This window comes from Polynucleobacter sp. es-MAR-4 (assembly GCF_018882055.1).
Lineage (GTDB): Bacteria > Pseudomonadota > Gammaproteobacteria > Burkholderiales > Burkholderiaceae > Polynucleobacter.
In genome coordinates this window covers 114,965-171,089 of record NZ_JACVPF010000002.1, presented here as the reverse complement: position 1 = coordinate 171,089, position 56,125 = coordinate 114,965, and the positions used below count along the sequence as shown (strand labels likewise).

General features: G+C 46.5%; 66 protein-coding genes and 1 tRNA gene (2 of these 67 cut by a window edge). 58 read left to right on the top strand and 9 right to left on the bottom strand.

The genetic code is table 11. The annotated features are described in order from the left end of the window. The 14 genes from ICN16_RS06970 to ICN16_RS06905 form a co-directional block, all read left to right on the top strand. Positions 1-583: the final stretch of an ABC transporter ATP-binding protein gene (locus ICN16_RS06970; RefSeq protein WP_216136029.1), read on the top strand. It extends 1,760 nt beyond the left edge of the window; 583 of the gene's 2,343 nt are visible here — the last part of the coding sequence; the start codon falls outside the window, past its left edge; the stop codon is at positions 581-583. Then, positions 580-1,056 (top strand): DUF1854 domain-containing protein, encoded by a 477-nt coding sequence (locus ICN16_RS06965; protein WP_216136027.1) that lies wholly within the window; start codon positions 580-582, stop codon positions 1,054-1,056. Before ICN16_RS06970 ends, ICN16_RS06965 begins: the two co-directional genes overlap by 4 nt. A gap of 187 nt (positions 1,057-1,243) precedes the next feature. Then, the gene (locus ICN16_RS06960) at positions 1,244-2,242 is read left to right on the top strand and encodes a tripartite tricarboxylate transporter substrate binding protein (protein ID WP_216136844.1); all 999 of its coding nucleotides are present in this window, start codon (positions 1,244-1,246) and stop codon (positions 2,240-2,242) included. Positions 2,243-2,329: 87 nt separating this feature from the next. Continuing rightward, positions 2,330-2,857 carry a tripartite tricarboxylate transporter TctB family protein gene (locus tag ICN16_RS06955; protein ID WP_216136025.1) on the top strand — a complete coding sequence of 176 codons (528 nt, stop codon included), beginning with the start codon at positions 2,330-2,332 and terminating at the stop codon, positions 2,855-2,857. Positions 2,858-2,898: 41 nt separating this feature from the next. Then, positions 2,899-4,398, top strand: a complete 1,500-nt coding sequence (locus ICN16_RS06950) for a tripartite tricarboxylate transporter permease (RefSeq protein WP_215334646.1) — start codon at positions 2,899-2,901, stop codon at positions 4,396-4,398. A gap of 93 nt (positions 4,399-4,491) precedes the next feature. Beyond that, positions 4,492-4,863, top strand: a complete 372-nt coding sequence (locus ICN16_RS06945) for a DUF2946 domain-containing protein (protein ID WP_216136023.1) — start codon at positions 4,492-4,494, stop codon at positions 4,861-4,863. Positions 4,864-4,931: 68 nt separating this feature from the next. Next, positions 4,932-5,414 carry a copper uptake system-associated protein gene (locus ICN16_RS06940; RefSeq protein ID WP_216136020.1) on the top strand — a complete coding sequence of 161 codons (483 nt, stop codon included), beginning with the start codon at positions 4,932-4,934 and terminating at the stop codon, positions 5,412-5,414. A gap of 13 nt (positions 5,415-5,427) precedes the next feature. Further along, on the top strand, positions 5,428-7,407 hold the full coding sequence (locus tag ICN16_RS06935; RefSeq protein WP_216136017.1) for a TonB-dependent receptor: 1,980 nt from the start codon (positions 5,428-5,430) through the stop codon (positions 7,405-7,407). Positions 7,408-7,505: 98 nt separating this feature from the next. After that, positions 7,506-7,922, top strand: a complete 417-nt coding sequence (locus ICN16_RS06930; protein WP_216136015.1) for a DsrE family protein — start codon at positions 7,506-7,508, stop codon at positions 7,920-7,922. Beyond that, the gene (locus ICN16_RS06925; protein WP_216136013.1) at positions 7,923-8,324 is read left to right on the top strand and encodes a DUF2946 family protein; all 402 of its coding nucleotides are present in this window, start codon (positions 7,923-7,925) and stop codon (positions 8,322-8,324) included. 80 nt (positions 8,325-8,404) lie between these two features. Continuing rightward, positions 8,405-8,992, top strand: coding sequence for a hypothetical protein (locus tag ICN16_RS06920; RefSeq protein WP_216136012.1), 588 nt, complete (start codon positions 8,405-8,407; stop codon positions 8,990-8,992). After that, positions 8,989-9,303: a hypothetical protein gene (locus ICN16_RS06915; RefSeq protein WP_216136011.1), complete on the top strand. Its 315-nt coding sequence runs from the start codon at positions 8,989-8,991 to the stop codon at positions 9,301-9,303. The genes ICN16_RS06920 and ICN16_RS06915 overlap by 4 nt, the downstream gene beginning before the upstream one ends. A 36-nt stretch (positions 9,304-9,339) precedes the next feature. Continuing rightward, the gene (locus ICN16_RS06910; RefSeq protein WP_216136010.1) at positions 9,340-9,771 is read left to right on the top strand and encodes a DUF2244 domain-containing protein; all 432 of its coding nucleotides are present in this window, start codon (positions 9,340-9,342) and stop codon (positions 9,769-9,771) included. Between the two features lie 22 nt (positions 9,772-9,793). Further along, positions 9,794-10,282, top strand: a complete 489-nt coding sequence (locus ICN16_RS06905; protein WP_216136009.1) for a copper chaperone PCu(A)C — start codon at positions 9,794-9,796, stop codon at positions 10,280-10,282. Between the two features lie 72 nt (positions 10,283-10,354). On the opposite strand, the gene ilvD is transcribed toward ICN16_RS06905, so the two are convergent. After that, positions 10,355-12,043, bottom strand: a complete 1,689-nt coding sequence (gene ilvD, locus ICN16_RS06900) for a dihydroxy-acid dehydratase (protein WP_216136007.1) — start codon at positions 12,041-12,043, stop codon at positions 10,355-10,357. A gap of 230 nt (positions 12,044-12,273) precedes the next feature. Here ilvD and ICN16_RS06895 point away from each other — a divergent pair, with 230 nt between their 5' ends. After that, the gene (locus tag ICN16_RS06895; RefSeq protein ID WP_216136005.1) at positions 12,274-12,900 is read left to right on the top strand and encodes a response regulator transcription factor; all 627 of its coding nucleotides are present in this window, start codon (positions 12,274-12,276) and stop codon (positions 12,898-12,900) included. An 86-nt stretch (positions 12,901-12,986) separates the two neighbouring features. Next, on the top strand, positions 12,987-14,036 hold the full coding sequence (locus tag ICN16_RS06890) for a helix-turn-helix transcriptional regulator (RefSeq protein ID WP_216136002.1): 1,050 nt from the start codon (positions 12,987-12,989) through the stop codon (positions 14,034-14,036). A 34-nt stretch (positions 14,037-14,070) separates the two neighbouring features. Here ICN16_RS06890 and glnK read toward each other — a convergent pair whose 3' ends face one another. Genes glnK through ppa form a run of 3 tightly spaced genes read right to left on the bottom strand, consistent with a single transcriptional unit; the run spans position 14,071 to position 16,634 of the window. After that, positions 14,071-14,409, bottom strand: coding sequence for a P-II family nitrogen regulator (gene glnK / locus ICN16_RS06885; protein ID WP_015420723.1), 339 nt, complete (start codon positions 14,407-14,409; stop codon positions 14,071-14,073). A gap of 51 nt (positions 14,410-14,460) precedes the next feature. Next, entirely contained in the window at positions 14,461-16,080 is a 1,620-nt protein-coding gene (locus ICN16_RS06880) for an NAD+ synthase (protein ID WP_216135999.1), read from the bottom strand. Positions 16,081-16,097: 17 nt separating this feature from the next. Continuing rightward, a complete protein-coding gene (ppa, locus tag ICN16_RS06875; RefSeq protein ID WP_216135995.1) occupies positions 16,098-16,634 on the bottom strand; it encodes an inorganic diphosphatase in 537 nt (178 codons plus the stop codon). A 212-nt stretch (positions 16,635-16,846) separates the two neighbouring features. On the opposite strand from ppa, the gene ICN16_RS06870 reads away from it, so the two are divergent. After that, positions 16,847-17,188 (top strand): DNA-binding transcriptional regulator, encoded by a 342-nt coding sequence (locus ICN16_RS06870; RefSeq protein ID WP_216135992.1) that lies wholly within the window; start codon positions 16,847-16,849, stop codon positions 17,186-17,188. A 65-nt stretch (positions 17,189-17,253) separates the two neighbouring features. Here ICN16_RS06870 and trxB read toward each other — a convergent pair whose 3' ends face one another. Beyond that, entirely contained in the window at positions 17,254-18,210 is a 957-nt protein-coding gene (gene trxB, locus ICN16_RS06865; RefSeq protein WP_216135990.1) for a thioredoxin-disulfide reductase, read from the bottom strand. Positions 18,211-18,249: 39 nt separating this feature from the next. Here trxB and ICN16_RS06860 point away from each other — a divergent pair, with 39 nt between their 5' ends. From ICN16_RS06860 to ICN16_RS06750, 23 genes are all read left to right on the top strand, one after another. Continuing rightward, a complete protein-coding gene (locus tag ICN16_RS06860) occupies positions 18,250-20,562 on the top strand; it encodes a DNA translocase FtsK (RefSeq protein WP_216135988.1) in 2,313 nt (770 codons plus the stop codon). Further along, positions 20,522-21,256, top strand: a complete 735-nt coding sequence (locus ICN16_RS06855; RefSeq protein ID WP_216135986.1) for an outer membrane lipoprotein carrier protein LolA — start codon at positions 20,522-20,524, stop codon at positions 21,254-21,256. Before ICN16_RS06860 ends, ICN16_RS06855 begins: the two co-directional genes overlap by 41 nt. Before the next feature lie 54 nt (positions 21,257-21,310). Continuing rightward, a complete protein-coding gene (gene serS, locus ICN16_RS06850; RefSeq protein WP_216135984.1) occupies positions 21,311-22,621 on the top strand; it encodes a serine--tRNA ligase in 1,311 nt (436 codons plus the stop codon). A 32-nt stretch (positions 22,622-22,653) separates the two neighbouring features. Next, positions 22,654-23,061 (top strand): hypothetical protein, encoded by a 408-nt coding sequence (locus tag ICN16_RS06845; protein ID WP_216135982.1) that lies wholly within the window; start codon positions 22,654-22,656, stop codon positions 23,059-23,061. Positions 23,062-23,111: 50 nt separating this feature from the next. Then, a tRNA-Ser gene (locus tag ICN16_RS06840) sits at positions 23,112-23,201 on the top strand. A gap of 162 nt (positions 23,202-23,363) precedes the next feature. Next, the gene (locus tag ICN16_RS06835; protein WP_216135980.1) at positions 23,364-24,506 is read left to right on the top strand and encodes a site-specific integrase; all 1,143 of its coding nucleotides are present in this window, start codon (positions 23,364-23,366) and stop codon (positions 24,504-24,506) included. 140 nt (positions 24,507-24,646) lie between these two features. Continuing rightward, the gene (locus ICN16_RS06830) at positions 24,647-25,084 is read left to right on the top strand and encodes a hypothetical protein (RefSeq protein ID WP_216135978.1); all 438 of its coding nucleotides are present in this window, start codon (positions 24,647-24,649) and stop codon (positions 25,082-25,084) included. Between the two features lie 103 nt (positions 25,085-25,187). Further along, on the top strand, positions 25,188-25,427 hold the full coding sequence (locus ICN16_RS06825; RefSeq protein WP_216135976.1) for an AlpA family transcriptional regulator: 240 nt from the start codon (positions 25,188-25,190) through the stop codon (positions 25,425-25,427). Positions 25,428-25,504: 77 nt separating this feature from the next. Further along, positions 25,505-25,936, top strand: coding sequence for a hypothetical protein (locus ICN16_RS06820; protein ID WP_216135975.1), 432 nt, complete (start codon positions 25,505-25,507; stop codon positions 25,934-25,936). Between the two features lie 436 nt (positions 25,937-26,372). Then, a complete protein-coding gene (locus ICN16_RS06815) occupies positions 26,373-26,735 on the top strand; it encodes a hypothetical protein (RefSeq protein ID WP_216135974.1) in 363 nt (120 codons plus the stop codon). Continuing rightward, entirely contained in the window at positions 26,732-26,938 is a 207-nt protein-coding gene (locus tag ICN16_RS06810) for a hypothetical protein (protein ID WP_216135972.1), read from the top strand. The genes ICN16_RS06815 and ICN16_RS06810 overlap by 4 nt, the downstream gene beginning before the upstream one ends. A gap of 2 nt (positions 26,939-26,940) precedes the next feature. Next, on the top strand, positions 26,941-27,573 hold the full coding sequence (locus tag ICN16_RS06805; protein ID WP_216135970.1) for a hypothetical protein: 633 nt from the start codon (positions 26,941-26,943) through the stop codon (positions 27,571-27,573). Further along, a complete protein-coding gene (locus tag ICN16_RS06800; RefSeq protein WP_216135968.1) occupies positions 27,570-29,612 on the top strand; it encodes an AAA family ATPase in 2,043 nt (680 codons plus the stop codon). Before ICN16_RS06805 ends, ICN16_RS06800 begins: the two co-directional genes overlap by 4 nt. 486 nt (positions 29,613-30,098) lie before the next feature. Next, entirely contained in the window at positions 30,099-30,284 is a 186-nt protein-coding gene (locus ICN16_RS06795; RefSeq protein ID WP_216135966.1) for a hypothetical protein, read from the top strand. After that, on the top strand, positions 30,281-30,649 hold the full coding sequence (locus ICN16_RS06790) for a hypothetical protein (RefSeq protein WP_216135964.1): 369 nt from the start codon (positions 30,281-30,283) through the stop codon (positions 30,647-30,649). The genes ICN16_RS06795 and ICN16_RS06790 overlap by 4 nt, the downstream gene beginning before the upstream one ends. Positions 30,650-30,935: 286 nt before the next feature. Then, positions 30,936-31,394, top strand: a complete 459-nt coding sequence (locus tag ICN16_RS06785) for a hypothetical protein (RefSeq protein WP_216135960.1) — start codon at positions 30,936-30,938, stop codon at positions 31,392-31,394. Between the two features lie 250 nt (positions 31,395-31,644). After that, complete coding sequence (locus ICN16_RS06780) at positions 31,645-32,139, top strand: hypothetical protein (RefSeq protein WP_216135957.1); 495 nt, start codon at positions 31,645-31,647, stop codon at positions 32,137-32,139. Continuing rightward, positions 32,136-32,318: a hypothetical protein gene (locus tag ICN16_RS06775; RefSeq protein ID WP_216135955.1), complete on the top strand. Its 183-nt coding sequence runs from the start codon at positions 32,136-32,138 to the stop codon at positions 32,316-32,318. The genes ICN16_RS06780 and ICN16_RS06775 overlap by 4 nt, the downstream gene beginning before the upstream one ends. 184 nt (positions 32,319-32,502) lie before the next feature. Continuing rightward, a complete protein-coding gene (locus tag ICN16_RS06770; protein WP_216135953.1) occupies positions 32,503-33,333 on the top strand; it encodes a hypothetical protein in 831 nt (276 codons plus the stop codon). 2 nt (positions 33,334-33,335) lie between these two features. Next, positions 33,336-33,806, top strand: a complete 471-nt coding sequence (locus ICN16_RS06765; protein WP_216135951.1) for a hypothetical protein — start codon at positions 33,336-33,338, stop codon at positions 33,804-33,806. Between the two features lie 224 nt (positions 33,807-34,030). Beyond that, positions 34,031-34,402: a hypothetical protein gene (locus tag ICN16_RS06760; RefSeq protein ID WP_216135949.1), complete on the top strand. Its 372-nt coding sequence runs from the start codon at positions 34,031-34,033 to the stop codon at positions 34,400-34,402. Between the two features lie 35 nt (positions 34,403-34,437). After that, on the top strand, positions 34,438-34,581 hold the full coding sequence (locus tag ICN16_RS06755) for a hypothetical protein (RefSeq protein WP_216135947.1): 144 nt from the start codon (positions 34,438-34,440) through the stop codon (positions 34,579-34,581). A gap of 8 nt (positions 34,582-34,589) precedes the next feature. After that, positions 34,590-34,739, top strand: a complete 150-nt coding sequence (locus ICN16_RS06750; RefSeq protein WP_216135944.1) for a hypothetical protein — start codon at positions 34,590-34,592, stop codon at positions 34,737-34,739. Between the two features lie 282 nt (positions 34,740-35,021). Here ICN16_RS06750 and ICN16_RS06745 read toward each other — a convergent pair whose 3' ends face one another. After that, positions 35,022-35,222, bottom strand: a complete 201-nt coding sequence (locus tag ICN16_RS06745) for a hypothetical protein (RefSeq protein WP_216135940.1) — start codon at positions 35,220-35,222, stop codon at positions 35,022-35,024. A 162-nt stretch (positions 35,223-35,384) separates the two neighbouring features. On the opposite strand from ICN16_RS06745, the gene ICN16_RS06740 reads away from it, so the two are divergent. The 14 genes from ICN16_RS06740 (at position 35,385) to ICN16_RS06675 (ending at position 47,795) form a co-directional block, all read left to right on the top strand. Beyond that, on the top strand, positions 35,385-35,648 hold the full coding sequence (locus ICN16_RS06740) for a hypothetical protein (RefSeq protein ID WP_216135937.1): 264 nt from the start codon (positions 35,385-35,387) through the stop codon (positions 35,646-35,648). Positions 35,649-35,691: 43 nt separating this feature from the next. Further along, positions 35,692-36,066 (top strand): hypothetical protein, encoded by a 375-nt coding sequence (locus ICN16_RS06735; protein ID WP_216135934.1) that lies wholly within the window; start codon positions 35,692-35,694, stop codon positions 36,064-36,066. Then, positions 36,066-38,465, top strand: a complete 2,400-nt coding sequence (locus ICN16_RS06730; RefSeq protein WP_216135931.1) for a restriction endonuclease — start codon at positions 36,066-36,068, stop codon at positions 38,463-38,465. The genes ICN16_RS06735 and ICN16_RS06730 overlap by 1 nt, the downstream gene beginning before the upstream one ends. A gap of 94 nt (positions 38,466-38,559) precedes the next feature. Further along, complete coding sequence (locus ICN16_RS06725) at positions 38,560-38,862, top strand: hypothetical protein (RefSeq protein ID WP_216135929.1); 303 nt, start codon at positions 38,560-38,562, stop codon at positions 38,860-38,862. Positions 38,863-38,865: 3 nt separating this feature from the next. Continuing rightward, complete coding sequence (locus ICN16_RS06720) at positions 38,866-39,264, top strand: type II toxin-antitoxin system HigA family antitoxin (protein WP_216135926.1); 399 nt, start codon at positions 38,866-38,868, stop codon at positions 39,262-39,264. A 508-nt stretch (positions 39,265-39,772) separates the two neighbouring features. After that, the gene (locus ICN16_RS06715) at positions 39,773-40,132 is read left to right on the top strand and encodes a hypothetical protein (protein WP_216135923.1); all 360 of its coding nucleotides are present in this window, start codon (positions 39,773-39,775) and stop codon (positions 40,130-40,132) included. Positions 40,133-40,151: 19 nt separating this feature from the next. Then, the gene (locus ICN16_RS06710) at positions 40,152-41,069 is read left to right on the top strand and encodes a hypothetical protein (RefSeq protein ID WP_216135920.1); all 918 of its coding nucleotides are present in this window, start codon (positions 40,152-40,154) and stop codon (positions 41,067-41,069) included. A gap of 414 nt (positions 41,070-41,483) precedes the next feature. Further along, positions 41,484-42,653, top strand: coding sequence for a hypothetical protein (locus ICN16_RS06705; RefSeq protein ID WP_216135918.1), 1,170 nt, complete (start codon positions 41,484-41,486; stop codon positions 42,651-42,653). A 76-nt stretch (positions 42,654-42,729) separates the two neighbouring features. Further along, positions 42,730-43,158, top strand: a complete 429-nt coding sequence (locus ICN16_RS06700; RefSeq protein ID WP_216135916.1) for a hypothetical protein — start codon at positions 42,730-42,732, stop codon at positions 43,156-43,158. A gap of 65 nt (positions 43,159-43,223) precedes the next feature. Continuing rightward, complete coding sequence (locus ICN16_RS06695; protein ID WP_216135914.1) at positions 43,224-44,192, top strand: hypothetical protein; 969 nt, start codon at positions 43,224-43,226, stop codon at positions 44,190-44,192. Then, entirely contained in the window at positions 44,189-45,283 is a 1,095-nt protein-coding gene (locus tag ICN16_RS06690; protein ID WP_216135911.1) for a glycosyltransferase family 4 protein, read from the top strand. The genes ICN16_RS06695 and ICN16_RS06690 overlap by 4 nt, the downstream gene beginning before the upstream one ends. A 4-nt stretch (positions 45,284-45,287) precedes the next feature. After that, entirely contained in the window at positions 45,288-45,989 is a 702-nt protein-coding gene (locus ICN16_RS06685) for a glycosyltransferase family A protein (protein ID WP_216135909.1), read from the top strand. Beyond that, positions 45,967-46,668: a glycosyltransferase family A protein gene (locus ICN16_RS06680; protein ID WP_216135907.1), complete on the top strand. Its 702-nt coding sequence runs from the start codon at positions 45,967-45,969 to the stop codon at positions 46,666-46,668. The genes ICN16_RS06685 and ICN16_RS06680 overlap by 23 nt, the downstream gene beginning before the upstream one ends. A gap of 2 nt (positions 46,669-46,670) precedes the next feature. Beyond that, positions 46,671-47,795 (top strand): nucleotidyltransferase family protein, encoded by a 1,125-nt coding sequence (locus tag ICN16_RS06675; protein WP_216135905.1) that lies wholly within the window; start codon positions 46,671-46,673, stop codon positions 47,793-47,795. A gap of 48 nt (positions 47,796-47,843) precedes the next feature. On the opposite strand, the gene ICN16_RS06670 is transcribed toward ICN16_RS06675, so the two are convergent. Next, on the bottom strand, positions 47,844-49,493 hold the full coding sequence (locus ICN16_RS06670; RefSeq protein ID WP_370625631.1) for an ABC transporter ATP-binding protein: 1,650 nt from the start codon (positions 49,491-49,493) through the stop codon (positions 47,844-47,846). A gap of 116 nt (positions 49,494-49,609) precedes the next feature. Beyond that, positions 49,610-50,164 (bottom strand): YggT family protein, encoded by a 555-nt coding sequence (locus ICN16_RS06665; RefSeq protein WP_216135901.1) that lies wholly within the window; start codon positions 50,162-50,164, stop codon positions 49,610-49,612. Positions 50,165-50,254: 90 nt separating this feature from the next. Here ICN16_RS06665 and ICN16_RS06660 point away from each other — a divergent pair, with 90 nt between their 5' ends. Together ICN16_RS06660 and ICN16_RS06655 are read left to right on the top strand one after the other, a co-directional pair. Beyond that, a complete protein-coding gene (locus tag ICN16_RS06660; protein ID WP_370625617.1) occupies positions 50,255-51,616 on the top strand; it encodes a cytochrome ubiquinol oxidase subunit I in 1,362 nt (453 codons plus the stop codon). 3 nt (positions 51,617-51,619) lie between these two features. After that, positions 51,620-52,636: a cytochrome d ubiquinol oxidase subunit II gene (locus ICN16_RS06655; RefSeq protein ID WP_216135899.1), complete on the top strand. Its 1,017-nt coding sequence runs from the start codon at positions 51,620-51,622 to the stop codon at positions 52,634-52,636. 14 nt (positions 52,637-52,650) lie between these two features. Here ICN16_RS06655 and ICN16_RS06650 read toward each other — a convergent pair whose 3' ends face one another. Beyond that, on the bottom strand, positions 52,651-53,721 hold the full coding sequence (locus ICN16_RS06650; protein ID WP_216135897.1) for an ABC transporter ATP-binding protein: 1,071 nt from the start codon (positions 53,719-53,721) through the stop codon (positions 52,651-52,653). 68 nt (positions 53,722-53,789) lie between these two features. Here ICN16_RS06650 and ICN16_RS06645 point away from each other — a divergent pair, with 68 nt between their 5' ends. Further along, the gene (locus tag ICN16_RS06645; RefSeq protein ID WP_216135895.1) at positions 53,790-55,346 is read left to right on the top strand and encodes an iron ABC transporter permease; all 1,557 of its coding nucleotides are present in this window, start codon (positions 53,790-53,792) and stop codon (positions 55,344-55,346) included. A 110-nt stretch (positions 55,347-55,456) separates the two neighbouring features. Next, positions 55,457-56,125, top strand: the 5' portion of a protein-coding gene (locus ICN16_RS06640) for an extracellular solute-binding protein (protein ID WP_255533721.1). It continues 339 nt past the right edge of the window; 669 of the gene's 1,008 nt are visible here — the first part of the coding sequence; it begins with the start codon at positions 55,457-55,459; its stop codon lies beyond the right edge, outside the window.

Below are 56,125 nucleotides of genomic sequence, written 5' to 3'. Positions count from 1 at the left end.
GCAAGAGCCATTTTTATTCTTTGGCACGATTGCAGAAAATATTGCTTACGGTAAACCGGATGCCACTCGTGAAGAAATTATTGAAGCAGCGCGTGCCGCACATGCTCATGAATTTATTCTGCGCTTACCACTCGGTTACGACTCGTTGGTGGGTGAGCGAGGTCAGTCCCTTTCCGGTGGTGAACGTCAACGCATTTCGATTGCACGTGCGTTATTAATTAATCCAAGTATTTTGATTTTGGATGAAGCCACCTCGTCGGTTGATACCACCACTGAAAAAGAAATTCAGCGTGCTTTGGACAATCTGGTTAAAGGTCGTACAACGATCGCAATTGCCCATCGACTTTCTACTTTAAGAAAAGCAGATCGTTTGGTGGTTCTGGATAAAGGCGAGATTGTTGAAATTGGTTCGCATGACGCACTGATGGATGCGAAGGGCGCTTACTACGCTTTGTATCAAGCCCAACTACGCCATGCCGCAGAGTTGGTTGAGGGTGGTGCCATTGGTGAAAGCATTGATGAAAATGAGCATGAAGAAGAAGTTCTGCAAGTCATTGCCAAAGAAACTGGGGGCGGGGTATGAGTCATTATCAGAAGCCGCACACGCTTGAGCGCGATGCCCTTGGCCGCCTAGTATTGATTGATACAGCTGGAACTCGCCATATTGGCGTTTATCCGGTAAGAGCCTTTCCTATCACCGCACCAGGTGCCGGGATTTCCATCATGGATCAGTCGGGTAAAGAGTTGTGCTGGTTTGATGGGCTCACCATCATCCCTGAGGGTGAGTTAACTCTGATTGAGGAAGAATTAGCTGCCCGAGAGTTCATGCCCGTAATTGAAAAAATCACCAAAGTATCGACTTTTGCCACCCCGAGCATTTGGGATATCGAAACTGACCGTGGCCCCACCAGGATTCGCCTTAAAGGTGAAGAAGATATTCGTCGAATTGCTGGCAATACGCTTCTGATCGCCGACTCTAATGGCCTGCAATTTTTAATCAAAGACTCCACTCAGCTGGATAAAGTTAGTAAGAAACTTTTAGATCGTTTCCGGTAAGCGTTTTTTCACAAAATGCTTACTAGGGTTACTACTGATTTAGTTAGTGTAAGCCCTAGGTGTCCATTTAAAAAATGTTGATGCCAATCAAGAGATCTGCACCCAGATAGATCAAAAATCGTTACACAACAAAGAAAAGCCAAAGTAATATTGGTATTCAAAATTTTTTGGAGGAGCGTTCATGAAGATGAAGTTAAAAGGGGCATTGATTTCCACCGCATTAGCCCTCGGTGCTGCTGCTGTTTCACCTGCTTTTGCTGCTTGGGAGCCAACCAAGCCAGTTGAGTTCATTATTCCTGCCGGTCCTGGCGGTGGTGCTGACCAAATGGCTCGTATGATCCAAGGCATCATCACAAAAAATAACTTGATGAAACAAGCAGTGATTCCTGTGAACAAGGGAGCAGGCGCTGGAGCTGAAGGTTTCTTGGCAATGAAGGAAGCTAAGGGCGATCCTAATAAGATCGTGATTACGCTCTCAAACTTGTTTACAACTCCATTAGCTACAGGTGTTCCATTTAACTGGCAAGACATCACTCCAGTTGCGATGTTGGCTCTTGACCAATTCGTTTTATGGGATAACGCTGACAAGCCTTACAAAACTGCCAAGGAATATATCGACGCAGCTAAAGCGGCTGGCCCTGGTAAGTTCAAAATGGGTGGTACTGGATCTAAGTCTGAAGACCAAATCATCACTGTAGCAATTGAAAAAGCAACTGGCGCTAAGTTCACGTACATCCCATTTAAAGGGGGAGGCGACGTAGCTGTGCAACTCGTTGGTAATCACATTGATTCTTCTGTGAACAATCCAATTGAAGCAGTTGCCCAATGGCGTGCAAATAAATTACGCGCATTGTGCGTATTTGATGACACACGTATGCCTTACAAAGAAAAGATCACTACAACTCAGTCCTGGAATGACGTTCCAACATGTAAAGAGGCTGGCGTGTCAACTGACTACGTGATGTTGCGCGGCATTTTCATGGCTCCTGGCGTAACTCAAGAGCAAGTTGATTACTACATCAACGTGTTCAAAAAAGTACGCGAGACAGCAGAGTGGAAGAAGTTTATGGCTGATGGTGCATTCAATCAGACATTCATGACTGGTAAAGAGTTCAGAAATTGGCTGACATTAAATGAAGCATTGCATAAGCAATTAATGGCTGAAGCTGGTTTCATAGCTAAGTAATCTTTGAGAAATGAAATAGGACCCCTAAGAACTGGGGTCCTATTTTTTGAGCAAGCGTATCTACTAACTTTATTAAAAAATATAAAAATGTCTGAACATACAAACAATACAAATCAAGACTCAGTCATTAGCGTTAGAGCGATGGACATCATTACATCGATCGTGTTCTTGGCTATAGGCCTGACAGTGATGATTGGTAGTCTGAAGTTGGGTGCTAGCTGGGGCGTTGATGGCCCAGAGGCTGGTTATTTCCCTTTCTATATCAGCTTGATCATCATGTTATCTAGCACGGTTACTTTGTATCAATCTGCAATCGTGAATAAGAAAAAGAAAACCGAATCCTTTGTTGATAGCGAGCCCGCTAAGCAGGTGATGGCGGTATTGTTGCCGGCGATTGTTTTTGTGCTTGGCGTGCAATTGATTGGCATTTATGTTTCTGCAGCCCTCTACATCGCGGTCTTCATGGTGTGGTTAGGTAAATATCCAATTTGGAAGGCGGTTGCCGTCTCTGTTGGAGTGAGCGCGGCTCTTTACCTCATGTTCGAATACTGGTTCCAGGTTCCATTGCCACATGGCGCATGGTTCAATCCACTCGAGTTTGTGGGCGTAAATTAAAAAACAATAACTATTAAAAAAGATTAAAAAAGGAGTCCAAGTTGGAAGAAATTAATGCTCTATTCAGCGGCTTTGCCGTTGCAATGACACCCTTTAACTTGCTATTAATGCTTGTCGGTGTAACTCTTGGTGTGATTATTGGTGTGTTGCCAGGTTTAGGTGGCGCAAACGGTATTGCGATTCTGTTGCCATTGACCTTCACAATGCCACCAACATCAGCAATCATCATGCTGTCCTGTATTTATTGGGGTGCATTGTTTGGTGGCGCGATTACATCCGTGCTCTTTAACATCCCTGGTGAACCGTGGTCTGTTGCGACAACCTTTGATGGTTATCCAATGGCTCGTAATGGTAAAGCTGGCGAAGCATTGACAGCAGCGTTCACATCATCATTTGTGGGTGCGTTCTTTGCGATTGTGATGATTACCTTCTTGGCACCATTGGTTGCGAAGTTTGCTCTCCAATTCGGTCCGCCGGAGTTCTTCTCGGTTTACCTCCTGACCTTCTGTAGTTTTGTGGGTATGAACAAAGGCTCGCCATTCAAGACAATTTCAGCAATGATGTTGGGCTTTGCATTGGCTACTGTTGGTATGGATACCGTGACAGGTCAGTTACGTTTAACTTTCGGTAACCCAGAGTTGATGCGTGGTTTTGACTTCTTGATCGCTGTGATCGGCTTGTTTGGTATTGGCGAGATTCTTCTTTCAATGGAAGAGGGCTTGGCTTTCCAAGGTGCTGCAGCAAAAATTCGCGGTAAGGTTGTTTGGGAAACTTGGAAGCAGTTACCAAAATATTGGGCTACTTCATTACGTAGCTGCTTAATTGGTTGCTGGATGGGTATCACCCCAGGCGGCGCTACACCAGCATCCTTCATGGCTTACGGTGTTGCAAAACGCGTATCTAAAGAAGGCGACAAGTTTGGTACCGGCAAAATGGAAGGTATCGTTGCTCCAGAAACTGCAGCTCACGCTGCAGGTACAGCAGCGCTTCTCCCAATGTTGTCCTTAGGTATCCCAGGATCACCAACAGCTGCTGTGTTGCTTGGCGGTTTGTTGATCTGGGGCTTGCAACCAGGCCCATTGCTCTTCGTTGAGAAACCAGACTTTGTTTGGGGCTTGATTGCTAGTATGTACTTGGGTAACTTGGCGGGCTTGTTTGTTGTATTAACTTGCGTTCCATTGTTTGCCTCAATCTTGAGAATTCCGTTCTCCATCATTGCTCCAGTCATTATTGTGATTTGTGCGGTTGGTGCATACACCGTCCACAACGCGATGTTTGACGTTTGGTTGATGTTGGGCTTCGGTGTGCTGGGTTATGTCTTCAAGAAGCTCGATTACCCAATGGCGCCTATGGTCTTGGCCTTGGTGTTGGGTGACCGAGCAGAAGACTCATTCCGTCAATCCATGTTGTTCTCACAAGGTAGCTTAGATATTTTCTTCTCTAACTACTTGGTAGGTGCGATCACTACATTGGCTTTGGTATTGCTGTTCTGGCCATTAATTGGCAAGTTCATCGGCAAGAAAAAGGCAGCTGCAGCGTAATAGAAAAGCTAGAAATAGCGATTTCAAAAGAGAAAAGGGGCGCAAGCCCCTTTTTTCACGCCTAAAGCAAAATTCCGATAAAATTCCACCATCATGAATTTCCGCAAAAACCGCCTCATTCACTGGATTGCTGCTCTAGCAATCGCAATGAGTGCACTTGCGCCAGCAGTTTCTCAAGCGGTATCGCTAGCGAAGCATGGCCAAGGTTTTGCAATGGAGATTTGCTCTGCTGACGGCACTAAGTCGCAGATTAATGTTCAGGGTGAAGATCAAGCAGATCTTGTAGAGGTGCAGCCTTGCCCATATTGCATCGCTCATGCAGCTATCACGCCAGCATTCAATACAAACCTCACATTCCAAGCGCCGCAAACACTGGCTTTGCTGCCGCAGCTTTTCTATCAATCACCCAAGCCTCTCGCTGTTTGGGTAACACCTCCCTCAGCAGCACCCCCTACACAAGCCTAAATCTTTTTAGGGCATAGCCTAGCTATGTAATTGGCAATCATGTTGCCGTGATGTTGTGTGGAGTAGTCATGTTTTCAATTCAAATGCATTGGCCTTCTTTAAAGGGGGTCTCATTATTTATATTTACAGCTATTTGCTTAGCCCCCCATGCTGTTGCACATTCCCAGACTGAGGTGGAGTCTCAGGAGAAGATCAAAGCGTTGATTCCAAAGACGTTTGACCAACCTAGTCTGAAGGTGCAAACCACCCCGATCGTGATTGAGGGAAAAGTAGCAATTGCCGACTGGACTCAAGGTCAAAAGGGTGGTCGTGCTCTTTTGAGAAGAAAGCATTCCGATTGGGAAATCATTGCTTGTGGTGGTGCCGGCTTTAAAGATCCAAGCGCTATTGCAGCAGCAGGTATTTCGAAAGAGATTGCCAGCAATATTGCAGCAAAACTCAAGACCGCAGAATCATCGCTATCCCCACAAAAAATTAAACAACTGGATTCATTTGATGGTGTTGTGACTATGGGTCACGGCATGCAGCATGGATCTGATTCAAAACACTAATTCGATATTCAAAATGAATCTACATAAAACTAAACTAGCAGTTGCCGCTTCACTCATTGTGGCTGGCAATGTGTATGCGCAAAGCCTGCCAAATGTAATCGTTACAGCGAAGCCAGATATTGCCGAAGTTGAAATTGACAAGTTCTCCAGCACCTCTGCCGTGATTACTGATGAAACAATTCGTGATTTGCACGCAGCCGATTTAGCATCCGCCTTACGCAATACGCCGGGAACCCAGATATCTCGATATAACCCAGTGGGCTCATATGGAGGGGCGGAAGGTGGATCAATCTTTATTCGCGGTATGGGTCTAAGTAGGCCTGGTAGCGAGATTAAAACTTACATTGATAACGTACCGATGTACATGCCTATTTGGAATCATGCGCTGTTAGATCTGCTGCCGGTCAATGGAATGAAGGACATCACTATCTACAAGAGCGCGCAACCTCAGGTAAATGGTAATAACTTTGCCTCTATCAATATGAATACGAAATCAGCCGGACCAGGTAACGGCGTATCGGGCAATGCTCGTGTTTCTTATGGCTCATACAACACGGTAATTGAACAAGTTGATATGGCCGGTAGGTATAACGACGTTGATTTTTCATTGGCTCAAGGTTTTTCTAAATCAAATGGTCAAAGAGCAAATGCAAGTGGTCAATTAAGCAACATCATGGGTGGCCTAGGGCTGAAGCTTGATCAGAATTGGTCTGTGGGTGTTAGTGGCATGGCTATTAACAATACAGCTTCAGACCCTGGAAACAACACCTTGCCAGCACCAGCGATTGCCCCAACCTATGACTCAGGAGCTCAAATGGTTACGGCGTTCGTTAAGCATCGTTACGATGCTGTTGAGGGTGAATTCCGTTTTTACAGTAATACTGGTAAGGGGAATATCAATAATGACAATGACCAAGGCGGATGGGGAACTGAAAATAACCCATTCACTATGCAAGGCTTTCGTTGGAAAGAAAATATCACCCCATGGACTGGCGGTAGCTTGCTGCTTGGTTTGGACTACGATACCTCGTATGGAAGCGTGACTCAAACTAGTCCAGCTGCTGGAGTTCCGTTTTTTCCTGGCGATCCTACGCCAGTAAACCCTCCTACCGTAAAAACCAATCTTCCTACATTTAAACTAACTTCCCCATATATTGGTCTGAGTCATAACTTCAGGTTCGGTGACGCTTGGTCATTACAGCCTTCTGCTGGCGTTAGAACTTATCAAAATAATTACTACGCTTCTAAGACGGCACCATATGGCGGTATCTCTTTAATTTCGGATTCCGTAACATTATTTGCCAATGCTTCTAAAGGAATTAATTATCCCGGCTTAGAAGGGCCGGCCATGAATGCCGCTAATGCGGTATGGGCAAAAAGATTTGGGGCTACTGCCAATAATTCCTGGGCTAATTTATCACCAGAGGAAATGAATCATCTTGAGGTCGGTGGAAAGTTTTACCCAGATAAAAAATCTAGAATTGATCTTAGCCTGTTCCAAGATGCCATTTCAAACCGAGCAACATTTACTGAGAACCCTCCGCTTGTAAATTGGGTAACCTTGGGCCAATACACCACAAAAGGTGTCGAGCTTTCTGGCCAGCGTGAAATTATTCCTGAAATCACCGGGTTCTTGGGATGGACTTATTTAAATAACGATAGCACTTCGAACCTTCCTTACATGCCGCAGAATGCTTTTAACGCCGCGCTTACGGGATATGTTTATAAGTTTAGGGTGTCCGTAGACGCGCAATATCAGACATCAATTTATACGCAGAACTTGGCTAGAAATAGCGCTTACACCAATACAACTCAGGTTGATGGCTTTGCTGTTGCCAATGCTCGCGTGTCCTACCCAATCCCAGAATTAGGTAAAAAAGGCGAAGTATTTGTGATGATTGAAAACCTATTTAACCAACAGTACAGCTACCGTCAAGGTTATCCAATGCCTGGTACCTGGGGGTCGATTGGTTTATCCGCAAGCTTTAATTGATCCTCCATTGCTTGTGAATATTAGGGTGGTTGATTTAGATCAAAACGCTTATTGAATTTATTAAGAAAATATCAGTTGCATTTAAAAAGGAGTAAGACATGTTTATGAAGACTTTGAAATCAGTGGTAGTTGCATTATTGGCAACTTTGTCGTTATCAGCTTTTGCTGGTGCAAATGATCCCTTGTTTGTTAGCTTAACTAGCGATGAGCCACATCGTGCAACGATGGCATTTGGCTTTGGCACACATATGAATGAAGCTGGTCATCCATTAAGCGTTTTCTTGAGCGACAAGGGTGTGTTCTTGGGTGTGAAATCTGGTGCAGATAAGTATCCAGATCAGCAAAAGATGTTAGCTAACATCATCGCCAAAGGCGGTACAGTCATCATGTGCCCAATGTGCTTAAAGCACTACGGCTTTACTGAGGCGGATTTATTGCCTGGCATCAAAATGGGCGGCGCTAAAGTGACTGGCGAGGCTTTATTTAAAGACAATACCAAGACAATGACTTGGTAATTGATTCATTTAGCACTATTAGTGATGCGTTTTATTAAGCACCGCAAGCTCGTTCACTGGATAGCCGCTCTGGCTATCTTGCTGGGTGCGCTTGCGCCTGCTGTTTCACAGGCTTTATCTTTGGCTAATAATGGCCAAGGATTTGTAGTTGAGATATGCTCTAGCAATGGCAGCAAGATGACTCAGGTCATCGGAGATGATGAGACTTCTTCATCACCCGCTATGGGTAGTCACTGCCCATACTGCGTAGTCCAGCCAATCTATTTATTGCCGAGCATTAGCGCGTTTGAGTTTGAAGCTCCTGTAAGTTATGTGGCTAAAGCTCAGCCTGTCTATCAGGCCCATCGCACTTCGTCTGCTTGGCTTCAGCTCCCCTCTAGGGCGCCACCCACCCAGTCTTAAATCACTTTGTTGACATGGTTTTGCCATGTCGTTTGGCAAGAAGGATTGCCTTTGATTTGAGAATGAATGTGGAGGTTTTAATGTACGCCATTATTGAGCGCCCTGAAAACGGGGCTACAGCAAAACAGATTATTTCTAAAGTGTCGCAAGAGATCTTGCTGCCGAGCAATTTGCTCGAAGGGCATTATTGTGACAATCACTTTCCATCCCGTAAGCCGATCGATCGCTACTCCTGTGTAGAGCTGATCCGATACATTTGGATTAATCATTCTTCTAGAAGGGCATTTCTGGTTAAGCTGCCTAAGGACTTGTCTTCAGATGATGCATTGATTCAGGGGTTCGATGAGCATTACTTAGGATATGTTCCCAAAAAGATCGGTAGGGGCTACTTAAAAGATTTGGCAATTCTGTATAAAAAGATTAATGACATCGAAAAATACAAGCGTCAGCTAGGCACTGGTATTTTTGCCTTAATGGGTACTGCTGGTATGAGTGTTTTCTCCAAGCGTGAACTCAGCAGCTTGCTTTCTGAGCAGGCTAAATCGCTGCGACCTGTATATGCCATGATTGATGAGAGGCTCGATACGCTGAAGTCAGAGTTGGCCGGTAAAAGAGATATCTTTGTTCGTGGCAGTGCCAATAGTTATTACGATAGGCTGGCAGCATGAGTGAGTGGCTAAGAAAGCTGCCTGGATATCAAGTCTATGAGCCAGGTTTGGAGCGCAAGGTTTTGCATCAGTTACCCCAATTTACGGTAATGGGTAGTCTAGCAATTGCACTGCCTAGCTTGTTGGCGAGATTATTGTTGTCACCTAAGGCGGAACGAATCATTGATATCTTGGTTGTTGGTACGGAGATCTTCTTTTTGGGTATGGTTCTGACTTTAGCCATTGCCGCCTTGATTGTGATGCTTGCAAAGGGGCCTGCTTATGTTGCAGATGCATATCCCCTCACGGAATCGGATAGGCCAGTTAAATGAATGCTGGTTTTTATGAGTAGGAGTTAAAGTAGCAGAATGCAAACTTGGTTGATGAAAAGAAATTGCTCCTTTTCCCCTAAGCAGGTGGGAGGTTTCTACATATCCATTGTGGTATTTTCTTTACTAGTGGCCGGATATTTTTATTTAATCGGTGCTTGGATGATCCTCATTTTTACCTCAATTGAGATCTTGGCTGTCACCATTGCTTTGTATGTCTATACACGACATGCTTTGGATTACGAAAAGATTACGATCTCTGGTAAGCAGTTATTGTTTGAAAGAAGTTGGGGTGGCAAGATTCAGCAGCATGAGTTCAATACTATTTGGACTAAGCTGGTCCATGACGAATCAACAGGCAAAGATTTAGTGTTAAAGACTTCTACTAAAGAAGTTCCAATTGGTTTTTTTGTTGGCGCTAATAAGCGAGAGCAGTTTGGAAAAGAGCTCGAGAGATATCTCGGGATTTAAGGTTAACTAGGAGGATGTACGAATGAAACGCAATATTTTATTAAATGCATTATTAGTTGCTGTAGTGGGCTTTGGTTTGGCTAGCATGGCTCAGGCACAGAACGCTAAAGTTGGTAGCGTACAAATTGAAAATGCTTACACACGCGCTACTGTTCCAGGCCAAATGGCTGCTGGTGGTTTTATGAAGATCGAAAACAAAGGTGGCGTAGATTTATTGGTATCAGCTAGCTCTCCAGTAGCTGGCGAGGTCCAATTGCATGAGATGGCGATGGAAGGCAATGTCATGAAAATGCGTCAAGTGAAAGATATTCCAGTGCCGGCAGGTGGCGCAGTGGAATTGAAGCCAGGCGGCTTACATTTAATGTTCATGAACATTAAAGCTCCATTAACTGCTGGTGAAACTGTTCCAGTCAAACTCAAGTTTGCTAAAGCAGGCGAAGTAGAAGTGAAGATGCCTGTTAATGCGATGGGTAATCCTGGTGCTGGTCATGGTGGAGCAATGAAACACTAAGTTTTTATTGTTCTGAGGTATTAAAAAAGCCCCTAGTTTTACTTAGGGGCTTTTTCTTTTATTGCTTGTTGCTTAGTCTAGGTTCAGATCTGTTACTGCACCTTTACTTGCAGTGCTTGCAAGGTGAGCATACTTGGCAAGCAAGCCACGGGTATAGCGTGGTTTAGGTTGTACCCAAGCGGCGCGACGTTTCGCAATCTCTTCATCGCTCACATTGAGTTGAATAAGGAGCTTATGGGCATCGATCGTCACCGAGTCACCTTCGTGAATAAGGGCAATTACACCGCCTACAAATGCCTCAGGAGCAACGTGACCAACTACCATGCCCCAGGTGCCGCCAGAGAAGCGTCCATCAGTGATCAGGCCTACTGTCTCACCTAAGCCTTGGCCAACCAGTGCGGAGGTAGGGGCAAGCATCTCACGCATGCCTGGACCGCCTTTAGGGCCTTCATAACGAATCACCATGACGTCGCCGTCCTTGATCTTTTGCGCCATGATGGCTGCCATTGCATCATCTTCAGAATCAAATACACGTGCAGGGCCGGTAATAGATGGGTTCTTGAGACCAGTAATCTTGGCAACGCAACCTTCAGGAGAGATATTGCCCTTCAGAATAGCTAAGTGACCTTGCTTATACAGAGGGTTGTCTAAAGTACGAATCACTTTTTGATCGGCGCGCGGCACTGATGGAACATCTTTCAATGTTTCAGCAATAGTCTTGCCAGTGATGGTCATGCAATCACCATGCAAAAGTCCGCCATCTAGCAAGATCTTCATGACTTGCGGAATACCGCCAGCCTCATGAAGGTCGGTTGCCAAATATTGTCCAGAAGGCTTCATATCAACGATGACAGGAACACGCTTACGAATGCGCTCAAAGTCATCAATAGTCCAGTCGATCTCAGCAGCGCTAGTGATTGCTAAGTAATGGAGAACAGCATTGGTAGATCCACCAACAGCCATGATCACGCTCACTGCATTCTCAATCGATTTTTTGGTGATGATGTCGCGTGGACGTAAATTATTCTTAATTGCCTCAACTAGCACTAAAGCTGAGTCATGCGCACTGGCAACCTTCTCCGCATCTACATTGGACATAGTGGAAGAGTAGGGCAGGCTCATACCTAAAGCTTCAAAGGAGGAGCTCATGGTGTTTGCGGTGTACATACCGCCGCAAGATCCACTACCTGGACAAGCATGTTGCTCTACGCCCTTGAGGTCTTCCTCACTCATGCGGCCTGAGGTGAATTCACCAACGGCTTCAAATGCGGAAACAATGTTCAGATCCTTGCCTTTAAAGTGACCCGGTTTGATTGTTCCGCCATAAACATAAATACTTGGTACGTTAGTGCGTGCCATCGCCATCATGCCGCCCGGCATGTTCTTATCGCAACCACCGATGACTAGAACACCGTCTTGCCATAAGCCGTTGACGCAAGTTTCAATACTATCCGCAATCACTTCACGTGAGATGAGGGAGTACTTCATGCCTTCAGTACCCATGCCGATACCATCGGAGACAGTGGGTGTTCCAAACATTTGCGCTTTTGCACCAGCTTCTTCAAGGGCAGCTACCGCTGCGTCTGCCAGTTTTTGTAAACCGCTATTGCAAGGGGTGATAGTGGAATGACCATTTGCTACACCAACCATCGGCTTAACAAAATCCTTCTCTTCATAGCCCATCGCGTAATACATTGAGCGATTGGGTGCGCGAGCAACCCCTTCGGTGACATTACGCGAGCGTTCATTGAGGCGTTTCATGCTGATATGGACTCCAGAAAAGAATTTGTCGAAAAGCTCTATTGTGCCGTGAGACAACAGTGAACGCAGGGGTTTGTGAAGACTTGCCTATGTTCTTGTTATGCACTGCAACAAGTAGATTTCTCCTATTGTATTTGCTGATTGAGGCTCATTATTAGCTCCAAAGCTAATATCCTTCTAAATCTAGCTGCAGTACATTGCCATATCTATCACTTTTTCCTTCAAATTCAATGACTAAAGTCGGCCACATCTACCTAATCGATGACGATGAATCCATGCGTACCTCTTTGAGTAGGATGCTGAAGGACGTGGGCTATATCGTGGAAGATTTTTCCTCTGCGGTGACATTTTTAGAGGATTCACTGCCGGTTGCTCCGGCCGTCATCCTGCTCGACATGCAAATGCCAGACATGACTGGGCTAGATTTACAGGAGAAATTGATCCAGCTGGGGCGTAAAACCCCGATTGTGTTCGTCAGTGGCCAGAGCCACCCCCATCAGATTGTTAAAAGCCTGAAGCGTGGCGCCCTGGATTTTCTCTTCAAACCCTTCAATTTGGAGGATTTGCTGAAGGCAGTTGCGGATGCCCTGGAGTTTGATAGACGCCAGCTTAAACGTGTTTCTAAAGAGGTTGAAACCAAGAAAGACTATGCAACCCTCACCCCTAGAGAAAAGGAAGTCTGCTTTTGGCTAGTTAAGGGATTGCTTAATAAGGATATTGCCGTCAAACTGGGGACAACTGATGCCACGATTAAGGTCCATAAGGCTAGAGTGATGGATAAGATGAATGTGGAATCAGTTCAGACTTTAGTCGCAAAGTACCTTGAATCTGATCTTGAGAATTTCCAGAAAAACTAGCTCTTGAGCTAATTTCCCTGAGGGTGTTTCCTGGCTATGATTATTCATTAATTTATTTTGTTATTTCAAACACTTAAAGTACTTTTGTGAATTCAAACTCCAAGCTACCCGAGATTTCCAAGGAAGCCTTCATAAAGGCCAGGGAAAAGCTGGGCCTCTCTACTAAAGATCTTGGTGGAATGGCTTGTTTGTCTACACGTCAGATTGAGCAAATTGAAAGCGGTGAGATGAGCTCTTTCTACGGCGCTCAAATTAAATTTACCGCCGCAAAAAAAGTAGCCAAGCTACTCAACTTAAGTGATGAGGAAGCATTTGACTTCGGCATTCAAGCCCCAGCAAAAAATATTGAAGCGCCAAAGATTGAAGCGTCTATTGAAGCTCCAGCAAAAAAAGTGCAGCCAAAAAAAGAAGCTGTAGCAGTTAAAGAAGTAGTGGAGGAGACTCAAACTCCAGCATTGGTCATTAAAGAAGAAAAAAAAGAGCCAGTCAAAAAAATGGAGACTAAACAAGTGGAGTCTCCAAAAGGTATCTCAAAAGAAATTCCTTTGTCTGCTAATGCATCAAGCTCAAAGCCCGCTTCCTCAAAGAAGCTGTTTCTTTGGCTTAGCGTGATTGCAGCGGCAGTTTTTGCCGCTATCAACTTACGCCCGATATTGTTTGCGGACAAGCCAGAAGAAATCGTTGTTGTCAAAGAGGAAATTATTGAGCCCGCTCCTGCAGCAACTCCTGCAGAACCTGCACCGGTTGCCCCGACCGCAATTACGCCAGCAGCAGTTCCTGCGGCTAGTGCTGAAGCGTCAACAGCCTGCCCTGCCGAGGAGGGCATTATTAATTACAAGCCAGATGCGCCACGTAAGGCGGCAGATATGGTCTATGTACAAGTTAAATCGAAGCAGGTTATTTGCGTGAGCGATGCTTCTGGAAAGATGCAAAATAAGATGGTTGAGCCGGGTGTGGGCGCATCCTTTTATGGCAAGCCACCATTTAAAGTGCTGACTGGCGGTCTTGCTCAGGCAGACGTATTCTTCCAAGGCGCAAAAGTTCGCCTGACAAATTCAAATTACAAAACCTTGGTATTGGATGCTGCTGAAGTGGTGGCTCCATCCGTAGACCGGACAGATTCTCAGCAGCGCTAACCCTCGTGAGAGTTAGCGCATTGAATGCTGCTGTTTAAACTGCTGAGTCGTTAGTTTCGCCAGTGCGAATACGAATAGCCTGTTCGATAGGGCTAACAAAAATCTTACCGTCACCAATCTTGCCAGTGCGCGCAGCTTTAGTGATAGCTTCGATTGCTGAATCTACGCGGTCATCAGCAACAACTACCTCTACTTTTACTTTGGGTAAAAAGTCGACTACATACTCAGCGCCACGATAGAGCTCAGTGTGACCTTTTTGGCGACCAAAGCCTTTTACTTCGGTAACAGTCAGTCCGGTAACGCCTACTTCAGCTAAGGCTTCACGAACTTCGTCAAGTTTGAACGGCTTAATAATGGATGTGATTAGCTTCATATATTCCCCTTAATACAGTAATCATACCTAGAACTGAAAACCAATGCCTAGTTACGCCCTAAATTGAGACGTAATAGGGTAGCGCCAGTCACGCCCAAAGGCTCGGGTGGTCACGCGTACGCCGGGAGGTGCTTGGCGACGCTTGTACTCATTGAGCTTAATCAGGCGGGTTACTTTTTCTACGCTTTCAGGATCAAAGCCGGCGGCAATCATTTCGGCAATGGATTGGTTTTGCTCCATATAGCGCTCTACGATGCCATCCAATACCTCATACGATGGCAGGCTGTCTTGATCGGTTTGATCAGGGCGTAATTCTGCGGAAGGTGCGCGCGTCAAAATCCGCTCTGGAATGATTGGAGAAATACTATTGCGATAAGCGCATAAGCGATAGACCAAAGTCTTGGCGATATCTTTAATCACAGCAAAGCCACCAGCCATGTCGCCATATAAGGTGCAATAGCCCACAGCCATTTCACTCTTATTGCCGGTGGTTAAAACTAGGCGGCCTGTTTTATTGGATAGGGCCATCAAGAGAGTGCCGCGCACTCGTGCCTGAATATTCTCTTCGGTAGCGTCGAGCTTCAATCCTTTGAATTGCTCAGCCAAGGCAAGCTCTAAAGCATCTACAGGTTCGCTAATAGGAATCTCATCGTATTGAACATTGAGGTTCTTCGCCATCTCCCTGGCATCGATCCAGGAGATGTCCGCCGTATAGCGTGAAGCCATCATGACGGCGCGCACTTTGTCTGCGCCTAAGGCGTCCACTGCAATCGCCAATACCAATGCAGAGTCAACACCTCCAGAGAGGCCAATGATGACCCCCGGAAAACGATTCTTCTGAACATAGTCACGCACACCTAAAACAAGTGCTTGATAGGCCTGAGCTTCTACGGTAGATGGAGTTACTAGCGTTCCTTGCTCCAAATCGGCCGCTGCATTGACATTGACATAGCCAAGTGCAGTTTCAAATTGCGGCATCGTCATGACTACTTGGCCTGCGCTATTTAAGGCAAATGATCCACCATCAAAAACCAATTCATCTTGTCCGCCTACTGCGTTCACATAGACCAATGGCATCTTGTTTAGGGCAATCTGTTTGCGTAGCACCTCAATCCGTAACGATTCTTTTTGGAGGTGATAAGGCGAAGCATTGAGAACTAGTAACACTTGGGCGCCAGCAGCATGAGCTTGTTTGGCAGGGCCTGCGTGCCAGGCATCTTCACAAAGAATCACGCCGTAACGGATACCAGCATTTTCAAAGACGCAGGCTTCTTTACCTGGCGTGAAATAGCGCACCTCATCAAATACTTCATGGTTGGGTAATTCTTGTTTGGCATAGCCCGCAATCACTTTGCCATCACGAATAACGGAGGCGTAGTTTTGTAAACCAATAGCAGTCTTTTTGGGATGACCAACAATGACAGTCAGCCCCGGAAATTTCTGGAGCTCTAGCATCAAGCAACTGAGCTCACGATCTGCAGCCTCGATGAAGGCCGGGCGCAAGAGTAAATCTTCTGGAGGGTAGCCAGTGAGCGAAAGCTCTGGCGTAAGAACTAGTGTGGCGCCTTGTGCGTATGCATCTGAGGCAGCTTGAGAGATGAGCTGCGCATTGCCAGGCAAATCACCCAACAGAGGGTTGATTTGCGCTAAGGCGATTGTTTGCGAGCTCACTCCCAATTGCAAATAAATTACTTCTGTGACTTTGAGTAGCCTTCGATGCCGTCCAAAATTTCTTTATGGGCACCAGCAACACCAGTCCAACCTTTAACTTTGACCCATTTACCTTTTTCGAGATCTTTGTAGTGCTCAAAGAAGTGCTGAATTTGGGCGAGGAGTAACTCGTTTACATCTTCAGGTTTTTGTAAATGTTTGTAGATTGGCAGAATCTTGTCTTCTGGAACGGCCAATAACTTCGCGTCTTGTCCGCCTTCATCTTCCATTTCCAACATACCGATAGCGCGGCAGCTTACTACTGAGCCTGGAACCAATGCAAATGGAGTAATCACGAGGACGTCAACAGGATCGCCGTCACCAGCGATCGTTTTAGGGATGTAGCCGTAGTTGCATGGGTAGTGCATTGCTGTGCCCATGAAGCGATCAACGAAGAGGCAGCCAGTTTCTTTATCTACTTCATACTTCACTGGATCCGCATTCATTGGGATCTCAATAATGACGTTGAATGATTCTGGGATTTTCTTACCTGGGCTGACCTTGTCGAAACTCATAAATACTCCGGTTAGTGATTAATGTGCGCTTCGATCTTAGCAAAGAGGCGGACCCTTGCTGTTGAAGATCGAATCTATTTCCTGCTATTAAAGCCATGAATGCTTTATGGGCTCTATTTTAAGGCTTTCTAGAGTGATGCCTATAGATAAGTGCCCTAGGTTGATTGACTAATAGTAGGCCATTGACCTACTATTAGTCAAAAGGAATAGTTATGAAGAAAATCATTCGAGTTAGCGTGGATCTAAATGATCCTAGTAGCTTCCCTAAGGGGTTCGTCGATAAAAAATTGCTGGATGCGACATCAGAGCGTTTGATTAAACTGCATCAACAGCAAGATGATGCTGATGCAATGTTAGATGCTGCTCAGTATGCAAAAGGTGTTCGTGAGAGGATTGGTCTATCTCAGCAAGAATTTTCTAAGCGCATCGAAGTTTCCTTAGAGACTATTCGAAACTGGGAGCAGGGTAAACGTAGCCCCACAGGTGCAGCTAAAGCTTTATTGAAGATTTTGGATAGGGCGCCTGAGATTGCAATGCTTGCTCTCAGTGTTTGATTGATTCCTTAGAAATAAAAATGCCTAGCAGCGCTAGGCATTTTTATTTGATTGTTTAACTTGTTTTAAGCCAAAGTCTCTAAATAGCGCTGTGCATCTAATGCAGCCATACAGCCTGTACCGGCGCTGGTAATGGCTTGACGATAGATATGATCCTGCACATCACCCGCTGCAAATACGCCGGGGATATTAGTAGCGGTAGCATTGCCTTCCAATCCGGAGTGAGTTTTTAGGTAGCCATTGTTCATGTCTAACTGACCAACAAATAATTCGGTATTGGGTTTGTGACCAATTGCAATAAAGGCGCCAGTAACAGCAATATCTTCTGTGCTGCCGTCCGCTTTTTTAATGCGCACACCAGTAACACCTTTGTCATCGCCAAGCACTTCGTCAAGAGTCGAGTTCAATTTGAGTTCGACTTTGCCTTCAGCTACTTTCGCCATGAGGCGGTCATTCAGAATTGGTTCTGCGCGGAATTTATCGCGACGGTGAATCACAGTTACCTTCTTGGCAATACCTGTGAGATAGAGTGCCTCTTCAACAGCCGTATTACCGCCACCAACTACGCAAACGTCTTGATTGCGATAGAAGAAGCCATCGCATGTTGCGCATCCAGAAACGCCGCGGCCCATAAAGACCTCTTCACTAGGAAGGCCGATGTACTGAGCAGAAGCGCCGGTAGAAATAATCAAAGCATCACAGGTATAGGTGCCTGAGTCACCGACTAAACGGATAGGCTTTTCAGTCAAGGCCGCAGTATGAATGTGATCAAAGATGATGTTGGTATTAAAGCGCTCTGCATGCTTTAAAAAGCGATCCATGAGCTCTGGTCCCTGGACGCCGCCTGGGTCAGCTGGCCAGTTTTCTACGTCAGTAGTGGTCATTAATTGACCGCCTTGTGCCAGGCCAGTAATGAGGGTTGGGCTCAAATTAGCGCGGGCTGCATATACGGCAGCCGTGTAGCCGGCAGGGCCTGAACCTAGAATAAGGACTTTGGAGTGTTTTGGAGTATTTGTAGTCATCTCCAAATTATAGGATTGCTTGATTACAATCGGTAGAACATGGCAAGAACCGCATACCCGAAGTCCAAAACCCCTTTAAGCCCCCAGCCCCCTGAGAATCAAGGGCAGGGTAGGATGCCCCGCCTCTTATTGGAGGCCCGTTGGTTCATCTCTTTTGGTCTTTGTTTGGGCTTATTCGCCATTTTGGTGACTTATTCCAAGGCCGATCCCGCTTGGTCGCATGCTAGTTTTGAGGCTCCCAAGAACCTAGGTGGACGTTTTGGGGCCTATTTAGCGGATTTATTGCTCTATATCTTCGGTATTTCGGCTTTTTGGTGGGTAGTACTCTTTGGGCGTCGTGTTCTGAGCGGTTGGCGTGAGCTTTGGAGCATTCCTTTGCCCCCAGATCCCGATGCCAAGCCAGACTCCTTATTAATGCGTTGGTTGGGCTTTGGACTGACTTTATTGAGCAGTATGGGTCTTGAGTCTATTCGGATGCACTCCTTAACCTGGGAGCTTCCAAGGCCTCCTGGTGGCATTTTGGGTGAGCTGATTGGCGATCCCTTGCAAATGACCTTAGGTTTTACCGGCTCAACCCTGGTTCTCTTGTTTACCCTTTGTGCGGGCCTGTCTTTATTTCTGCATTTTTCGTGGTTGGATGTTGCTGAAAAAGTGGGGCGTTCCCTTGAGCTTGCTTATAACCGTTTGCGTGAGCGTCGCGATAGCGAAGAGGACCGCAAGTTAGGTGAAGCAGCCGCTGAAGAGCGCGAAGAGTTCGTGGAAGAGTTCCGCGGTCGCGTTGAAATTGCTAAACCGGTACAAATTGTTCGAGCTCCAGTAGAGATTCCGAAAAGTGCTCGAGTAGAGCGCGAGAAGCAACAACCATTATTTGTAGATATTCCGGATTCAGAGTTGCCACCTTTGGCCTTGCTTGATCCGGTTCCAGAAGCAAAAGAAACTATTTCAGCGGATGTATTGGAGTTTACCTCCCGTTTAATTGAGCGCAAGTTAGCCGAGTTCAATGTGGAAGTAAAAGTCATTGCCGCCTACCCAGGTCCAGTAGTAACTCGTTATGAAATTGATCCTGCTGTTGGTGTGAAGGGCAGTCAGATTGTGAACCTCTCACGTGACTTGGCGCGCTCTTTGGGCGTCGTGAGTATGCGTGTAGTGGAGACCATTCCAGGTAAGACTTGTATGGCCCTGGAATTGCCAAACCCAACGCGTCAATCGGTTTACCTTTCTGAGATTTTAAGTTCACAGGTTTACAACGACAGTCATTCCAATTTGACTCTGTCATTGGGTAAAGATATTTCTGGGAGCCCGATCGTTGCTGACTTGGCGAAGATGCCACACTGCTTGGTTGCTGGTACTACTGGTGCTGGTAAGTCCGTTGGTATCAACGCCATGATTCTGTCCATCCTCTTTAAGGCGAAGCCTGATGAAGTACGTCTGATCATGATTGATCCGAAGATGCTTGAGATGGCTATGTACGACAAGATTCCACATCTCTTGTGCCCAGTAGTAACAGACATGAAGCAAGCGTACAACGCGCTCAATTGGGCTGTAAATGAGATGGAGCGTCGCTACAAACTGATGAGTAAGTTTGGCGTGCGTAATCTTGCAGGGTTTAATAAAAAGATTTTAGAAGCGGAAGAAAAAGGTGAGAAGCTCACCAATCCATTTAGCTTGACTCCAGATGATCCAGAGCCAATCTATAAAGCGCCGGTGATCGTGATCGTGATCGATGAGTTGGCTGACTTGATGATGGTTTCTGGCAAAAAGATTGAAGAGTTGATTGCGCGTATTGCACAGAAGGCTCGTGCCGCTGGTATCCACTTGGTATTAGCTACACAGCGCCCAAGCGTGGATGTGATTACCGGTCTGATTAAGGCCAACGTGCCAACCCGTATTTCATTCCAAGTAAGTTCAAAAATTGATAGCCGTACCATCCTAGATCAACAGGGTGCTGAAGCACTGCTTGGTATGGGTGACATGCTTTACATGGCACCGGGTACTGGTTTGCCAGTGCGTGTTCACGGCGCCTTTGTTTCTGATGATGAAGTTCATCGTGTGGTGGAGTGGCTCAAAGAGAAGGGCGAAGCCAATTACATTGACGGCGTTCTTGAGGGTGCGGACGAATCTAATATTGATGCGCTGACTGGTGAAAGTGGTGGCGAAGCCGATCCTTTGTATGACCAAGCAGTAGCCATTGTTCTAGAAAACAAGCGCCCATCTATTTCCTTAGTGCAGCGTCACTTGCGCATTGGTTATAACCGTGCAGCCCGCTTACTCGAGGATATGGAGAAAGCTGGTTTAGTTTCGAAGATGGGTAATGGCGGCAATCGCGAAATCCTTCATCGTCCTTCTGAATAAGGCGATCCCCTTGCGTAGATTTTTCTCAGTAGCGGCTTTAGGGCTCACAGTTCTTTTATCTTCAGGTTTGACATTAGCCGAAAGTGAAAGTGGTGCGGAGCAGTTACGTCAGTTTGTACGTAATTCCAAAACCGCTGAAGGTGATTTTGTGCAGCAGCAGTTGCGCGCACCTAAAGCAAATGAACCGCAAGACAAAGGCTTAAAAGTAGTTCGTCAAACACAAGGACGTTTCGTGTTTCAGCGTCCGGGCCGATTCATTTGGGATACCCAAAAGCCATATGAGCAAAAACTCATTGCCGATGGCAAGCAACTCATTTTGTGGGACAAGGATTTAAATCAAGCCACTTTCAGGCCTGCTGGTCAGGCTTTAGCAGCTACACCAGCCGCAATCCTATTTGGTGAGACTTCACTAGATCAGCATTTTGATTTAGTAGAGGGCGAAGATCGTCTGGGCATGAAGTGGGTCGCTCTCGCTCCCAAGAAAAATCCCAATGCAAAAAACAGCAACGACTTGCCCTATACCAAGATCTCAGTAGGTATGGCTAACGGCCTGCCTAAAGCGCTAGAGCTGATAGATGGATTAGGTAGCGTTGTATTGGTTACCCTGGATAAGATCCAGCTCAACGTGAACCTACCAGCTAATCGCTTTACTTTTATCCCGCCTGCCGGCGCAGAAGTCTTACGCTTAAACTAGAGCCAAAATAGTAATAAATTCGTACTCACCGCACCCTAACCAGTAGAGCATTACATGATTGATCCTCAATTACTCCGCAAAGATATCGCAGCAGTTGCTGCCCGTTTAGCTACTCGCAAATTTCAACTCGATGTTGAAAAGTTCAATGCCTTAGAGTCCGAGCGTAAATCTTTGCAAACTCGTACTGAAGAACTGCAAGCTAAACGCAATCAATTGGCTAAAGCCATTGGTATGAAAAAAGGTAAGGGCGAAGACGCCACTGCTGAGATGGCAGAAGCAACCCAGATTAACGTCGATATGGAATCGGGCGCAGCTCGCTTAGCAATTTTGCAGGCAGAGATTGCAGATTTCTTAATGGGTATTCCAAACTTGCCGGATGAAGCAGTTCCAGTAGGTAAGGATGAGACTGAAAATAAGGAAGTGAAGCGTTGGGGCGATGCTCCGGCATTTGATTTTGAGATTAAAGATCACGTTGATCTAGGTGGACCACTGGGTCTCGACTTTGAGGTGGCAGCCAAGATTAGTGGCTCACGATTTGTAGTTCTCAAGGGACCTATCGCTCGATTGCACCGAGCGCTCTCCCAGTTCATGATCGATACGCACTCCACGCATCATGGTTATCAAGAGGTGTACGCGCCTTATATGGTGAATGCCGCATCTATGCGTGGCACAGGTCAATTGCCTAAGTTTGAGGAGGACTTATTTAAGGTGCCTCGTCAAATGGGTGGTGAAGATGGATCTGGCGAAGCGAAAATTGAAAACTTTTATCTGATCCCGACAGCGGAAGTGCCTGTTACCAATTTGGTAAGAGATGAAATTGTTAATGCTGATAATTTGCCATTGAAGTTTGTGGCGCACACACCATGCTTTCGTTCAGAAGCAGGAAGTTATGGGCGCGATGTGCGTGGCATGATTCGTCAGCATCAGTTTGACAAAGTGGAGTTGGTACAAATCACGAAGCCTGAAGATTCCATGCAGGCTTTAGAGGATTTAACCGGTCATGCAGAAAAGATTTTGGAGTTGCTGGAACTGCCGTACAGAAAAGTATTACTCTGCACTGGCGATATGGGTTTTGGTAGCGCCAAGACTTATGACTTAGAGGTGTGGGTGCCATCACAAAAAGCCTATCGTGAAATTAGCTCCTGCTCCAGCATGGGTGACTTCCAAGCAAGACGCATGCAGGCAAGATTTAAAGCGGGTCAAGGTAAACCAGAATTAGTTCACACGTTAAATGGCTCTGGTCTTGCAGTAGGAAGGGCATTGGTTGCATTGCTGGAAAATAAACAGCAAGTAGACGGCAGTATTGCTATTCCTAAAGCGCTCCAGCCATACTTGGGCGGCTTAGAAGTGCTCAAACCCATTTAATCTTAGAGCAAGTGAAAAGTGGGCTCAATCAAATGAATAAGCGCTCAGTATTTTTGTTCTTGATTGGCGCAGCATTGATGTCTCAAGGTGTTTTCGCTGCTGAAAAATTCTATCGCTGCGAGGTATTAAGTGATGCTTACATTAAAACTAATGGGGAGTTAGCGGTAGTTCAAGACAGCCCTAGAGTTGGTCTGGAATTTGTGGTGATCAAGAAAACCGGGGAAGTTGTTGGAGATGTGATGGATACTCTAAAGAATCCCAAGGTGCTGGCTTCCGGAAGTGCAAGCAATTCTTATAAAGTCATTTGGACCCAAAAAGCTGAAGGTAAGAATGGCTTTTTTGTGGAATATCTCAGCATCGAAGAGTTTGTAAAGGGTAGTAAGAAGCCCTTTGGGTTCTTTTCTGGTGGACTTCTGATGACAGGTGTCTGCGAGCAATAGATTGCAGGACTCAAGTGGGGATAGCTGTTAAGTTTTATCCTGTAGTTAACGGAGAGGTGGCAGAGTGGTCGAATGTACCTGACTCGAAATCAGGCGTAGGGTCAAACCTACCGAGGGTTCGAATCCCTCCCTCTCCGCCAGAACCTATACCCGCTAGGGTTTGTAAATTTAGACTCTATACGCAGTAAGGCTCGCAGGGTCACAGGGAGACAACCACTGACATCCACACCCTACCACTGACATAAGGAATGGTAGTACGAGTGGTAGCATGACCCCCTCAAAAGTCAGGCATACTACCACTTATGAAAGTCCTGAATGTCCAACAATGTAACACCATAACCAAGTGTGGTCACACCGCCTGCGGGCAGGGCTTGTACCTGTGGGTTAGCTCAACAGGCACTCGTAGCTGGGTGTCCCGCATTACTGTGGACAGTAAGCGGGTATGGAAGGTTATTGGCGATGCCAGTCCTAACGGTATGCGCCTAGCTGAAGCCCGTGCACTGGTCGGTAAGGTGAAGACGGAGTCCAGCAGTGCGCCCACATTCAAGAAGATAGCGGAAGACTACATATCCGCTCGTGAGGAATCAAAGTATTGGTCTAACCCCAAGCATGCTCAACAGTGGCGCAACACTCTCACCGAGTACGCGTACCCAACAATCGGGCACAAGCAGCCACATGAGGTAACCCCGAGTGATGTGCTGAGCATCTTGAAGAATATCGGCAGTAAGCTAGAGACAGCGCGTAGGGTGAGGTCTCGGATAGAAAACATCCTCGATGCAGGCTTCGCTGTGTATTACCAAAATCAGGTGATAGCAAATCCAGCATCTGTCAAAGTGGTGAACCACCTGTCCCCGAACCTCGGGATTAAGCGTAGCAAGGAGCATCATGCCGCATTGGCGGTGAAGGCTGCGCCAGCCCTATACAAAGGCATAACTAGCAAGCGTCTCATCACTAGCTACAACGCACTGCGATTCATTATTCTCACCGCCTGCCGTAGTAACAATGCGCGACAGCTTACATGGTCGCAGCTCGATATGAAGAAGAAGCTATGGACAGTGCCAGCCGACCTAATGAAGGCTCGCAACGAATGGCGCTGCCCGTTGAGCGGTGAAACACTCGAGCTATTGAAAGATCAAAAGGTTCTAAACAAGCACCTAGAGACCGACATCGTATTCCCGAACTCCGAGGGTGGCGCGTTATCTGATGTCGCCATCAGTAAGTCTCTGCACAGAGTAAAGGGTGGTGAGGATGTAACTGTTCACGGTATGCGTAGTTGCTTCAGGGATTGGAGTGCAAGTGCGGGTTATAGCTTTGAGGTGGCAGAGTCACAACTAGCGCACTCTCTAGGTACAAAGACTGTAACCGCGTATCTCCGTTCAGACTTCCTAGCTGAGCGTAAGCCGATGATGACTGCGTGGGCTGAATACCTGAGGGGAGCTAAGTAATGGCTATAGATAAATCAAAGCCATTCGATGAGAGGCTACTGGAACACCTAGTATCGAAGTCGGATTCAGGAGATAGGGTTCTGTCCTCAGGTAAGAATAAGGCTAAGCAGCGCAAAGTCTTGAAGGCAGACATCGAGCTAATGAGAGCCAGTTCCGCAAGACTGAAGATTGCACTAGAACAGGCTGAGAAGGAGAAGGGCGCGAGGCTAACGGAGTCAGAGAAATTCAAGCTGGCACAGTCGCTGCATCCAGAGCCCAAGAAGGAAACTTTGCACGGAGTTGAGGTCTCTGTTGATGCCACCCCGTTCGGAACTGTGAAGGTCGTTACCGCAACTACTCAAGACCCTAAGCTGCTCGATGCAGTACTCGATTTATCAGATGCCAAGGACAAACTGGCGCGTGGTGGTAGCCGTAAGTCCAAGATTCCTCAAGAGCATATAGACCTTGCCCGTTCGATTGCTGCTTTCGAGAAGGATAGGCAGGTTCACGGCTACCGTAAGCGCGCAATCAGCAGGCTCAAAAAGGAACACGGGATAGATGCTGGAACAGAATCTAACCTTGAAAAGTACTACCTCTGAGAGGAGAACTAGATACATTAGTCACTAGCGTATCTATATGGATTTCTAATATCGCTTAGGGGTCCCAAACTGCAGTCATTGAAACAACTACCAATGACTAGCAATGACACATCAACGACAAAGTAGCACAGTACGCGACCCTAAGGTTCTGAATGAACTCTCAGATGACGCGCCTATCTCTATAGACGAGGTCGCGCTCTACATCGGTAAGAGTACACGGAGCGTGCACCGCTACATCAACAAGTCGCTACTACCTAGACCGATCAAGTGTACTGGTACATCCCTTGCCATCTTTTACGCAGGTGATATCCGTAGAGCCGTCGCTGGATGGCGTAATCAATAAACAGAATTCTTATACGAGCATCCCGATCGTAGGAATAAACCGCGCTGTTACGGGGCGCGATAACAAAGGAGAAGTAAATGAGTAAGAAGTCAAAGAAAGTAGTTAAGCATGAAGACACAGAACTAACGCAGGAGGGGTTTAAAACCGCGTGTAGAGTAGTAGAAAAGATTGAGGCAGCCAATAATAGGTATCAGGCTAGCAGAGCGGTAGCAGGTTGGGTTACAGAAATGCTTGAGGACTACTACCCACCAATACTGAATTCCACATATGCGGAATCTGTAGCGCGAAGCATGTGGCTAGCGCGTACAACACCACCCCCTAAAAAGTGGGAAGACAAGCTAATAGAGTCGGGCGCGACACCGGAGCACCTATGGGGAGAAACAGAATACGGAAGTAGATTACCCAGCGCTGACCTAATGCAAATCCTAAATGACTTCGGGGACGAGTACCTTGCGTTGATGGATAACTTCTTCAATCGTATTGATGCATTGGAGGCTTGCGAAGCCTAGCAATCCAAAGGAAGTAGTCGCATCTTAGCTGTGAATGCCAGCTATAAAGCTAAGCCGTTTTATGGCTCTGTAGCTGGCAATTTACAAACGAGAAATTCGGCTGGAAGCCAATGGGTATATGCGCCTAAAGAATATAGCGAATCTGCCGTAGAGAAAAATGGCAGGCAAAATTCGCTTCAACCGAGTTACTGGTTGCGGATTTTTACGAACGATATTAGAAAGGTATTACATGATTAACCACACGCAGACTCGCCCAGCGCGGTCGCTCTCTATTAGCTAATAGCCAAGTCCCCATTATGAAATTTAAGAACCACATTCAGTGGATGGCAGAACTCAGCCCTACGAACCGTAACAGTGTTGGCAATGAAAAAGCCACTGGTTACGGACAGTGGCTTTTGGGGTCTTGCTTACGAACAACATTAACAAAGGAGTCGTTATGAATAACGAACACAGCAAGATGACTAAGGCAAAGCCCGTAATCAAGATTGCTAAGCGAATTTTACCCCCATCTGCTACGGAAGCAAAGTCAGCTACACCAACCAGCACAGCCAAGATGGGATTCTTTGCACCTATAGCGAACCTAATCGGTAAGCGTGTAGTAGCTCAACGCAAGACTGGGGCAATGTACATTGGAATCCTTGAGGATTTGTGTAATGTCAACGGCTTCATCCGATTCTCAGATTGCACGATTCACGGGACTCGTGAGACGCACTTTGTCGGCGACGCGTATGTGTTCTTTCAGCGTGGTACAGCGGAGTTTGCGCACTTCCACCTTGTAACCGAAGTGGTGGCTGAATGAACGCGCCTAAGAAGCCACATCCCAGCCAGCAGAGCATGCCTCTCTCTGGCGATCAAGGTTTGCCAATGGTAATGCCTATCTTGCGCAAGAAGACGGTATTTGACCCTCAGCGCGTATGTGCGTATATGGCAGCCGTGCTAACTGGTGAGCTGGTTATGGCAGATGAGCAACCACCTGCGGTTCTTCAAGGGAGAAAGAAATGAGAATGACACCTTCTAATCCGTCAATAGTTCAAGCCTTGAACCGACCAACCCAGCATGAGATGCAATGGGCTGAAGCGATTGTGGCTCAGCACGGAGTAGAGCCATCCTCACTGACCAATTCAAGTGAGCACGAGGCGGGGCATATTGTTTGTGCTGCAGCAATGGGCTTCCACTTTAAGGCAGGCTACCTAGCGCGTGATAAGCATGGTATGTGGGGTGGGTACTCTGAGGTTATGCCCAGTGGAATATTTGGCGACGAGATTAATTCGCTTGAAGAGCCTATCCGCGCATTCTTCATCGGGATTCACACAATCTCTGGTTGGGCTGGGGAAATGTTCAAGCACAGTGCACACCCTGCTTCATCGCTAGATGAACGCATCGTAGTGAATCGAATTTGTGCGGGAATTGCAAAGGCTCAAGGAGTAGACGCTGAAGTAGTAATGGGCGCGATGCTCGGGGCTGCTACCTACCTAATCGCTACGAATGCCGTTTTGTTCGATACCACCGCGTGCACTTTGAAGCTCAATAAGCGACTGATGCGTAGTGAGTTTGAACGCTATTGCTCACGGAACTTGAAGCAGGTTTCGATGGTGAGTCTTCTGCCGGAGTGGTTGCACAAGGAGGAGGCGGTATGAGTAAAACACAAGCAGTAGCCGAACGCTACATAACCAAGAATAAATGGACGCTGATGCCATGCAAGCCTGATGATGGTAAAAAAGAGACAGGTAAGAAGCCTATCTCGCGCAATGGTGGTTGGTGGAAGACTACTGACCCCAGTGACTTCAAAGACAACATGAATATTGGTGTGTTGTTGGGTAAGGAAAGCGATGGTCTAAAAGACATCGACCTCGACTGTAATGAGGCTCGGATTATCGCTGGGTATGTGCTACCCCCAACCAATCTAATCTCTGGGCGCGAATACGGTGGTGAACTGTTGCCGTCACATTTCTATTACCGAACCGAGGAGGAAGCGGGCACAGTAAAGTTTGTGGGCGATGCTGGAATGATGCTAGAACTACGCGGGGATGGTAGCTACACAATCCTACCGCCTTCTGTAGTGCGTAAGGATGACGATATTGGTCAGGTTCAATGGCTTAAGGAAGGCGAGCCGACCTTTATCAAGCATGAAGAACTACTAGCCCGATGCAAGTTGATTGCAGTAGGTGTGGACTTTGCTCAGCAGGTTCAAAAGGGTGCGTTCCATGTCGGAATGCTTGCACTAGCAGGTGGCTTAGCCCATACAAATGTAGAACTGAATATTGCGGAAGCATTATTCACGGGTATCTGCAAGGCATCGGGGCAGAACGACATCGCAGACCGTATTAAGAGTCTTCACGACACCTACAAGAATCATGCTGAGGGTAAAAATGTTAAGGGTCTGCCGAGCCTTGAGGAGTGCTCTATCAAGATGCACCGAATGGCGGGGTGGTTGGGTAGCAAGACTGTCGTTGAGAGTGTTAATTGGACTTTCCCTGAGCCTGTAACCAGCATCACTGAATTACGGAACATGAAGTCCACACCCCGTGAATTGGTTGCGGGGTATCTATGGGCTGACTTTTCAGTTTTAGGTGGTACAGGTGGTACAGGTAAGACAACAATCGCGATGCTTGAGGCGATTAACTATGCATTGGGTCGTCCAATTTGGGGGCGCGAGGTAATGTCCGATGGTAAGGTCTTATTCGTAACCAAAGAAGATACGCGTGAGCAGATTTATGCGCGACTTCTTAAGTTATGTGAAGCAATGCAACTGAGTGATGAAGAAATCCTCAAGGTAACCAGTAAGGTCTTTGTCTCCGATGTCACACTTGAGAATCTACGATTAACCCAAGTCACAGGCGAACTTGTTGCACCTACAGAGTTTGCCAAGGTAATCGCTAGGGAGTGTAAGGGTCAAGGTGTAGACCTAATCATCTTTGACCCAATGGTTTCCTTCGGTATTGGTGAAAGCAGGGTGAACGATGCTGAGCAAGGGTTAGTAGAGGCAGCGCGACTGATTTTCCGAACTGTGGATTGCTGCGTTCGCTACATACACCACGTCAATAAAGCATCAGGTAGCGAGAAAAATGTAAGCCAATTTTCACTGCGTGGGGGCGCGTCTCTTGCAGACGGTGCTCGTATGGTTGCTGTTATGGCGAGGTATCGATACGGCATTGAAGATAAGGACTGGCTTAACAAGACCTCAAGAGGTCTACTCCCTGACGAGGTGGGTATTCATGTCAGCTTCCCAAAGAATACATATGGGGAAGATATTCCTGATCTACACCTAGTGCGTAAAGGTTGGGTTTTTGAAGAGCTTGCCGCACCGACGCATGAATCCAAAACACAAGCCGTCAAGAATGCGTCTGATGAACTGCTAATCAGGGATGTCAAGGCGGTACTGAGTTACCTACACAACAGTAAGCAACCTATGACCAAGAACGAGTTAAAGGATCACCACGGGCTGATAGGTATGGCTAAGAATCGCGTAACGACCTGTCTTTCTTATTGCATTAGGGAAGAGCTGCTCACTGAAGAGGGGGTGGTGGTTAAGAACAACAAGTCTTATGCCGCTACAGGTCTCAGCGCAGCAGGGTTGCTACTACTAGCCCCGTATGAAGCGGGTAATCAATTAGCAGTAAATGACCAAAAAGAGGCTAATTCCGTTCGGTTTACCCCTCCAGAGAGCCGTTTATGAGCAATAACTGGTTCAGTGGTTTGCACTGGTTGGGAAGTGGTTGGGAAGTGGTTTGGTCTGAGCTGAAAACTGGAAACACCAACCAACCAACTTCAGTGGTTTGGTGGTTGTTTTTCCTTAAGGCAAACCACTGACCATCAAACCACTCAACTTGTGACTGAAGAAGCATAAGGAAACACCTCAGTGGTTTGCCAGTGGTTGGGCAAACAAAAACGAATTCAAGCACTCCCACATCCACCGATGTGTGGGTCAGTGCAATCCAAATATCGGTAAACAGGAGAAGTAGAAATGAAGAAGCAACCAATACCACTGTCAGCGTTGAAGCCACTGACCAATGCCGTGTGGGCAGATGGGGATTACCACCTTGGTAAGTTCGCTCAGGCGATTGAAGCACACAGAGACGCGGATACACGATACGGGTTCACCTGTAGGTATAACCTCGATAACCCGTATGACCCATCGCTCTCACCGAGTGAGTTCGCGGAGATGCTAAAGGACAGAGTTGTACATGAGGTGTTCCACGACGGAGAGGGCTGGGTTAATCAGCACTATATCCACTCGCTTGAGCAGTTCTATGCGGTAGTAACGCGAGAGTGGAATATGCACCTCTCCCGTACACAAGCATTGATTGGTACGCCAGCGGGAACGATTCTATTTAGGAGTCCTAAATGAAGAACATTAATTCCGCGGAGGAATTGTTTGGTCTTTACCTCAGCAACCAACACATCCTAGATTGTGGTTCTGTAGCCGATGATCAAGGTGGTAAGTGCTTTGCGGTTTGGGGTGTAGGTGCAGACCCATCCGTAGCAAAGCTCACATTCGAGCATGGTAGGGCAGTGGTTTGTCTCAATAAGTCGCGCTACTGGTTTGACCTAAAAGACCTGTACACACACTACAGAAGCGAGCACAACTGGATTACTCACCTAACGGCTAGGACTTGGATTACCCCAGAGATGCTCGTCTTTATCAATGCTCTATACGAGATGTTCCCCGACACAAAGCGTCAAGGGTTCTATCCAAAGGAGAAAGTCTCATGACCACCGCCCACACCTGCGCCACCTGCACCTACTACGCGCCCTCAGACGACCCTGTAGGCTGGACAGACTGTCACTGCGTGGCAAGCCCTACCGTGAACCCGCGCCCAACTGAGTCCTGTGTTCACTGGGTGGACATTGCGCAAGATTCCTTAAACCACCTGAAGACTACCGAAGATGGTTCAGCTTACCCGTTCGGGTGCACAAACCAAGATAACCACATCAACAGGGTTAACGGGCTGGCTCAAACACCACTCGCAGGGGATGTATTAAGTGCTCAGGGGGGTTCATGTTTACCGTAAGCAGTATTCACGCGGACACAGGTATGAGGTCGTTCGAGGTTGAGGGTGACCCACCAGCTGAGTTCCCTGAGTACATCGTGGATAAGTGGGGACTCTCACGCAGGGATATAAATCCCAACGACTTCTACCTACTACACGCGGGTAAGACCCTTCGCGTGGTTGGTGGTGAGGTCAGGGATGCAGGGTTACTCACACCAACAAACATCTGGCTGACTCCTGGAACCAGAAAGGGTAGCAGTCCACGCAACCAGTGCCCCACCTGCAAGCGAGTATTCATTAGTGAGACGGGGTACGACAAGCATCGTACTGGTGAGTATGGAGCCACTACTAATCCGCGTAGGTGTCTTACCGCCAGTGAGATGCAAGGTAAGGGCATGGTGCTGCGTGTTGATGGCGCATGGATAACCAAGGCCAGCACATGGCATACAGGAGGCGACGATGCGTAAGCCATTGCCCCCACATGCCCCTATCAATTTCAAAGGAGTCTAACGATGCATGACCACCACACCACCACCCACCCCCACACCCTATGCCAGTTAGGTAGGCGGGGGGGCAGGCTAGAAGGTATTGGGAGCAAGGTTTGCCGACAGTGGGTTAGTCCGAGCAAGTGCTCCCCACAGATTCTCTAACCGACACCACCAGTAATAGCAATCCGTACCAACGATTCGCAACACCATCAATTAAGGAGCAATCAGCATGACAACTAGCAAGACCAAAGCAACAAAGTCCGCAACCACAGCGACAAGACCTGCAAAGCGTGACACAACAGCAGGGCAGGTAGCACTCCACGCTAACGCGAGTCTAGAGGTGCAACCGAACACAAAGCTATCCCCAGCGGAGCTAATCCACTTCCGCAATATTGCTCAGGCACGGGAAGCGATATCCATACGCAGGTTCGATATCTCACTAATGGAGAACCTCGCGAAGTTAATGGTTCAAAACGATATAGCCACTGCAGCCCTAGCTAAGGATGGCTTAACCACCATAAACCAACGCGGTACAACAGTCGTCTCCGCACTACTGAATGCAACCGTACAACTCAATAGCTCGATTCAAGCTTTATCCCGTACTCTTGGGTTATCCACTACACAGCACCAAGCTTCCTCAATAGACGCGAAGATGCGGAATGTAGAGGCGAACTCTGTACGCGAGCTAAAGAACAACGCGGACGATGAAGGACTACTAGCATGATTCGCATTGAAGATATGGATGCGGAACAAGTAGACAACTACATCGCGTATCTGAAGACCAGCGTACATCCGCAGCAGTCCATCGAACTCGTAGCGCTAATGCAGATTCGTATGGGTATGCAAGAGTTAGAAGTAGACACCGTAGCGGAGCTGCTATCCCGTATACCGAAGGCGCACTAAACACCCGCGCACGCGAAGTACTGTCGAAGACACAGCTACAACGCGCTAACCCCGTTAGGTGGGGGTAGAAAAGACTTTCGGTAATGCTATTTATCAAAAACAATTTACTTATTCATGCTGTGCATGAATACGAAAAACAAGCTCAGTATGGGCGCACCAGTATCGGTGTAGATAAGGAAACAGAATGATTACATTGCAACATAGCGGAGTAACAGCATCCCTGTCACTCTCAGTATTACGAAGTACACGAGACAAGACACGCACAGGCTTTCGTCTTTTCGATAAAAGACTTGCCAACCTAGTGGAGTCAATGAAGGGTAGAACCTTCAAGGGCGCAGTCCTAGGAACTCCAGTACTCCCACTAACGGAGCGTCTTGAGAATCTATTGAACCTTGAGAAGGCGATGATTGAGGAGTTCAAATCCTACTCAGGCAAACTCACAGATGCAGCAGCATTCCTACAGGGTCAAAAGAGCGTACCGCCCGTAGGTTTAGCATTCGAAGCGCACCTCCTAACTATCAAGACCAGTGGTAGTGCAGGGCAGGTGTCCGCACTCGTAGACCTCCTACAGCGTACCGCCTCTACCGTATTGATCGAGGCTGCCACAGCCGAGAAGCGCAACATAAAGAGCAAGAGTGCTCTCGGTGTATGCAAGCAGAAGGCAAGGGCTGAAAGAGAGCGGATTGCTGTTGATGTCTACAAGAAGCAGTTAGACAACAGCCTCAAATCTACAGAGCGCAACCTTCGCGAATTACACATCGACTTCCACCGCGATTCTGTTCTGCGGATGAACGATGCAATCACTAAGGGTAACTTCGATAGAGATGCCGAGCTGCGTAAATTCGAGATACATACCCAGCCGATTTTGGAAGCCGAAGTACAGAGCAAGCTGGGTACCGCCAAGCTAAAGAATCTGCTCGACTACAGAGCGTTCCAAGCAGCTAGCACTATCGAAGCTGACCTCCTGCGCGAGGTCAAGGCGACCCATATCCAAACATATAAGCAGAAGGTTTAAACATGAACCAAGAACAACATTTATCCGACACATTAGAGTCGCTGAAGAATTACAGCACGCCATCTGTCTCAGCTAGGGAGCTAGACCGCGTCTTACGCGAAGCTGATGCAATAACAGTAGGCAAGATTAAGGCTCTCATCGCCAATGTAGCCGTTGGTGTACTGCAAAAAGCAGATGCCAGTGACCGCAGTCTAAAGAGCGATATTGCTACGATAGAAAGCGTCGCTAAGAACCTAGCGGGTGATACAAACCTCCTGCGTAAAGAGCTTGAGTCCCTAAAAGAGACTATGCCTACTGAGAGCTACAACAAGCTTTCATCCTTAGTGGCGAAGTCGGAAGAGAGTGACAGGGAGCGCACCCGTTTCAGCATGGAGATCATCGATAGCCAACTTTCTCAGATGCTCACAGGTAAGAGCTATGTATCCGTAGGAGTGGGTGGTCGTACAGTATTAGAGAGCGTGGTGGAGGGATGATTCCGTCTTTACTTTGCCACGAACTCGGACACTCTGTGTGGTCTCTACTCAATACAGATGAGTATGGCTCTATCCGTAAGACAGAAACAGGTGGTCTCTACACCTGCGAGTCCTACGCGGAGTGGACTGACGACCAGCGTGCGCATAGTGCAATAACAGCTTTATGTGCAGGCTTCTTCCGTGAGGTTTTTGAAATCATGCGTCTGAAGCAGACTCCCGTAGAGGTGTTCAACTCGTTCGTAGAGCGTAAAGATATCCCGAAGGATGTGCGCTACGGTCTCTGCTCCAGACACGCGAGTGCTGAAGACCTAAATGCTCTCAAGCGATACGACCTTGAGGAATTGCAGGAGTCGGCAAACATGGGCTATCTCATCGGCATGATTCTCTGTGAGAACGAGGAGTTCCTACTAAAGGCATCCGCGTCCATTGCTGGTGATAACCATCTACTACTCAATAGGCAGGACGCGCAGAACCTACTTCAGGGCATCGTCCCCCCTATCCGTGTTGGCAATGCAGAGATTTGGCAATCTACAGGGCAAGTACTACCGACCAGCCAAGCCCGTCAACTGTCCGACCTAATAGAGAAAGCAATCTAATGCAACAACGAATTCAAGTACTTGAATGTCATCCCGTGAACGCATTACACGAGAGTGTATTGATACCGCTCCCGTATATCAACGCGGTTGAAATCGGCGAGCAGACAGTGAAATTACATGCAGCGGGTGAACAGTTCCTATGTTCCCGTAGTGATTGGGATGCAGCCACCATTCAATAGGAGAGCGTATGAAGCCGAATACCCCATCGCCTGAAGTGCTACAGAAGCGCGCCGAATTCAATGCAGGCATCACGCAGCGGATGAACCATCTTTATCTCCGCGCCAAGCTAACAACAGGCACCCAGAAGCAGCGTAAGACATTTAATCCGTCTATCTAAAGAGAGTCTATTTATGTCACGAGGAACCTATAACCGACCCAGCCCCCTAGACGATATAGATGATGTTTCCATAGACGCGATGATTTCTCAAGTTGGACCTATGGAACCTATAGCGATCGCTCGTTTTGTAGGACTCTCCTCAGGAAGAATTCAGCAAATTCTCAATGATGCACAGGGTAAGGCTATGAGAACTTTAGCTCGTAGGGGATTTACTTCCGTAAACATAGATGATCTGTTCTCGGATGGTCGAATGGATGTTTCATATTGGCGAAACAGATAAATTCAGTGTACCCCGTCCGTCTCTACAGCAAAGTCAATGATATTACCGCGATAGAGGTTGCGGGTGAGGTTGTTATAGGCTCTACGCGAGATATCAATCAACTTACCACCGCGCTGAATAAGTGTGGCGTACCCACCAACCCGATTCCCGTTCAGACCACACCAGAAAATTGATGCCCCCACATCAATTTTCAGTGCCCCCATTCAATAACCATTCACAAGTGGGTGGGAATGCTGATACGAGCTTAGGTCTCTCGTAGAACACGCGGACAGTAGGGAAATATTCACCCCCACACGGAAGAGATGAGGCTTAATTTTTCTCATTCCCATCTTGAATGGGTTGTTACGAAAAACGAAGGAACTTACATGAATAACTTATTCAACCATATGTCTACTCACAACGCTCGTCGTGTGTTCACTGCACAATTCTACGAATCTGAAATCGCGTTCATCGATTCCTGCACTGGGTCGGCTGAACCCGAGGACATCGCTCACTACCTCACCGAAATGAACTGCTACCTAGGGTGGGTTCATGAGGGGTACGACTTCATAGCTGAATCCGCTGAACTTGCTACCCCTGAAGCTCAGGCAGAACTGAACGCCAACGCTCCTGTTCGCCTCCGCGCTTAATACCCTGCGCCCCTACGGGGGCTACTAATTCAAGGAATAAAAGATGAATACAACACCGAAGTTAATCGGAGAACCACTATACCTCTACCATGAGGATGGTAATGATTACCAATATAGCTGGGTCAACCCAGCAGCCATACATCCAAGCAACCCCGTACTCCGTCTTGAAGCACAAGATAAATCAGGTTGCATATGTATTGCGTACTTATCCGTCAAAAACCCACGCGCAATCCAGCATATGTCCCCTACAGATACGGATGATTTTGTTGGTACCGTATGCGATGAACTCTTTAGCTTCTTTGCAGATGCTGATGGTTGGGTAGAAGACATCATGTACCGCCTAGCTGACGCGTACAACGACAACAGTCTCTACTACCTGTTCAACATTGAGGAAACCTTACCATTGGAGACTGTGTAATGAACACATTACCTGTTGTTAAACACCTGCTAGATACCAAAGGTGATATCCGTACTACTATTGCCGAGCAACCTACAGCTACTGAGAAGGGTGCTGTACTTGCACACCTAGTGGCTGCACTGTTCAGCAATCAGCACGAGTCTGCGATGTATGTAGACGGAGCGGGTGATGGGGGTGTGGATGTTGTGGTTGAGCATGTATCGTCCAACACTCGTACTGCGATACAGGTGAAGGCATACTCCGCGCCCCTGACCCCTGACGACCTACACCTCATCGTAGCTAAGGTAGACGCGCAGGGTCATAAGCAGCACAATACAGACCGCCTAATCGTAGTAGCGTTAAACGGCTACAACAAGACTGTAGAAAGTCAGCGTGGTGTATGGACTTCGCTAGGACAGGAGATAACCCTACTAGATGGGGATCAACTGCAGACCATGTTGAATCTACACGATGCCGTACAGCGTTCAGTAATCGACCTCAAGCCACATAACAGGGCGGTGGTTATGCAGGCTCTCCCATATCTGAGGGACGGCAAGAGCGTGTTAATCACTCAGGCTACAGGTGTGGGTAAGCGGTATGTAACAGCAGCTCTAGTGGAGCACCTCAAGGGTTCGGATTACACAATCGTGGGTGCTGTACTCGCGCCTACGCAGGTAGTGTTAGATCAGCATGAATCTCTTATCAATACCACTGCGACTGGATTGAACTACATATCTTACGCAGGTGTAGCGTCTAAGAATAAGAGGGGCGAACTACCCGCCAACCTATCCGTAATTGTGGAAGACGAGACGCATCGTAGTCTCGCCACTGGGTGGTCTGAGGGTGTGGCAGCCCTGCGTAAGACTAACCCCAAGGCTGTAGTAATCGGTACAACCGCGACGGAGGTACGCATGGACTCCCGTAGCGCGGTGAACAACTACGATGTTCACATCCGTGGCTTGAACCTAGCCGATGCTATTACCTCTGGAATCCTACCCGAGCCTACTTACATACTCGGCGCATCGGAACTTGCTCCTGCACTAGCAGAGAACCTAGCGGAGGTAGATGAGACTGCGTTCCCTGAGGCGCAGCAGCAGCGTATTCGTGAGGCTCGTGAGTTCTACTCAGAGAACCCATACGGAGACTTGCTATCTGCTATGGAGAAAATAGTGGAGGGTCGTAAGGGTACAACCTGCCACCTGTTCACAGAGAGTATTGCTCAGGCGCATGAGATTCACAATTACCTAGCCAACAGTACTATCGGCAAGAACCTGAACATGGTGAGGACGCATAGCTATGCTGACGACGCTACTAATATTGGCTTGGTGACGCCTGCTGAAGCTGTAGAGCGTATCAACAAGGCTAAGAACTACCGTAACAGAGTAACAGTGTGTATCTCCGTAGGTATGTTCAACGAGGGATTACATACCGACACCCCTGCACCGACCGTGGTTATGTACCGCCCGACTAGTAGCCATATTATTGCGCTACAGCAGATGGGTCGCGCCCTAGATTCAGGTAAGGCTACACACCCTCCGTTGATAGTAGACCTAGTAGGTAATATGGCAGCGGGTAAGGTATTCGACCTACGGGGCGCGGTTGAGGCTTCAGCACGGAGCAAGGAAGACACCTACGCTAAGTTGGGCTTAGGTAAGCGAGTATGGAAGAGCAAGTCGCGCCCCGTAGTACACACCGAGACTCTCACAGGATTAGAGGTGGCTCAACGCGCTAGCGAGGCTACCGAGTTACACAATGTGTGGGCGCAGGTGCTAGAGATAGCGAAGTATCGTGAGGTGAATGGTAGGTTGCCTTTGACTAGTGATGGGGGTAACGGAACACTAGCAGCGCAACTCGACGACGCGAAGTATCGTATCCGTGAGGCTTACTACCGCGGAGATAGAAAGCTTCCTCGTTACATCAAGGATACGCTAGAGTCCATCCCCGACATGCTTGAGTATCTGAATAAGCCGAAGGTTAACAACCATGCTCACATCAGCTACTCAGACAGATGCAACCTCATCAACCAGTTCGCTATAGAGAATGGTAGGCAGCTGGATAGAGAAGAATCAATCGATAGCTGGAATGCTGGTCGGTGGGTTGACGAACAGCGCAAGGGGTACAAAGCAGGCACACTATCTCAAGAACAGATTGCTCTATGCGAATCTGTGTCAGGTTGGTACTGGGCAGCAGACCCTAATAAGGTTATGTCATCCACCAAGGTCACCTGCTCATGCTGTAGTCAAGTGATGAATCTTCAGTCTTATCTTGGTCACACTACCAACCAGCGGAAGGAGGGCATCCCAGCCGTAGCCTCTAAGCTACCAATGAACCAACAGCCAGACCTGCTCGACTACTACGAGAGTATCGCTGTGAAGAAGGGTTTCTACAGTCAGTGGAAAGAGGAGAATTGTCATGGGTAACAGGGGGGTGATTCTTCAAGACCACGACAGAGCCACTGGAATCTACCTTCATCACAATGGCAGCTTACCCTCCGTTCTAGCAGCCCTAAGGTGCATGAAGCGATACAAGGTTCGGGCAGATGACTACGGGTTAGCTCGCCTAGTACAGTGCTACGCTAATTTTCTAGGTGGAACTTTGTCTATAGGTGTCGGGAGTATAGACACACTAGATTGCGACAACGGCGACAACGGTCTCTACATAATCCGTGATTGGGTAATCATTGAACGGCAGCTCATTGAGCCTGAGAATGAGCACATTGACCCTGAGTATGAGGAAGAGGTATTCAGGGCAATGTGTTCGGTCAATGACAAGGTATTTGGATACGATTGTGAGAATCGGCTTACACAAGGAGTATGACAGATGGGTACATTAAATATTAAGTCAGGTGAAAAAGCACTAGCTCTCGCTAGGGATCTTGGCTTCGCTCCTATTACCTCAAAGCGTCAGCTATATGAGTATTCAGACCTACTCGCGGAGATATACGACCTGCCGAGTACTCCAGAAAATAAGAGGTGGAGAGACTGCGTGGCTAACCGCATTGAGGAATACGAGGCACACCAGCCTCTACCCAGTTACAAAAAGTCAGACGCGCTTAAGTATCTGATGCGGGACAGAGGGTTGAAACAGGTAGACCTTGCAGATTGCATTGCCCAGCCTAACCTTTCAGCCTTTCTCCGTGGTGAGCGCGAGTTATCTAAGGCATCGGCTAGGAAGCTCTCAAAGCGTCTCAAAATACCTCTCTCGGTATTAATCGGATGAAGCCCATACGCGTCTATTCGAAGAGAATCAATCCAACCACAAGGGTCAGGGACTAATACGACTTACAAGAGTTACCCTTGTAACTGTAGCTTGTGACAATCTTATTCACCACTGTGAATGTAGTAGAGCAGGTGTTGGTATACCCAACTCCCTGAGACCCCCCGACGCTACGAGTGTAAGCCTTGCCACCAATGTAGGTGGTTGAGACAGTGGGGGGTACTCCAGGGATATACCCACTCTCTGTCTGCGTATAAGTTAGGTAGCGTATCCCTTCGTTCTCGTACATTGAAGTCGGTATGCCCCATGCTGCTACGAGTGCTGTTTCGGGCTTGCCAATGTTCGTACTGAGTATCTTCTCGTAGTTCTCAGTGGTGGCGCAGGCGGTCAATAGGGTGGCGAGTAGGAGTAGTAGCTTCCTCACGGGAGTCTCCGTAGTAGGGTAGATACGGTAATTCTAGCCCATCGGTAGCGGTATCATTATGGAATCTATACTCAATACAGAATCCGAATGCATAAGCTTCTAATCTCACTATTTCTATCTACTCTAGCGATGGGCGCGTATGCTCAGGATGCTCGTATTGCCCAGCTTGAGAAGGATGTACAAGACCTCAAGGAGAGGGTAGCTCGATTAGAGTCTCCCGCAGCGCCTACGCAACCCACCTCCAAGCAACCCGTCTCAGCAGATGGCTGGAAGTCTCTAACTAACTGGAGAGCATTGCGTAAGGACATGACACCTGCTGATGTGCGTAGTTTACTGGGTGAACCTGTTAGGCTAGACGGGGGTAGCTTTGCCAATTGGTACTACTCTAATAGAGGTGTCGTAACCTTCTATGAGGATAAGGTCTACATGTGGCAAGAGCCTCGCTAATCTATCAGAACGGATTCCCATGGAAATCGTAATTGCAATACTCCTCGCGCTAATACTGGTAGCGATGGTATCTACCAACAAGGACGCTGCTACCGGAGTGGGTAAGGTTATCCGCGTTGCCTTGTTCCTACTGATTGCTGGAGTATCTTGGCTAATCCTAATTGGCTATAGCGTCTTCTATTACTTTTCATATACTACGCAGGCTTGGCATCATCTAATAGGAATCGGTCTCTCTGTCCTGCTGCCTGCATTTGTTGCATGGGCTAACAGGGATTGGATTAAGGAGCTGCTCACCAAGGACAACAAGACAATCCTCAAGAACTTGCTCTACCTACTATTAGGTTCAATAGCTTGGGTTACTGTCTCTTACTTCTATCAGGAGTATTCAAAGGAGAACCCAGACTTCGGTAAGACTCTATTACTCTTTATTTTCATCATTAGTGGTTGCTTCATGCTTAACCGTACTCTTGAGAAGGGGTGGAGGAAGGCATTTACATTCCCGCGTCCACCATGGGAAGAGGTATATCTGAAGTATGAAGAGCTTTCCGACGCGGAGAGAAAACGATGGGACGAGCAAAGCCAGTCTATGCGTAGTCAAGCCGATTGCGATATGGACGAATACTCTCGGCTAGTGGATGAGCACTACGATAAGTTAGAGGCAATAGATAAAGAGCGCGCATTAGAGCAGCAGAAGTTTCAGGGTGTAAAGCAGAAATACGACTGGATGCTTTATGCATTTGTGTGGTCTGCCGTATTTATGTTCTTCGGGGTGATGGGTTATGTGTGGGACTTTGCCTTCGCTTGGGTGATGACACTTGAGTATGTGAAGGGGCGCGAATGGGTCGCGTATGCCACACTTATCGGTGGAATTTTGGGCGCTGGTGGTCTTGTATTCGGTTACTTCGATGACCTTGAGCGTAAGAAAAACGGAAGATAACACCCACCCGCAACACCTAGTACTTACAGGAATACAGGCGAACGCAAGCTAGCTGCCACACTCGCCTAAGAACAATGTAAAGTAGCAGAGTGGAGCAATTTACCAGCTCAGTGGGGATTGATGGTTCGGTAGCATAAACGGTAGTATGCGTTAGTCAAACCATATGAACAGGGCTATGCAGGTTAGGTTAGACTCCCACCCTCTCCGCCATGCTATTTATTAACGCATATATCTCGCACTGCTTTAAGGTTGAAGAGTCCATTAACGTTATCGTTAATGAATAAAACACTTGAGCTAGCTCTAGTTGGCAAAGCTTTGCTGAGGAAATAAGATGTGGTACTCATGTTGTCTATCATTGGCATTTGGACTACGATGTCATCATGAATTGCATGATGATTTCTCGGCACCGAGACCGTGAGTAAAGGCTTGAAAAATCAGGCTTTACTGATTGGGCATCACTTTTCTTTGATGAGGGCTTTGCCGAAGCTGTTGAATAGAGCGGGATTTGAAGTTGATGTCATCACTACAGATGTAAGATGCGATGAACTTAGATCGGTTCGTCGAATCCAATATGCTACTGATTCAGCAAGTCTGATCTCTATCGCGGCCAATTTTTCTTACTTGCCCTTTGATCTATTTATAGTTTGCGATGATGAGATATTGCTGGAGTTGACCAAATCTAATCTCAGTGATGAACTTAAAATAAAATTATTGCCGATTTGTGCTGTAGATAATCTTAGTCATCTTGGCACTAAGATTGCCTTTTCAAATTTGCTTAAGTCTTCTGGCATTCTTACGCCGAAATTTACTGTGGCAAATAATGCTGATGAATTGACATCTACTTTACATAATATTCCTTATCCCGTCCTGCTAAAGAATGATATATCCGCTGGAGGTGCAGGTGTCTTTGCATATTTTCAGGGGGATGATATTGCTGAGCTTCTAAGGCAACCCCTTTCTTTTCCGCTATTAATTCAGCAGCGTATTGACGGTGATGCAATTGATTTGTCAGCATTTTATCAAGATGGAGAGCTCATTCACTTCAGTTATGCCGTTATGAATACGTTTGCGAACAATCAATTTGGACCATCGATTATTCGCACTTATTCTCAATTATCAACTGTTCCTAGTGAGGTCTTTGAGCAGTTGCGGAAATTAGGGCGGGCTCTTGGGGCACATGGTTTTGCAAATATCACATCCTTGCGTGACTATAGGAGTGGTAAGCACTACTTGGTAGAGGCTGATATGCGTCCCAATGTTTGGGTAGATTATGCGCGCTATCTGGGTTACGATCCTGCGCAAGCTATCCGAACATTTTTCGACTCAGGATCGATTCTGGGCGACAAGCAATTTTTTCAAGCTAGTTATCCGAAGCAACTTAAAATTCCATATATCTATCGTTTAACTGCTCTAGAAATATTAACTAACCGACATAACGTGTGGCGGTTCTGTAGAGAATTTAGCGCTACCGAGATAGTGGGTAGGGTAATAAAGCTACTTATTAGCCAGCATGTTAAGCCAAAATTTAGTGAACGAAATTGGCAATATATAAAAAGGGCTTGCAGTTTTGTAGGGGTTGGTTGAATTCATCATCAATTAAGTGGACAATTTGGAGTTAAAAGTAGTTTCTCCCTTTAATAATCAAACATAGGATTTGCTCATGTCTAGTCGTAGTTTCAAGATACCTGGCACGGCTGTAGTGCATGAATACTTAGATGATGAGATCATCATAGCAAACTTAGATTCTGGTATTTACTATAGTGCCCGCGGGTTGGGGATTCCTATTTGGGAGCTTTTGGTTGCTGGGAATACGCAGGATTCAACTGAATCATTTTTGATGGAGCGTTATCCATCGGCCAACAAAGAATTAAAACTCTCTTTGATGCAATTTGTAGAGGATGTATGTAAGGAGAATCTATTGGTTGAGTCTCCTGATGGTTTACCGGCATTAGCTCTGGAGCAAATTCACTATCCAGAAGAATATGAACCACCTGTTCTCGAAAAATATGACGAAATGAAAGATCTACTCATGCTTGATCCTGTACATGAGGTAGATGATCAGGGTTGGCCTAGCCGATCTACGGACTAATTTTAGGATCGTATTTGAATCAAATAGCAAGATCATTCTCGGCATTTAATAGTAGTTGGGAGCTATTGTCTGACAAATCAATTTGCACCTACCAATTGGGGGATAGCAGGCTTTGTCTGCATTTTGCTGGCCAGAGCTTAAGGTTGATGCTGACCGAGGCCTTTGCGCATCTGTCCATTCCAGATGTGGCCCCTGAGCTTACGATTCGAGTATGGGATAGCAAGGAGCAGCAGCTCCCGTTGCCCCCCTTGGATTGGAGAAAATTGCATTCCAACGGTTACAGAGGGTACTCTGAAGGTGCTTACCATTTCCATTATTTTGATAGCATTGGGGCCCTGAGTTTCCTTAACCTTGAAGAAAATTTAGCCTATTACATAGTTAGGGATGCGCAGACTTTGCCATGGTGGGTTAGGGGTTCGCCTTTGCAGGTAATTCTTGGGGCTTGGTTACGCAGTCGCGGCTCTCAGCTCACCCATGTCGGAGCGGTGGGTGATGAGACTAAGTGCGTGCTTCTTGCTGGAAAAGGTGGGAGTGGAAAAACCACTACAACACTATCTTGCGTACTCGAGGGGTTGAATTATTTGGGCGAAGACTACTGCCTCTTAACTCCAGGCAAAGACTCAATGGTGCATAGTGTCTATCAGTCTGCCAAATGGACACCGCAGACCAGACGGTTTTACCCTGAGTACGAACGTTTTGTAGTTAATGAATCATCAGATCCCTCGGAAAAATCACTACTTTTTTATAAAGATATTTTTCCGGAACGCATCAAAGCGAAGTCGCAAGCAAGTGCAATCATATCGCTTTCAGTAGGCGACGAATTAAAGCCGAAAATTTTTGAGTCCGATATAGGGACTAGCTTGAAGAATCTATCTTTTAGCACCATTCAACAGCTGCCATTCTTTGATCAAAAAACTGTTTTCCTTCTTCGGCAGTTTTCTAAGTTATTGCCGCACTACCAAATGCAGCTGGGACGTGATCGAATGTCTAATGTGGAGGCTATCAAGGCTTTATTGTCTGGGACACGGCCATGAGAGTCGTGCTCTGGTCGACCAATTATTACCCTTATATCGGAGGAATTGAGCGCCTGGTTCACAATCTAGCTTGTGAGTTGATGCGTCAGGGGCATAGCGTATTAGTGATAACCGATGCATCGCAAAAAGGCCTTGAATCCAAGGATCAAGTTGATGGAGTGGAGATTATTCGACTCCCATTTTCACATGCTTTATTTGCTAAGCAATTGCCCCTAATTAAGAAGGCAATTCAATCGGCGACAGATGCCCTCATAAGATTTAAGGCGGATTTGGTAAATGTTCATGGTTGGCACGAGTCGATGGCGTTTTATCAGTTTCGTGTAGCAGAAAATTTGTCAATTCCTTTTTTTTTGACTGTTCATGGCCTCTTGGAGCAGCCACACTATAAGACTTTAGCGTGCCGCCGATTGTGGTCGATGTGTTCCGCCGTCAGCGTTGTATCGCATTCCCTTGTGGACGCGTTACGGTTCGGAAGTCTTTCGCATGCGGATATCAGGCTAATCTACAACGGATCGCAGATTTCTTCGATTCAGCCGAAGATGCCTGTTGAATCTTTTAATAATTTGCTTTGTATAGGCCGATTGAGTGTAGAAAAAGGATTTGATACGGCATTGCATGCCTTGGCTTTGTTGCAGCATCGATACCCAAGCTTAAGCTTGACTATTGTTGGCGGCGGGCCGCTTTACACTAAACTTCTTGAATTGACCGAGGCGCTTGGATTGCAGCATCGAGTGAAGCTTCTGGATTATCTGCCGCCACATAAGATTGACGAAATAATTGATCAAAGTAGCATTGTGCTTATGCCATCAACCTATGAGTCTTTTGGTTTAGTTGCAGTTGAGGCAGCGCTACGGTGTAGGCCTGTGATTGCGAGTGATGTGGGAGGGCTAAAAGAGGTTGTTGTGCATGGTGAAACTGGAATGCTGGTAATGCCCAATCACCCTTCAGATCTAGCCAAGGCGATAGCCCAATTTTCTGATGAGCCCCACCTCATTTCTGAAATGGGTCTAAAGGGTTACCGACGCGCAATTGACTTCTTCACTCTTGAGGTCATGGCTAAAGGCTACATTGCAATGTACAAGGGAGAATAAGGTTATGAACGAATTAAGTGTTAGCGTAATTATCCCTGCGTATAACGGTGAACTTTATATATGCGAGGCTATTGAGAGTGCATTGAGGCAGACTATAAAACCACTTGAAATATTGGTGGTAGATAACGGTTCATCTGATAGAACGGAATCTTTCGTTTCTAAATTTCATGGGGTTAGATACATTCGCACTGAGACTGCGAATGTGGGGGCTGCTCGCCAGTTAGGCGTTAATCAGTCGCTTGGAAATTTTGTCGCTTTCCTGGATCAGGATGATGTTTGGTTGGCGCATAAAACTGAGATGCAGCTTGATTACCTGAATAAAAACCCAGATAAGGGTGCAGTTATAGGTTTGCAGAGCATATTTTTAGAGCCAGGAGTCGATAAGCCCCATTGGCTAAAGGAGTCATTTATTCGCAGAGCTTTGCCGGGCTATCTACCCAGTGCACTGATGGTGCGTCGAGATATGTTTAATGCTTCGGGAGGCTTCGACACCAATTTTTTAATGGCAAGCGACGTTGATTGGTTTTTTAATGCACATCAAAATGGTGTATCTGTTGGGATGGTGGATTGTGTAGTTGTAGAGAAAAGGATACACGGCCATAATGATTCCTACAACGTTTCAAAATCTCAGAATGAAATATTAAGAGTGATTAAGCGGTCGCTAATTTTGCGGAGAGAGAAGAATGAGCAGTTTTCCAAAAATTAGCGTCATTCTGTCTGTATACAATGGGCAAAATTACGTACGAGAAGCTATCGATACTGTTCTTGCTCAGGACTATCCCAATGTTGAATTGGTGGTGGTCAATGATGGCTCTACAGATCATACTGCGCAAATAATTGAGGCTTATGCCGATAGGTTGCTATTAATAACTCAAGTGAATAAGGGGTTGGGTGCGGGGCGGAATGCTGGTGTGCAGGCATCAAATGGTGATTACCTCAGCTTTATTGATCATGACGATTGTTGGGAGCCCTGCAAGCTTACTAGACAAATGGAGTTGATCGCATCATCAAGCGAGGATCCGCTCGTGTTTACTAATGTTAGACAATTTATTTGCCCCACCTTGACTGAAGAAGAGAGTTTAAGGCTTCGCGTTCCGGATGAATCGATGCCCGGTTTTATAGCTGGAACCTTGCTTCTAAGTCGATCACGTTTCAATGAGGTTGGTGGGTTTTTTGAGATCAATCAGGTAGGAGAATTTGTTGACTGGTACCTTCGTGCGCAGGAAAAAAAGCTTCCTATCCAAATGATGGATGATGTATTGCTTCATCGAAGAATTCATAAAACAAACATGGGGCGACAGGCGGAAGCTTATGACCGACAGGCATACCTCAGGATTCTCAAGGCCAGCTTGGTTCGAAGGAGGGCCTCCTCGGGAGGATTTTAACTATGAATAATCTTGCTAATTGCTGGCCAGATGCAGTGCAATCTTTGTTGCTCAAAGCGGTATTGATATCCGACAAAGATAGGGCAAGATCTTATTGGGATCAATTTTGCAATTCAGTCGATATTCAATCGATCGACTACAGTGCAACATCCATTACCCCTATGATTTACAAGCGGTTTCGCGATCTTCAGGGCGAGGAAATTCAGGTTGCCAAAAGCGTATATCGGCATACATGGAGTGCTAATAACTTAAGCTTACATGCCCTGCGAAAGGTCTTGCTAGCCTTTGACCATGAAGGCATCAATGTGACCTTGCTTAAGGGCGCAGCGATGATTTCAAGTTACTACTGCGATCCTGGAGTTCGCGTAGTGGGTGATATGGATATTCTTATTTCCAGGGACCGGGCTAAAGCTGCAATGGAACTGCTGTGCAATTTAGGCTGGAAACAGCTTTATCACTTTGAGGATCGTAAATTTGAATATATTCATGCAACATCCTTTGTTAATGCAGACCAAGTGAATATTGATCTTCATTGGCGAGTTCTCAGCGATACTCCATTTGATCATTCATTTGTCAACTTTCAACCCCAGATGCTTGCCGCGAATGGTTTTTTGGCATCCAGACTTTGTCCTGAAGATCAGCTGATCCATACTTTATTACACTGCCATAAATTCAGTCCGGTGCCATTGATTAGGTGGATCCCAGATGCCAGCACCCTCCTTAATCAAACATTAGATTTTAGATGGAACTACTTTTTTAAAACTGTTCAGCTATTAAAAGTTGAATATGTTGTTCAGAGTATGCTTCTCTTTTTAAATCGCGAAAAATATATAAACCTGCCAGAGTCAGTTGTTCAGGATTTATCCGCTTTATCTTGGACAAAGTCGGACCAAAAGTATTTTGATTTTCTGACGAAGTCAAGAGGTGGATATTTCCATATCTATTTTTATGTCTGGCGCTTGCATTGTAGAAATAACCCCAACATGGGACTTTTAAATTTGATTTTCACGGCGCCTAAATTTGTTATGAACTCAATATCTATTGATGGCTACATGAAGTTATGTGCGTACGAGATTACTAGGTATGCGAAACATATTTTTAATAGAGCCCACGGTGCGGTGAAATGACCCCACATATCCATGACAAAATAATAAATTCCTAGCTTGCTTCCTGGACTATTTTTTGATTTGCTCCCAAGAGCCAAATTGTTCGATTTTTCCATTAGATAGTTTGATAACTTGATCCGCATGCTCTAAAGTCATTAGGCGATGCCCAATAATGATTACAGTTAAATCACCATGCAAACTTTCTATGGCATCTCGGATACGTGCCTCATTTTCTAGGTCTAGAGCGCTGGTTGCTTCATCTAGAATCAGCAGGCTAGGATTTCGTAGGAGAGCGCGGGCTAGGGCAATTCTTTGACGCTCCCCGCCTGATAGCCGTATTCCTTCATCTCCCACAATAGTGTCTATACCTTGAGGCAATTGATTTACAAAGCCTGCCGCTGCAAGTTGAAGTGCATTGTTTAATTCATCATTACTTGCTTGCTGATTTCCCCAAAGTAAGTTATTTCGAATGCTGTCATGAAATAGGAAGACCTCTTGTGGGACGTAAGCTACTGAATGGCGCCAATTACTCAAGACCTCTTCTTTGATGATCTCACCGTCGATACGTATATCCCCGACATCGGGAGTTAGCAAGCCCATGATTACATCTGCCAATGTACTCTTTCCAGCGCCGGAGTGGCCAATGATGGCCGTAGTAGTTTTGGCGGGGAAGGACATTGAAATATTATCTAAGGATGGCAAACTCCTTCCTGGGTAGCTAATTGAGATGTTGTTAAGGGATATGCCCTTATTTATTTGTATAGTCTTTATGCTGCTAATTTTCGGTTCAGCCGCTAGATTACATTCATTAAGAAGACTCTGAGTTTCCCTGAAGGCTGGAAGAGCATGCAGGCAGTGATGATATTGCTGTTGTGTTGCCATCATTAGCGGGGTAATTCTGGCGAAAATAAATATAAGCGTAATTAACTCTGGGACGGGTATCTCAAAAAAAGTTAGGCCAAAATACAGGTATGAGGCTAGCAGTGTGGCGCCCCCAATTTGAAAGAGCGTTCTTGTAAGTGCAGTACTGTATGAAAATAAAATTTGTTGTTGACGGGCATCGCTCATTGCAATGTCCAGTCGACTTAGGTGTCGGTTCGCATTACCCAATATCTTGGTAAGCTTAATTCCATTAAGCGCATCCTGTATCGCGGCGTGTAGTGTGCGGTTGGCCTTCCCTAGTGATTGCCCCATGAGCTTGGTTGCTAAGCTTTTTTGGTTAATCAATGCAAAAACCAAGCCCCCGCTTATAGCTGAGATTAATGCCATTTTCCATGATATTAAAAATGCAGCGATGAGGTAAGTTAGTGTTGTGACAATAGACACCAACATACCAATACCGTTTTGCATTCCAACCCCAATGCGACTTACATCGGTTAATAATAAATTAGCCTGATCTGAGTTGCGACTCATAATTAGCCATCGCCATTCGACATTTAAAAGGGCGGCAAATGCGGTCATTCGCAAGTCATCCACTATCTCATGGCGCAGTGTTGTGCTGAGTCTGTCGCGGTAGAGTTGAATTAGGCTGCGGAGTATGACTAGAAATAGAAAAACGACAATTAGAGCGCCAGTTGAATTAGGTAGACCTATGTTTGATAAAAAGATCCAAATAGTTTTCAGGGGGCCGGTATCAGAAAAGTTACCAGAAATAGTGGCAATAATTGGCACTAATAGCATCACCCCAATTCCCTCGGTCAGCGCCGCCAATATCATCAGCGCAAAAAGAATAAGTGCTCTTGGGGCAAAGGGCTGTAGGCTAAATTTTTGAATAATTTTTAAGGCCTCAAAAGAATGTCTATTTTATAAATATTGCTGCAATTAGCTAAATATGACTAAAGCTTTAAGTTCCCCAGAATGATTTGTAGCACTTGCAGGATGAGCAGTAGCGCGAGTGGGGATAAATCTAAGGCGCCAAAGTTGGGTATTGCTTTCCGAATTGGAGTAAGCAGGGGGTCAACTAATAGCGACACTAAGAACTGGATTTGAGTTCCTGCACCAATCCAAGAAAGAATGATGCTGGCAAAGACTAGGCCAACTAGACCCGATAAGGTAAGGTCAAGTAGATCAATCAATGCAAGTGCTAACCAAGAGATATCAATTGAGGTTGCGCCAGAGATAAATAGCAGGATCGCAATCTTGCAGAAAATTAAAAGATAGGCTGCAACGCAACTCGCTAGATCAAAGCGACCAATGCTGGGGATAAAGCGCCTTAACGGAAGAACAATCCAATTACTTAAAGGCAGGATATAAGCGCCAATGGACTTACTTTGTCCTGCGCCTAAATTGAAGGCAAGCCACTGTAAATAGCAGCGTAAAAGGCAGGCTCCCGCAACAATGCTAACGAGTACCTGAAGAATGAGGTTGGCAATTTGTATCAACATCATCATATTGTAGGGTGTTTAAGCCGCAGGGGGTAAGCGCCATTGTTCAATTGGTGCCACAATTGAGTGTAGAAAATTCAATTATTAGGAGCAGCCGTGCTCGATTCACTTTTATTTAGTCGTATTCAGTTTGGTGCGAATATTTCTTTCCACATTCTCTTCCCAACCATTTCGATTGCTCTGGGGTGGTTTCTCTTCTTTTTTAAGATTCAGCATATTCGGACTGGTTTGGATTATTGGCGTGAGGCCTATCAGTTTTGGGTCAAGATTTTTGCCTTGACCTTTGCCTTGGGTGTGGTGAGCGGTATCACGATGAGCTTTCAGTTTGGTACGAACTGGCCTGGCTATATGGAGACCGTTGGCAATATTGCAGGACCATTGTTAGCCTATGAAGTGCTCACAGCATTTTTTCTTGAGGCCACCTTCTTGGGTGTCATGTTGTTTGGTGCCAAGCGTGTGTCTCCCTTAATGCATACCATTGCAACTTTTTTAGTGGCTTTTGGAACTAGTCTTTCTGCGTTTTGGATCATTGTTTTAAATTCTTGGATGCAAACCCCGCAAGGTTTCATCATGATTGATGGCAGGGCGCATGCAGTTGATTGGATGGCAATCATTTTTAATCCATCCATGCCTTACCGTTTAGGGCATATGTTGCTGGCATCATTTTTGACTGTCTCATTCTTTTTGGCGGGTATTTCTGCTTATCGCTATTTACGTAATAGTCGCTCACCAGCCAATTTTTTAGTGATGAAGATCTCGCTTACTGTGGCTACAGTTTTAATTCCTATTCAGATCATGTTAGGTGATGCACACGGTCTGAATACCCTTCAGCATCAACCTGCCAAGCTTGCAGCCATGGAGGGTATATGGGAGGGTGGTACCGGTATTCCGGCTGTCATTTTTGGAATACCCAATCAACAAACTCGTAGCAATGATTACGAGATCAGCATTCCGAAGTTGGCATCTTTATATCTCACACATAGCTGGGATGGTGAGGTAAAAGGATTGAATCAATTTGGGGATAAGATTCCACCAGTCGCCCCGGTGTTCTTTGCATTTCGGGTGATGGTTGGCGTCGGTGTATTGATGCTGATATTTTCATGGCTAGCACGTTGGCAGTTGCGGCAAGATCGACAATTACCTAGATTGATGGCAAAAGTACTGGTATTAATGACCTTCTCTGGTTGGGTAGCTGTGCTAGCAGGTTGGTATGTCACTGAGATAGGGAGACAACCCTACCTTGTCACGGGTGTGCTGACCACTGCTCAAGCAGTGACTACTTTGCCCTCGAGCATGGTCTTTTCAACGCTGTTTGCTTATCTAACTCTTTATGTGGGGCTGCTGTTCGCCTATGTTTGGGTCGTGTTTTATTTGGCTCGCCAAGCAGATAGTCATGATGCTCAAGCTCAATTAACTCCTAAGAAATCAGACTCCTCTTTTAGCCCCTTTGGCGCTTAATCTATGAACACCATGGACATTACTCAAGCCGCAGTCTGGCTACCTTTATTTTTCTTTGTTGCGATGGGCATTGCCATGCTCTCTTATGTTGTGTTGGATGGCTATGACTTGGGTATTGGAATGCTTCTCAACCGAGGCACTGATGCAGAGAAAGATATGATGATTGCTTCCATTGGTCCTTTTTGGGATGCCAATGAAACATGGATTGTCTTAGGCGTTGGCCTATTATTGGTTGCCTTCCCCCTGGCGCATGGTGCGATTTTGACCGAGTTATATTTGCCAGTTGCCGTCATGTTGCTTGGACTGATTTTGAGGGGAGTATCTTTTGACTTTAGGGTTAAAGTAAATATCGAGCAAAAGCCATTATGGAACTTGCTGTTTTACATCGGCAGCCTGGTTGCTTCCATATCTCAGGGAATCATGATTGGCCGCTTGATCGTAGGATTTGATTCTGGAGTGCTAGGGTGGTTCTTCTCACTATTAGTGGGTTTGTGTCTACCCGCTGGCTATGTACTTCTTGGCTCTACCTGGCTCATATTAAAAACTGAGGGGGATCTCCAGAAAAAAGCATTTCGATGGGCAAAGATGAGCTTATGGCTAACTGGATTTGGTGTCGCTTTAGTATCTATTGCGACCCCGTATTTCAGTCCTGAAATCATGCACAAGTGGTTTGCCTGGCCTCAAATTATCTGGCTATCTCCAATACCTATTGCTACTGGACTACTCTTTATCCTTAGCCGCCAATTTATTGGCGCATTGGAAGAGGGGAAGACGGATAAAGAGTGGTTACCATTTGCTAGTGTCGTTGCTATATTTTGGTTATCGTTTTTTGGTATCGCCTACAGTATTTTTCCGTATGTCATTATTGGAGAAATGACCTTGTGGCAAGCCGCCGCTGCAACAGAGTCTTTATGGGTCATTTTTTGGGGTGCAATTGTGGTGTTACCAACCATCTTGGGCTACACCCTATTTTCTTATCGAATATTCAAAGGCAAGGCTACAGCGCTGACGTACTATTAATGAGTTAATAGTACTTAGTTGCTAAAGGTCACCACGTGATCAGCTACTAAGTGGATGCCAATCTTTTCGCCAATCGCATGATCGTGGTGGCTCGGTACAAAGGCATATATTTCAGTACCGGATGAGAGTTTGAGTGTGTATAGAAAGTCGGCGCCTCTAAAGGTCTTGCGCACTACCTCGGCTAGCAAGGTGCTGTGGTCATCATGCTGAATATCGTCAGCACGTAAGAGAACATCAATTTCTTTTCCAAGCTCCTTACTGCGATCTTCTTCTAGATCAAGCTCACCCAACTCAATCTTTACCTTGTTATTGGCTTGTACGATGCCCTTAACAAATACTCCGCGACCAATAAAGTCGGCGACATAGCGATTAATCGGCTTGTGATAGAGCTCGTAAGGAATATCCCATTGAACTACTTTGCCCTCAGACATCACACCAATCTTATCGGCAATTGCAAAGGCCTCGTATTGATCATGGGTTACCAGTAGGGCGGTAATGTTGTTTGCTTTGAGGATTTCTCGGGTCTCGCCTGCAAGGCGTTCCCTGAGTTCAATATCCAAACTAGAGAAGGGTTCATCTAGCAAAATTAAGTCAGGCTCCGGAGCCATTGCTCTTGCTAGTGCCACGCGTTGCTGTTGGCCGCCACTGAGCTCGTGAGGATAGGCATCAGCTTTATCTGAGAGGGATACCCTTTTGAGCCACTCCATCGCCACAGTGGACCTGTGTTGAGCTGGAAGGTGTTGCAGACCAAAGGCAATATTCTGAAGAACATTCAGGTGAGGGAAGAGGGCGAAGTCCTGAAAGACCATGCCCACTTTTCTTTGGTTTGGTGGGATGTGGATAGAGGCGGAGCTCACGACCTGATCTCGCAGCAAAATGTCACCTGCTTTTACAGGCTCAAATCCACAAATAGCTCTGAGAACCGTAGATTTTCCGCAGCCTGAGGAGCCTAATAGGCAGCCGATCTCACCTTGATCGAGATCCAGATTGAGGTCTTTAACGGCTGTTACACGTCCTTGACCGTCCCTACTGGGGTAGTCAATTTCCAGCTGTTTGATAGAAAGCAGTGTGTGGGCGGAGTTCATCCCTATAATTTTCTCATTAATGCTAGTGGTTTAATACATAGCTAGAGTCTAAACGGATTGTGGATTTAATGAATCGTATTGTGGTGCCACTTGCCCTGTTGTTATTTTTGCCCCTGTTCGGCTTGGCAGCGCCATTCCTATTTCCCGGAAATGAGCTATTGGCTAGCGGTACCCTCAGTCATTTATGGAACTTTGTGTTGGGTGGCTACATTGCCTCGACATTGGTACTGATTCTTGGTGTTGGGATGGGTGTATTCATTTTAGGTGTGGGTAATGCTTGGATCATTGCTAGCTATGATTTTCCCGGCAAGAAAATATTTGAGTGGGCTTTAATTCTGCCCTTGGCAGTACCTACTTATGTCATGGCCTATTTATTTGTAGATCTCCTGCAATTCTCAGGCCCGATACAGAGCACAATTCGCGCAGTACTGGGCATGGATTCACTATGGTTCTTTCCAGACCCACGTTCTTTGAGTGGCGCTATTTGGTCTTTCTCCTTCTGTCTCTTTCCCTATGTTTATCTCATTACACGCACTGCTTTTTTAGAGCGTAGTGGCCGATTGATTGAAGTTTCAGAAACTCTAGGCTACAGCCCACTTCAAGGATTTATGAAATTGGTATTGCCAATGGCAAGACCGGCTATTTTTGCTGGTATGGCTTTGGCACTCATGGAAGTCTTGGCAGATTTTGGCGCAGTGTCTTACTTTGGTGTGCAGACTTTTGCAACCGGCATCTTTAAGGCCTGGCTTTCTTTTGGCGACCGCGTGGCGGCCGTGCAGCTTGCCTTAGGCCTTTTAAGCTTTGTTTTACTGATCTTCTTTATTGAGCAAAGCAGCCGATCAAAATTGCGTTATGCCTCTTCATCACGTGGCAAGCCATTAGCCAAGACTCTAAAGGGTAATAAAGCCTTTTTTGCTTTTGCATTTTGCGGCGCCACACTGTTGTGCGGATTTTTAATTCCAGCATTTGCTCTCCTGCAATTACTCTTCAAGCAAGGCCTTACGATAGACATTCGATATCTCGATTGGCTGGGTAATTCTTTATCGGTTTCGATGTTGACTGCGGTAATTTCCGTGACGCTCGCAGTATTTTTTGCTTACTCGGTGAGATTAAATCCACGCTTAAGTTGGGTGAACCGATTGCTAGGTTTTGGTTACGCATTACCGGGCGCGGTCTTGGCTATTGGCATCCTTTCCTTTTTAGAAATCTTTCACCTTGCTTGGTGGATGTCCGCCAGCATGCTGGTGTTGGTCTACGCATATTTAGTGCGCTTTCTTTCCTCTAGCTTGCAAAGTGTCGAAGCGGGGCTGGCACGCATCACCCCATCTATGGATGCTTCAGCGGCACTGCTGGGACTTTCGAAGGTTCAGATTCTGAAGCGAGTCCACGTGCCCCTGCTAAAGCGAAGTCTCATCACCGCAGGTCTCTTTGTCTTTGTGGATGTGATGAAGGAGCTACCAGCAACACTCTTATTGCGCCCATTTAACTTTGATACTTTGGCTGTTGCCACTTATCAGTTGGCTGCTGATGAGCGCTTAGCTGAGCTGGCCCTGCCATCCCTAACGATTGTTTTAGTGGGTCTTTTCCCTGTTTTAGTGCTTTCTAGGGTCATTTCTAAATCTTAATTGATAATCATTCGTATTTGTGATACATTGGATTTAATCCAATACTGAACGCAAATACAGCAATGACAAGTCAATCAATACGTAAATTCTTAGTCACCACTACATTGGTGATGAGTGGCTTCATGGCATTGCCATCGCATGCTCAAGAGACTAAAGAGTTGAATCTCTATTCAGCTCGTCACTACCAAACTGATGAAGCCCTTTACGGTGACTTCACTAAAAAGACAGGCATCAAGATCAATCGTATTGAAGCCGATGACAATGCTTTGGCTGAGAGGCTCAAAAGTGAGGGCGCTAATAGTCCAGCTGATGTCATCTTGATGGTGGATGCAGCTCGATTGTGGCGCGCTCAAATCGACGGCTTCTTTAAACCTATCCATTCAAAGTATTTGGAGAGTCGCATTCCAGCAAATTTGCGATCCAAGCCTGAGCCAGAGGGTTCAACCTGGTTTGGTTTTTCGACAAGGGCTCGTCTGGTGGTTTACAACAAAGCCAAGGTGAACCCACATGATGTCGACACTTATGAGAAATTAGCTGAGCCGATTAATAAAGGTAAGGTATGCACGCGCTCAGGCGCCCATCCTTATATGCTGTCATTGATCGGCGCCATGATTGAGCGTCGTGGGGAAGCGGCTACTGAGGAGTGGGCTAAGGGCATGGTGGCAAATATGGCACGTCCTCCAAGAGGCGGCGATACCGATCAAATCAAAGCAGTTGCATCCGGTGAGTGCGGCGTGGCTTTAACAAACTCCTATTACTTAGTGAGACTCTTACGCTCA

Bases quoted from the DNA above. Each gene is read 5' to 3' on its own strand.
- ICN16_RS06965 (WP_216136027.1), top strand. From the start codon at position 580: ATGAGTCATTATCAGAAGCCGCACACGCTTGAGCGCGATGCCCTTGGC.
- ICN16_RS06960 (WP_216136844.1), top strand. From the start codon at position 1,244: ATGAAGTTAAAAGGGGCATTGATTTCCACCGCATTAGCCCTCGGTGCT.
- ICN16_RS06955 (WP_216136025.1), top strand. From the start codon at position 2,330: ATGTCTGAACATACAAACAATACAAATCAAGACTCAGTCATTAGCGTT.
- ICN16_RS06945 (WP_216136023.1), top strand. From the start codon at position 4,492: ATGAATTTCCGCAAAAACCGCCTCATTCACTGGATTGCTGCTCTAGCA.
- ICN16_RS06940 (WP_216136020.1), top strand. From the start codon at position 4,932: ATGTTTTCAATTCAAATGCATTGGCCTTCTTTAAAGGGGGTCTCATTA.
- ICN16_RS06935 (WP_216136017.1), top strand. From the start codon at position 5,428: ATGAATCTACATAAAACTAAACTAGCAGTTGCCGCTTCACTCATTGTG.
- ICN16_RS06930 (WP_216136015.1), top strand. From the start codon at position 7,506: ATGTTTATGAAGACTTTGAAATCAGTGGTAGTTGCATTATTGGCAACT.
- ICN16_RS06920 (WP_216136012.1), top strand. From the start codon at position 8,405: ATGTACGCCATTATTGAGCGCCCTGAAAACGGGGCTACAGCAAAACAG.
- ICN16_RS06915 (WP_216136011.1), top strand. From the start codon at position 8,989: ATGAGTGAGTGGCTAAGAAAGCTGCCTGGATATCAAGTCTATGAGCCA.
- ICN16_RS06910 (WP_216136010.1), top strand. From the start codon at position 9,340: ATGCAAACTTGGTTGATGAAAAGAAATTGCTCCTTTTCCCCTAAGCAG.
- ICN16_RS06905 (WP_216136009.1), top strand. From the start codon at position 9,794: ATGAAACGCAATATTTTATTAAATGCATTATTAGTTGCTGTAGTGGGC.
- ilvD (WP_216136007.1), bottom strand. From the start codon at position 12,043: ATGAAACGCCTCAATGAACGCTCGCGTAATGTCACCGAAGGGGTTGCT.
- ICN16_RS06895 (WP_216136005.1), top strand. From the start codon at position 12,274: ATGACTAAAGTCGGCCACATCTACCTAATCGATGACGATGAATCCATG.
- glnK (WP_015420723.1), bottom strand. From the start codon at position 14,409: ATGAAGCTAATCACATCCATTATTAAGCCGTTCAAACTTGACGAAGTT.
- ppa (WP_216135995.1), bottom strand. From the start codon at position 16,634: ATGAGTTTCGACAAGGTCAGCCCAGGTAAGAAAATCCCAGAATCATTC.
- ICN16_RS06870 (WP_216135992.1), top strand. From the start codon at position 16,847: ATGAAGAAAATCATTCGAGTTAGCGTGGATCTAAATGATCCTAGTAGC.
- trxB (WP_216135990.1), bottom strand. From the start codon at position 18,210: ATGACTACAAATACTCCAAAACACTCCAAAGTCCTTATTCTAGGTTCA.
- ICN16_RS06860 (WP_216135988.1), top strand. From the start codon at position 18,250: ATGGCAAGAACCGCATACCCGAAGTCCAAAACCCCTTTAAGCCCCCAG.
- ICN16_RS06855 (WP_216135986.1), top strand. From the start codon at position 20,522: ATGGCGGCAATCGCGAAATCCTTCATCGTCCTTCTGAATAAGGCGATC.
- serS (WP_216135984.1), top strand. From the start codon at position 21,311: ATGATTGATCCTCAATTACTCCGCAAAGATATCGCAGCAGTTGCTGCC.
- ICN16_RS06845 (WP_216135982.1), top strand. From the start codon at position 22,654: ATGAATAAGCGCTCAGTATTTTTGTTCTTGATTGGCGCAGCATTGATG.
- ICN16_RS06835 (WP_216135980.1), top strand. From the start codon at position 23,364: ATGAAAGTCCTGAATGTCCAACAATGTAACACCATAACCAAGTGTGGT.
- ICN16_RS06830 (WP_216135978.1), top strand. From the start codon at position 24,647: ATGAGAGCCAGTTCCGCAAGACTGAAGATTGCACTAGAACAGGCTGAG.
- ICN16_RS06825 (WP_216135976.1), top strand. From the start codon at position 25,188: ATGACACATCAACGACAAAGTAGCACAGTACGCGACCCTAAGGTTCTG.
- ICN16_RS06820 (WP_216135975.1), top strand. From the start codon at position 25,505: ATGAGTAAGAAGTCAAAGAAAGTAGTTAAGCATGAAGACACAGAACTA.
- ICN16_RS06815 (WP_216135974.1), top strand. From the start codon at position 26,373: ATGAATAACGAACACAGCAAGATGACTAAGGCAAAGCCCGTAATCAAG.
- ICN16_RS06810 (WP_216135972.1), top strand. From the start codon at position 26,732: ATGAACGCGCCTAAGAAGCCACATCCCAGCCAGCAGAGCATGCCTCTC.
- ICN16_RS06805 (WP_216135970.1), top strand. From the start codon at position 26,941: ATGACACCTTCTAATCCGTCAATAGTTCAAGCCTTGAACCGACCAACC.
- ICN16_RS06800 (WP_216135968.1), top strand. From the start codon at position 27,570: ATGAGTAAAACACAAGCAGTAGCCGAACGCTACATAACCAAGAATAAA.
- ICN16_RS06795 (WP_216135966.1), top strand. From the start codon at position 30,099: ATGCTAAAGGACAGAGTTGTACATGAGGTGTTCCACGACGGAGAGGGC.
- ICN16_RS06790 (WP_216135964.1), top strand. From the start codon at position 30,281: ATGAAGAACATTAATTCCGCGGAGGAATTGTTTGGTCTTTACCTCAGC.
- ICN16_RS06785 (WP_216135960.1), top strand. From the start codon at position 30,936: ATGTTTACCGTAAGCAGTATTCACGCGGACACAGGTATGAGGTCGTTC.
- ICN16_RS06780 (WP_216135957.1), top strand. From the start codon at position 31,645: ATGACAACTAGCAAGACCAAAGCAACAAAGTCCGCAACCACAGCGACA.
- ICN16_RS06775 (WP_216135955.1), top strand. From the start codon at position 32,136: ATGATTCGCATTGAAGATATGGATGCGGAACAAGTAGACAACTACATC.
- ICN16_RS06770 (WP_216135953.1), top strand. From the start codon at position 32,503: ATGATTACATTGCAACATAGCGGAGTAACAGCATCCCTGTCACTCTCA.
- ICN16_RS06765 (WP_216135951.1), top strand. From the start codon at position 33,336: ATGAACCAAGAACAACATTTATCCGACACATTAGAGTCGCTGAAGAAT.
- ICN16_RS06750 (WP_216135944.1), top strand. From the start codon at position 34,590: ATGAAGCCGAATACCCCATCGCCTGAAGTGCTACAGAAGCGCGCCGAA.
- ICN16_RS06745 (WP_216135940.1), bottom strand. From the start codon at position 35,222: ATGGGGGCACTGAAAATTGATGTGGGGGCATCAATTTTCTGGTGTGGT.
- ICN16_RS06740 (WP_216135937.1), top strand. From the start codon at position 35,385: ATGAATAACTTATTCAACCATATGTCTACTCACAACGCTCGTCGTGTG.
- ICN16_RS06735 (WP_216135934.1), top strand. From the start codon at position 35,692: ATGAATACAACACCGAAGTTAATCGGAGAACCACTATACCTCTACCAT.
- ICN16_RS06730 (WP_216135931.1), top strand. From the start codon at position 36,066: ATGAACACATTACCTGTTGTTAAACACCTGCTAGATACCAAAGGTGAT.
- ICN16_RS06725 (WP_216135929.1), top strand. From the start codon at position 38,560: ATGAAGCGATACAAGGTTCGGGCAGATGACTACGGGTTAGCTCGCCTA.
- ICN16_RS06720 (WP_216135926.1), top strand. From the start codon at position 38,866: ATGGGTACATTAAATATTAAGTCAGGTGAAAAAGCACTAGCTCTCGCT.
- ICN16_RS06715 (WP_216135923.1), top strand. From the start codon at position 39,773: ATGCATAAGCTTCTAATCTCACTATTTCTATCTACTCTAGCGATGGGC.
- ICN16_RS06710 (WP_216135920.1), top strand. From the start codon at position 40,152: ATGGAAATCGTAATTGCAATACTCCTCGCGCTAATACTGGTAGCGATG.
- ICN16_RS06700 (WP_216135916.1), top strand. From the start codon at position 42,730: ATGTCTAGTCGTAGTTTCAAGATACCTGGCACGGCTGTAGTGCATGAA.
- ICN16_RS06690 (WP_216135911.1), top strand. From the start codon at position 44,189: ATGAGAGTCGTGCTCTGGTCGACCAATTATTACCCTTATATCGGAGGA.
- ICN16_RS06685 (WP_216135909.1), top strand. From the start codon at position 45,288: ATGAACGAATTAAGTGTTAGCGTAATTATCCCTGCGTATAACGGTGAA.
- ICN16_RS06680 (WP_216135907.1), top strand. From the start codon at position 45,967: ATGAGCAGTTTTCCAAAAATTAGCGTCATTCTGTCTGTATACAATGGG.
- ICN16_RS06675 (WP_216135905.1), top strand. From the start codon at position 46,671: ATGAATAATCTTGCTAATTGCTGGCCAGATGCAGTGCAATCTTTGTTG.
- ICN16_RS06665 (WP_216135901.1), bottom strand. From the start codon at position 50,164: ATGATGATGTTGATACAAATTGCCAACCTCATTCTTCAGGTACTCGTT.
- ICN16_RS06655 (WP_216135899.1), top strand. From the start codon at position 51,620: ATGAACACCATGGACATTACTCAAGCCGCAGTCTGGCTACCTTTATTT.
- ICN16_RS06650 (WP_216135897.1), bottom strand. From the start codon at position 53,721: ATGAACTCCGCCCACACACTGCTTTCTATCAAACAGCTGGAAATTGAC.
- ICN16_RS06645 (WP_216135895.1), top strand. From the start codon at position 53,790: ATGAATCGTATTGTGGTGCCACTTGCCCTGTTGTTATTTTTGCCCCTG.